Source organism: Pseudomonas sp. GD04015 (assembly GCF_029837675.1).
Lineage (GTDB): Bacteria > Pseudomonadota > Gammaproteobacteria > Pseudomonadales > Pseudomonadaceae > Aquipseudomonas > Aquipseudomonas paralcaligenes.
In genome coordinates this window covers 1-56,054 of the sequence record NZ_JAOEEE010000009.1, presented here as the reverse complement: position 1 = coordinate 56,054, position 56,054 = coordinate 1, and the positions used below count along the sequence as shown (strand labels likewise).

52 protein-coding genes and 1 pseudogene (1 of these 53 running past the window's edge) are annotated in these 56,054 nt (G+C 67.9%); 27 read left to right on the top strand and 26 right to left on the bottom strand.

Annotated features, from left to right (window positions below; all coding sequences use genetic code 11):
- Positions 1 to 709: the 5' portion of an SDR family NAD(P)-dependent oxidoreductase gene (locus N7640_RS10290; RefSeq protein WP_279905176.1), read on the bottom strand. Its footprint begins 185 nt before the window's first position; the window shows 709 of its 894 coding nt (coding positions 1-709); it begins with the start codon at positions 707 to 709; its stop codon lies beyond the left edge, outside the window.
- The gene (locus tag N7640_RS10285) at positions 706 to 1,635 is read right to left on the bottom strand and encodes an alpha/beta hydrolase (RefSeq protein WP_279905177.1); all 930 of its coding nucleotides are present in this window, start codon (positions 1,633 to 1,635) and stop codon (positions 706 to 708) included. The genes N7640_RS10290 and N7640_RS10285 overlap by 4 nt, the downstream gene beginning before the upstream one ends.
- 118 nt (positions 1,636 to 1,753) lie before the next feature.
- On the opposite strand from N7640_RS10285, the gene N7640_RS10280 reads away from it, so the two are divergent.
- The gene (locus N7640_RS10280; protein WP_279905179.1) at positions 1,754 to 2,770 is read left to right on the top strand and encodes an AraC family transcriptional regulator ligand-binding domain-containing protein; all 1,017 of its coding nucleotides are present in this window, start codon (positions 1,754 to 1,756) and stop codon (positions 2,768 to 2,770) included.
- Here N7640_RS10280 and N7640_RS10275 read toward each other — a convergent pair.
- Complete coding sequence (locus tag N7640_RS10275; protein ID WP_279905181.1) at positions 2,751 to 3,302, bottom strand: carboxymuconolactone decarboxylase family protein; 552 nt, start codon at positions 3,300 to 3,302, stop codon at positions 2,751 to 2,753. The genes N7640_RS10280 and N7640_RS10275 overlap by 20 nt on opposite strands.
- Before the next feature lie 76 nt (positions 3,303 to 3,378).
- On the opposite strand from N7640_RS10275, the gene N7640_RS10270 reads away from it, so the two are divergent.
- Positions 3,379 to 3,714 carry a helix-turn-helix domain-containing protein gene (locus N7640_RS10270; protein WP_279905182.1) on the top strand — a complete coding sequence of 112 codons (336 nt, stop codon included), beginning with the start codon at positions 3,379 to 3,381 and terminating at the stop codon, positions 3,712 to 3,714.
- A 4-nt stretch (positions 3,715 to 3,718) separates the two neighbouring features.
- On the opposite strand, the gene N7640_RS10265 is transcribed toward N7640_RS10270, so the two are convergent.
- From N7640_RS10265 to N7640_RS10200, 14 genes are all read right to left on the bottom strand, one after another.
- Positions 3,719 to 5,488, bottom strand: a complete 1,770-nt coding sequence (locus N7640_RS10265) for an acyl-CoA dehydrogenase C-terminal domain-containing protein (RefSeq protein WP_279905183.1) — start codon at positions 5,486 to 5,488, stop codon at positions 3,719 to 3,721.
- Between the two features lie 54 nt (positions 5,489 to 5,542).
- Complete coding sequence (locus N7640_RS10260) at positions 5,543 to 7,393, bottom strand: sigma 54-interacting transcriptional regulator (RefSeq protein WP_279905184.1); 1,851 nt, start codon at positions 7,391 to 7,393, stop codon at positions 5,543 to 5,545.
- Between the two features lie 178 nt (positions 7,394 to 7,571).
- Positions 7,572 to 8,210: a 3-isopropylmalate dehydratase small subunit gene (leuD, locus tag N7640_RS10255; protein ID WP_279905185.1), complete on the bottom strand. Its 639-nt coding sequence runs from the start codon at positions 8,208 to 8,210 to the stop codon at positions 7,572 to 7,574.
- 2 nt (positions 8,211 to 8,212) lie between these two features.
- Complete coding sequence (gene leuC, locus N7640_RS10250; protein ID WP_220811811.1) at positions 8,213 to 9,628, bottom strand: 3-isopropylmalate dehydratase large subunit; 1,416 nt, start codon at positions 9,626 to 9,628, stop codon at positions 8,213 to 8,215.
- Between the two features lie 42 nt (positions 9,629 to 9,670).
- Positions 9,671 to 10,054: an isopropylmalate isomerase gene (locus tag N7640_RS10245; RefSeq protein ID WP_279905186.1), complete on the bottom strand. Its 384-nt coding sequence runs from the start codon at positions 10,052 to 10,054 to the stop codon at positions 9,671 to 9,673.
- Entirely contained in the window at positions 10,038 to 10,628 is a 591-nt protein-coding gene (locus N7640_RS10240) for an isochorismatase family protein (RefSeq protein ID WP_279905188.1), read from the bottom strand. The genes N7640_RS10245 and N7640_RS10240 overlap by 17 nt, the downstream gene beginning before the upstream one ends.
- A gap of 8 nt (positions 10,629 to 10,636) precedes the next feature.
- Entirely contained in the window at positions 10,637 to 12,490 is a 1,854-nt protein-coding gene (locus N7640_RS10235) for a hydantoinase B/oxoprolinase family protein (RefSeq protein WP_279905190.1), read from the bottom strand.
- A 5-nt stretch (positions 12,491 to 12,495) separates the two neighbouring features.
- Complete coding sequence (locus N7640_RS10230) at positions 12,496 to 14,562, bottom strand: hydantoinase/oxoprolinase family protein (protein ID WP_279905192.1); 2,067 nt, start codon at positions 14,560 to 14,562, stop codon at positions 12,496 to 12,498.
- 110 nt (positions 14,563 to 14,672) lie between these two features.
- Entirely contained in the window at positions 14,673 to 15,929 is a 1,257-nt protein-coding gene (locus tag N7640_RS10225) for a DUF1329 domain-containing protein (RefSeq protein ID WP_279905194.1), read from the bottom strand.
- A gap of 17 nt (positions 15,930 to 15,946) precedes the next feature.
- Positions 15,947 to 17,632 carry a DUF1302 family protein gene (locus N7640_RS10220; RefSeq protein ID WP_262880192.1) on the bottom strand — a complete coding sequence of 562 codons (1,686 nt, stop codon included), beginning with the start codon at positions 17,630 to 17,632 and terminating at the stop codon, positions 15,947 to 15,949.
- A gap of 2 nt (positions 17,633 to 17,634) precedes the next feature.
- Positions 17,635 to 20,040, bottom strand: coding sequence for an efflux RND transporter permease subunit (locus N7640_RS10215; RefSeq protein ID WP_279905195.1), 2,406 nt, complete (start codon positions 20,038 to 20,040; stop codon positions 17,635 to 17,637).
- A complete protein-coding gene (locus N7640_RS10210) occupies positions 20,037 to 21,020 on the bottom strand; it encodes a YCF48-related protein (protein ID WP_279905197.1) in 984 nt (327 codons plus the stop codon). The genes N7640_RS10215 and N7640_RS10210 overlap by 4 nt, the downstream gene beginning before the upstream one ends.
- Positions 21,013 to 21,936, bottom strand: coding sequence for a hydroxymethylglutaryl-CoA lyase (locus tag N7640_RS10205; protein ID WP_279905200.1), 924 nt, complete (start codon positions 21,934 to 21,936; stop codon positions 21,013 to 21,015). The genes N7640_RS10210 and N7640_RS10205 overlap by 8 nt, the downstream gene beginning before the upstream one ends.
- A 2-nt stretch (positions 21,937 to 21,938) precedes the next feature.
- Complete coding sequence (locus N7640_RS10200) at positions 21,939 to 23,138, bottom strand: CoA transferase (RefSeq protein ID WP_279905202.1); 1,200 nt, start codon at positions 23,136 to 23,138, stop codon at positions 21,939 to 21,941.
- 1,337 nt (positions 23,139 to 24,475) lie between these two features.
- On the opposite strand from N7640_RS10200, the gene N7640_RS10195 reads away from it, so the two are divergent.
- Both N7640_RS10195 and N7640_RS10190 read left to right on the top strand, forming a co-directional pair.
- Entirely contained in the window at positions 24,476 to 24,877 is a 402-nt protein-coding gene (locus N7640_RS10195) for a hypothetical protein (protein ID WP_279905204.1), read from the top strand.
- Positions 24,878 to 25,001: 124 nt separating this feature from the next.
- Positions 25,002 to 25,643, top strand: a complete 642-nt coding sequence (locus N7640_RS10190; RefSeq protein ID WP_279905206.1) for a Vat family streptogramin A O-acetyltransferase — start codon at positions 25,002 to 25,004, stop codon at positions 25,641 to 25,643.
- Between the two features lie 163 nt (positions 25,644 to 25,806).
- Here the strand turns inward: N7640_RS10190 and N7640_RS10185 are convergent, their stop codons facing one another.
- Entirely contained in the window at positions 25,807 to 26,103 is a 297-nt protein-coding gene (locus tag N7640_RS10185; RefSeq protein ID WP_279905208.1) for a hypothetical protein, read from the bottom strand.
- 73 nt (positions 26,104 to 26,176) lie between these two features.
- On the opposite strand from N7640_RS10185, the gene N7640_RS10180 reads away from it, so the two are divergent.
- The 3 genes from N7640_RS10180 (at position 26,177) to N7640_RS10170 (ending at position 27,626) form a co-directional block, all read left to right on the top strand.
- Positions 26,177 to 26,560 (top strand): hypothetical protein, encoded by a 384-nt coding sequence (locus N7640_RS10180; protein WP_279905210.1) that lies wholly within the window; start codon positions 26,177 to 26,179, stop codon positions 26,558 to 26,560.
- 100 nt (positions 26,561 to 26,660) lie between these two features.
- On the top strand, positions 26,661 to 26,909 hold the full coding sequence (locus tag N7640_RS10175) for a hypothetical protein (RefSeq protein WP_279905212.1): 249 nt from the start codon (positions 26,661 to 26,663) through the stop codon (positions 26,907 to 26,909).
- Between the two features lie 366 nt (positions 26,910 to 27,275).
- Positions 27,276 to 27,626: a hypothetical protein gene (locus tag N7640_RS10170; protein ID WP_279905214.1), complete on the top strand. Its 351-nt coding sequence runs from the start codon at positions 27,276 to 27,278 to the stop codon at positions 27,624 to 27,626.
- 36 nt (positions 27,627 to 27,662) lie between these two features.
- On the opposite strand, the pseudogene N7640_RS10165 reads toward N7640_RS10170, so the two are convergent.
- The 5 genes and pseudogenes from N7640_RS10165 to N7640_RS10145 form a co-directional block, all read right to left on the bottom strand.
- Positions 27,663 to 27,764, bottom strand: a pseudogene (locus N7640_RS10165) (DNA-binding protein); the annotation flags it as partial.
- 286 nt (positions 27,765 to 28,050) lie between these two features.
- Positions 28,051 to 30,129, bottom strand: a complete 2,079-nt coding sequence (locus N7640_RS10160; RefSeq protein WP_279905216.1) for an FAD-dependent oxidoreductase — start codon at positions 30,127 to 30,129, stop codon at positions 28,051 to 28,053.
- Positions 30,130 to 30,246: 117 nt separating this feature from the next.
- Entirely contained in the window at positions 30,247 to 32,364 is a 2,118-nt protein-coding gene (locus N7640_RS10155; protein ID WP_220811779.1) for an FAD-dependent oxidoreductase, read from the bottom strand.
- 77 nt (positions 32,365 to 32,441) lie between these two features.
- Entirely contained in the window at positions 32,442 to 32,831 is a 390-nt protein-coding gene (locus N7640_RS10150) for a nuclear transport factor 2 family protein (protein ID WP_220811777.1), read from the bottom strand.
- 23 nt (positions 32,832 to 32,854) lie between these two features.
- On the bottom strand, positions 32,855 to 33,601 hold the full coding sequence (locus tag N7640_RS10145; protein ID WP_220811775.1) for an aspartate/glutamate racemase family protein: 747 nt from the start codon (positions 33,599 to 33,601) through the stop codon (positions 32,855 to 32,857).
- A 307-nt stretch (positions 33,602 to 33,908) separates the two neighbouring features.
- On the opposite strand from N7640_RS10145, the gene N7640_RS10140 reads away from it, so the two are divergent.
- The 5 genes from N7640_RS10140 (at position 33,909) to N7640_RS10120 (ending at position 38,798) form a co-directional block, all read left to right on the top strand.
- The gene (locus N7640_RS10140) at positions 33,909 to 34,736 is read left to right on the top strand and encodes a MaoC family dehydratase N-terminal domain-containing protein (RefSeq protein WP_220811773.1); all 828 of its coding nucleotides are present in this window, start codon (positions 33,909 to 33,911) and stop codon (positions 34,734 to 34,736) included.
- Positions 34,737 to 34,792: 56 nt separating this feature from the next.
- Positions 34,793 to 35,953, top strand: a complete 1,161-nt coding sequence (locus tag N7640_RS10135; protein ID WP_220812286.1) for an acyl-CoA dehydrogenase family protein — start codon at positions 34,793 to 34,795, stop codon at positions 35,951 to 35,953.
- Complete coding sequence (locus N7640_RS10130) at positions 35,950 to 36,759, top strand: CoA ester lyase (protein WP_279905243.1); 810 nt, start codon at positions 35,950 to 35,952, stop codon at positions 36,757 to 36,759. The genes N7640_RS10135 and N7640_RS10130 overlap by 4 nt, the downstream gene beginning before the upstream one ends.
- Before the next feature lie 465 nt (positions 36,760 to 37,224).
- Positions 37,225 to 38,091, top strand: a complete 867-nt coding sequence (gene hchA / locus N7640_RS10125) for a glyoxalase III HchA (protein WP_279905218.1) — start codon at positions 37,225 to 37,227, stop codon at positions 38,089 to 38,091.
- Positions 38,088 to 38,798 (top strand): PA1136 family autoinducer-binding transcriptional regulator, encoded by a 711-nt coding sequence (locus N7640_RS10120; protein WP_279905220.1) that lies wholly within the window; start codon positions 38,088 to 38,090, stop codon positions 38,796 to 38,798. The genes hchA and N7640_RS10120 overlap by 4 nt, the downstream gene beginning before the upstream one ends.
- 613 nt (positions 38,799 to 39,411) lie before the next feature.
- On the opposite strand, the gene N7640_RS10115 is transcribed toward N7640_RS10120, so the two are convergent.
- Positions 39,412 to 40,653, bottom strand: coding sequence for an OprD family porin (locus N7640_RS10115; protein ID WP_279905221.1), 1,242 nt, complete (start codon positions 40,651 to 40,653; stop codon positions 39,412 to 39,414).
- A 253-nt stretch (positions 40,654 to 40,906) separates the two neighbouring features.
- On the opposite strand from N7640_RS10115, the gene N7640_RS10110 reads away from it, so the two are divergent.
- From N7640_RS10110 to N7640_RS10055, 12 genes are all read left to right on the top strand, one after another.
- On the top strand, positions 40,907 to 42,103 hold the full coding sequence (locus N7640_RS10110) for an acetyl-CoA C-acetyltransferase (protein ID WP_279905222.1): 1,197 nt from the start codon (positions 40,907 to 40,909) through the stop codon (positions 42,101 to 42,103).
- Positions 42,104 to 42,113: 10 nt separating this feature from the next.
- Entirely contained in the window at positions 42,114 to 42,980 is an 867-nt protein-coding gene (locus tag N7640_RS10105; RefSeq protein ID WP_279905224.1) for an alpha/beta hydrolase, read from the top strand.
- Positions 42,981 to 43,055: 75 nt separating this feature from the next.
- Positions 43,056 to 43,946 (top strand): MBL fold metallo-hydrolase, encoded by an 891-nt coding sequence (locus N7640_RS10100; protein ID WP_279905225.1) that lies wholly within the window; start codon positions 43,056 to 43,058, stop codon positions 43,944 to 43,946.
- A gap of 93 nt (positions 43,947 to 44,039) precedes the next feature.
- A complete protein-coding gene (locus N7640_RS10095) occupies positions 44,040 to 44,963 on the top strand; it encodes a LysR substrate-binding domain-containing protein (protein WP_220811760.1) in 924 nt (307 codons plus the stop codon).
- Between the two features lie 104 nt (positions 44,964 to 45,067).
- Positions 45,068 to 46,120: a cyclase family protein gene (locus N7640_RS10090; protein WP_279905226.1), complete on the top strand. Its 1,053-nt coding sequence runs from the start codon at positions 45,068 to 45,070 to the stop codon at positions 46,118 to 46,120.
- A 16-nt stretch (positions 46,121 to 46,136) separates the two neighbouring features.
- Positions 46,137 to 46,838: an SDR family oxidoreductase gene (locus tag N7640_RS10085; RefSeq protein ID WP_279905227.1), complete on the top strand. Its 702-nt coding sequence runs from the start codon at positions 46,137 to 46,139 to the stop codon at positions 46,836 to 46,838.
- A gap of 194 nt (positions 46,839 to 47,032) precedes the next feature.
- The gene (locus N7640_RS10080; RefSeq protein ID WP_279905228.1) at positions 47,033 to 47,725 is read left to right on the top strand and encodes a 3-oxoacid CoA-transferase subunit A; all 693 of its coding nucleotides are present in this window, start codon (positions 47,033 to 47,035) and stop codon (positions 47,723 to 47,725) included.
- Positions 47,726 to 47,731: 6 nt separating this feature from the next.
- Entirely contained in the window at positions 47,732 to 48,433 is a 702-nt protein-coding gene (locus N7640_RS10075) for a 3-oxoacid CoA-transferase subunit B (protein ID WP_220811752.1), read from the top strand.
- A 9-nt stretch (positions 48,434 to 48,442) separates the two neighbouring features.
- Positions 48,443 to 49,330 carry an acyl-CoA thioesterase domain-containing protein gene (locus N7640_RS10070; RefSeq protein WP_279905230.1) on the top strand — a complete coding sequence of 296 codons (888 nt, stop codon included), beginning with the start codon at positions 48,443 to 48,445 and terminating at the stop codon, positions 49,328 to 49,330.
- A gap of 235 nt (positions 49,331 to 49,565) precedes the next feature.
- The gene (locus N7640_RS10065; RefSeq protein ID WP_279905232.1) at positions 49,566 to 50,858 is read left to right on the top strand and encodes an MFS transporter; all 1,293 of its coding nucleotides are present in this window, start codon (positions 49,566 to 49,568) and stop codon (positions 50,856 to 50,858) included.
- An 18-nt stretch (positions 50,859 to 50,876) separates the two neighbouring features.
- A complete protein-coding gene (gene catC, locus N7640_RS10060) occupies positions 50,877 to 51,155 on the top strand; it encodes a muconolactone Delta-isomerase (RefSeq protein WP_279905233.1) in 279 nt (92 codons plus the stop codon).
- A gap of 91 nt (positions 51,156 to 51,246) precedes the next feature.
- Complete coding sequence (locus N7640_RS10055) at positions 51,247 to 52,503, top strand: acetyl-CoA hydrolase/transferase C-terminal domain-containing protein (RefSeq protein WP_279905235.1); 1,257 nt, start codon at positions 51,247 to 51,249, stop codon at positions 52,501 to 52,503.
- A gap of 6 nt (positions 52,504 to 52,509) precedes the next feature.
- On the opposite strand, the gene N7640_RS10050 is transcribed toward N7640_RS10055, so the two are convergent.
- Positions 52,510 to 53,382, bottom strand: coding sequence for a YihY/virulence factor BrkB family protein (locus tag N7640_RS10050; RefSeq protein WP_220811744.1), 873 nt, complete (start codon positions 53,380 to 53,382; stop codon positions 52,510 to 52,512).
- A gap of 136 nt (positions 53,383 to 53,518) precedes the next feature.
- Between N7640_RS10050 and N7640_RS10045 the strand changes: the two genes are divergently transcribed.
- Entirely contained in the window at positions 53,519 to 53,857 is a 339-nt protein-coding gene (locus tag N7640_RS10045) for a zinc ribbon domain-containing protein YjdM (protein WP_279905238.1), read from the top strand.
- Between the two features lie 106 nt (positions 53,858 to 53,963).
- On the top strand, positions 53,964 to 54,686 hold the full coding sequence (locus N7640_RS10040; protein ID WP_279905239.1) for a transporter substrate-binding domain-containing protein: 723 nt from the start codon (positions 53,964 to 53,966) through the stop codon (positions 54,684 to 54,686).
- A gap of 4 nt (positions 54,687 to 54,690) precedes the next feature.
- Here the strand turns inward: N7640_RS10040 and N7640_RS10035 are convergent, their stop codons facing one another.
- A complete protein-coding gene (locus N7640_RS10035; protein ID WP_279905240.1) occupies positions 54,691 to 55,410 on the bottom strand; it encodes a hypothetical protein in 720 nt (239 codons plus the stop codon).
- A 220-nt stretch (positions 55,411 to 55,630) separates the two neighbouring features.
- Between N7640_RS10035 and N7640_RS10030 the strand changes: the two genes are divergently transcribed.
- Complete coding sequence (locus N7640_RS10030; RefSeq protein ID WP_279905241.1) at positions 55,631 to 55,981, top strand: hypothetical protein; 351 nt, start codon at positions 55,631 to 55,633, stop codon at positions 55,979 to 55,981.
- The last annotated feature ends 73 nt before the right edge of the window (positions 55,982 to 56,054 follow it).

Sequence of the window (56,054 nt, the reverse complement as noted above, 5' to 3'; positions counted from 1 at the left end):
GGCGCCTTTGCAGGCCATGCACCACCGCGCGTGCCACCTGCGCGGGCGGAATCGGCCGACGCAGGAAGGCCGGCAGCCCGCTCTCGTTCATCCGGGTCACGAGGAAATTGCCGCCGAAGGCGACCTTGGCGATGGCGGTGTCCGTCCAGCCGGGATAGAGCACGCTCGCACTCGCCCCGGTCGTGCTCAGCTCGGCGCGCAGCGCCCGGCCCAGCGACTCCACCGCCGCCTTGGACGCGGCGTAGGGCGCGTTGGCCATGCCGTTCATGAAGGCGTAGATCGATGAGGTGATCAGCACCTGGCCACGGTTGCGGACGATCTCCGGCAGTGCCGCGCGCAGGGTGTGCCACACGCCGAACAGGTCCACCTCGACGATGCGGCGGAACTCCGCCTCGTCGCAGACGCGCAGGGTCGCCGGCACGCCGGCCCAGGCGATGCCGGCATTGGCGAAGGCCACGTCGAGGCGGCCGAAGCGCTCGACCGCCTGGCGCACCACCGCCTTCGCCGCCTCGGCGTCGGTGACGTCGAGCACCAGCGGCAGCACGCGCCGATCGTCGAACTCCCGGGCCAGCTCGTCCACCGTCTCCTGCCGGGTGTCGGTCAGCACCAGGCTGGCGCCCTGCAGGTACAGCTCCCGCGCGGCGGCGGAGCCGATGCCGCCCGCCGCGCCGGTGATCAGCACCACTTTGCCTTCGAGGTCGTAGGTCATGCGTCTGCTCTCTTGGTTGCAATGCTCGGCACCGTGCGCTGGAGGAAGTCGAGCTGGTCGTTCACCACCTGCTCGAAGGCCTCGCCCACGTAGATGTCGAAGTGGCCATGAGGGTAGCGCTTGATCTCGTGGCGCGGCGCGCGACGGGCGTGGGCCAGGGTCCGCTTCGCCGGCGCCACGCTGTCCGGGTCGCACACGCAGAACAGCACCGGGGCCTGGATGCGCGGCGTCTTGCGCCCAGGGTAGTAGCGGATGATGTCCAGGGCGAAGCGCGCGGCGATCTCGTCGCGGCTGGGCGCGCCCGGCGGCATCAGCCGGTGGTAGCCGTCCCAGCTGTCCGCCGAGGTCATGAACGCGACCGTCCCGGGGCGCCCGGCCAGCGGCACCAGGATCGGCCTGGCGCCGAACAGCGCGCCGATGCGGTCGGCCACGGCCAGCGCGCTGAGCCGGAGCGACACCAGGGGTTCGGTGGCGAGGCTGGAGGCCAGGCCGTCGGTGAACGGGCACTGGGAGATGACGGCGGCCACCCGCGCATCCTCGGCGGCGGTGGCCAGCACGTGCCCGCCGCCGAACGAGGTGCCCCAGATCGCGACCCGCGCCGGGTCCACGTCGGCCAGGCCGCGAGCGTGGGCGATGGCCGCCTTCCAGTCCTGCAATTGGCGGCCGACGTCCAGCAGCTGGCGCGGCTCGCCCCCGCTGTCGCCGAAGTGGCGGTAGTCGAACACCAGGCAGGCATAGCCGGCGGCGGCGAAGCGTTCGGCGAAGGCCGGCAGGCGCATCCTGCGCGTGCCGCCGAGGCCGTGCGCCATCACCACCACCGGGAAGGGGCCGGCGCCCAGCGGGCGGTAGTAGTCGGCCACGCAATGCGCGTCGGCGGAGGGGAAACTGAGCGTGGTCGGGGTCAGAAGATCGGCGAGGGCGTTCATGGGGCGGCGTCCGTCGGGTGGCTGAAGTGGCGCCATTCTCGGCAAGCGCCGGCACGACGGCTTGACGCTACCCGACGCCCCGCTTGACACTTTGCGCCAAACAACAAGCGAGGCCGCGATGAGCCAGCCACTGCACCGGCGCGTGGTGCCCGAGACCTACGTGCAACTGCTCTACGAATATCTGGAAGCGCTCGGCCACGAGCCGGAGTCGGTGCTCGGCGAGCCCTGGCCCGAACCCGCGCCAGGCGGTATCGGCGGCATGGACGTGGAGCACTGGGAACACCTGCTGGTGACAGCGGCGCAGGCACTCGACGACCCGCTGCTGGGCCTGCACCTCGGCCGCACCATCAGCGCCCGGCACTACGGCGTGTTCGGCTCGGTGCTGCTGGTCTGCGAGAGCCTGGCGGCCGTGCTGCAACGCTTCGAGCGCTACCAGCGCCTGGTGTTCGACGTGGTTCCCATGACCCGCCGCGACGGCGAGGGCTGGTTCGAGCTGGCCTGGGACGTCAGCCAGTACCAGCCCGGCCCGCTGGTGAGCGAGACCGGCACCGTGGCGATGGTGCAGTTCTGCCGCGACCTGGTGCGTGGCACGGCCAACCCGCTGCTGATCGACTTCAACCATGTCGGCCCCGCCGACAGCACGCCCTACGAGGCGTTCTTCGGCTGCCCGGTGCGCTTCGGCCGGCCCGCGGCGGTGATGCGCTTCTCGTCGCAACTGCTCGAACTGCCCATGAAGAGCCCCGACCCGACGCTGATCACCCTGCTGGAACAGCACGCGGACCGCCTGCTGGCCCAGCTGCCGCAGCAGCACGCGCTGGTGGAACAGCTGCGCAAGGCCATCGCCCGTGCCCTGCGCGAGGGCGAGCCCGGCATCGAGCGCATCGGCGCGCAGCTGGGCTGCTCGCCGCGCACCCTGCAGCGCCGCCTGCAGGAGGCCGGCACCAGCTTCCGCGGCGAACTGAACCTGGTCCGCCACGAACTCGCCCAGTCGTACCTGCGCGACCCGCGCCTGCAGATCGTCGACATCGCCATGCTGCTGGGCTACTCGGAGCACAGCGCCTTCACCCGCGCCTTCAAGGAATGGAGCGGGCGCACGCCCCAGGAAGCCCGGCAGCTCAGCCCCGATAGTCGCTGAAGCGGGCGGCGCTGGCCTCCAGCGGCAGGTCGAGGCCGTTGGCGAGGTAGGCGACCGTGCGGTAGAAGCCGGCGAGCATGAGGATTTCCAGCACCTGGGTCTCGTCGAAGTGTGCGCGCAGGTCGGCGAATTCCGCCTCGCTCAGGGTCGCCCGCTCGTGCAGCGCATCGACCGCCGCCAGCAGCGCGGCCTCCTCGGCGCTCCAGCGCTCCGCGCGCAGCGGCTGTTCCAGGGTGGCGGCCACCTCGTCGCGGCTGAGCCCGGCGGCCTGGGCGAACACCCGCACGTGCACGCCCCATTCGTACTCGCAGCCGCTGCGGGCGCAGACCCGGTCGACGACCAGCTCGCGCTGGCGCAGCGTCAGCGGACCGCCCTCCAGCAACGAGCCGGCACCGAACTTGCGCCAGGCGCGCTCGCTGCTGGCGAGAGTGGAGAACAGCACCAGGGGCGGCACGCCGGCGCCCATGATCCTGTCGAAGGCGGCGCGGATTTCGGCCGGGTAGGGTTCCTGCAAGGGGGTGATCCGGGACATGCTGTATCCTCCGCTATTGATTGTGTAGCGGATGAATGATTGCTACTGAATCCGTAGCAACTCAAGGCGAATCGATATGAATGATGACGAACGGCAAGCCCCGCCGATGATGGACGGGCGCCGCCCGATCATGGCGCTGCTCGAATTGCTGGGGCGCAAGTGGGCGCTGCGCATCCTCTGGGAGCTGCGCGACGGCGCGCTGAACTCCCGGGCGCTGCGCAGCGCGGCGGGCAACCTCTCGCCCACCGTGCTGCAGGCCCGGATCAACGAACTGCGCGACGGCGGCATCGTCGAGCGGCAGGCCGAGGGCTACGCGCTGACGCCGCTCGGCCGCGAGCTGCTGGAGGCGTTCATCCCGCTGTACCGCTTCGCCGGCCGCTGGGCGGATGCCCTGCGGCAGGACCCGCCCTGAGCCCTCAGAACTGCTCGGCGAGGTGCCCGAACAGCGGCGCGCTACCGGCGCGGATGCAGGCCTCCAGGCCCAGGGTGCGCGGCAGCAGACGGCGGAAGAAGAACTCCGCGCTGGCCAGCTTGGCGCCGTAGAAGGTCTCGTCCTCGCCGCGCCGAGCGGCGGCGCTGTCGGCCATGCGCGCCCACAGGTAGGCGTAGGCGGTGTAGCCGAGCAGGTGCAGGTACTCCACCGAAGCCGCGCCGACCTCGTTGGGATTGCCCTTGGCCCGCTCCAGCAGCCACAAGCTGACCTCGCGCAGGCGCTGCACAGCCTCCTTCAACTCGGAGGCATACAGCCCGCCGCGCGCGGCCCAGGCGTCCATCTCGGCGCAGAAGGCGCGCAGCGCGGCGCCACCGTCGGCGACCACCTTGCGCCCCAGCAGGTCGAGGGCCTGGATGCCGTTGGTGCCTTCGTAGATCTGCGCGATACGCACGTCGCGCACCAGTTGCTCCTGGCCCCACTCGCGGATGTAGCCGTGGCCGCCGAACACCTGCTGGCCGTGGACGCAGGCTTCCAGGCCGTTGTCGGTGAAGAACGCCTTGGCCACCGGGGTGAGCAGCGCCACCTGGGCCTGGGCCAGGGCGCGCTCGTCGGCGTCGTCGCCGAACTTGGCCAGGTCGAGCTGCTGGCCGACGTGGCAGGCGAAAGCGCGGCCGCCCTCGGTCAGGGCCTTGATGGTCAGCAGCATGCGGCGCACGTCCGGGTGGACGATGATCGGGTCGGCCGCCTTGTCCTTGGCCTGCGGGCCGCTCGGCGCGCGGCTCTGGATGCGCTCGCGGGCGTAGGCCACGGCGTTCTGGTAGGAGGCCTCGGCGCAGCCGATGCCCTGGATGCCGATGGACAGGCGCTCGTAGTTCATCATGGTGAACATCGCCGCCAGGCCCCTGTTCTCCTCGCCGATCAGGTAGCCCTCGGCGCCATCGAAGTTCATCACGCAGGTGGCCGAGGCCTTGATCCCCATCTTGTGCTCGATGGAGCCGCAGCCCACCGCGTTGCGCGCGCCCAGCGAGCCGTCGGCCGCGACCAGCACCTTTGGCACCAGGAACAGCGAGATGCCCTTCGGCCCGGCCGGGGCGTCCGGCAGCTTGGCCAGCACCAGGTGGACGATGTTCTCGGTCAGGTCCTGCTCGCCGCCGGTGATGAAGATCTTGCTGCCGGTGATCCGGTAGCTGCCGTCGGCCTGCGGCTCGGCGCGGGTGCGGATGAGGCCCAGGTCGGTGCCGGCGTGAGCCTCGGTCAGGCACATGGAGCCGGCCCAGCGGCCCTCGTACATCGGCGGCAGGTAGGTGGTCTTCAGCACTTCGCTGGCGTGGGCGTCGATGGCCAGGCAGGCGCCGGCACTCAGCGCGGAATACAGGGCGAAGCTGGAGCCAGCGGCGTAGAGCATTTCCTCGAAGGCCACGGCGAGCATCTTGGGCATGCCCATGCCGCCGTATTGCGGGTTGCCGGAGAGGCCGACCCAGCCGCCCTGGATATAGGTGGCGTAGGCCTCGCGGAAGCCCGCCGGGGTGCTGACGACGCCGTCGCGCCACTGCACGCCCTCCTCGTCGCCGCTGCGGTTGAGCGGGGCGATCAGGCCGCCGGTGACCTTGGCTGCCTCTTCGAGGATGGCGTCGGCGGTGTCGGCGTCCACCGTGGCGGCCAGGGCCGGCAGGCGCGCCCAGAGGGCCGGGGCATCGAACACCTCGTGGAGGACGAAGCGCAGGTCGCGCAGGGGGGCGTTGTACTCGGGCATACGGGGCTCTCTCGTGACGGGTCCGCCGGTGGCGGAGGTGATTCGGAAGACGCGCTAGACGCCCTTGAGGCGCTTGAGCCGCCGCCACAGGGTGGTCTGGCTGATGCCCAGGTACTCGGCGGCGCTGCTCTTGTTGCCGCCGAACAGCTGCATCGCCTTGACGATCTCTTCCTGCTCGATCTGGTGCAGGTGGCCGCCCTCCTCGCTCTCGCCGAGCGGCGCGAAGAGTTCCGGCATCACCCGCGGCAGCGCCTCCAGCAGCGCCTCGACGCTGCCGTAGAGCTTGCGCGAGACGATCAGGCGTTCGATCAGGTTCTCCAGCTGGCGCACATTGCCCGGCCAATGGTAGCCGCGGAACAGCGGGGCCACGCCCTTGGTCAGCATCTCCGGGTCGACCTCGATGCCGTAGCGCTGGGACTCGCGGCGCATCAGGTAGCTGGCCAGCACGGGGATGTCCTCGGGGCGCTCGCGCAGCGGCGGGATGTGCACGGCGAAGGTGCTCAGGCGGTAGTACAGGTCCTCGCGGAAGCGGCCCGCGCGCACCTCTTCCATCAGGTCGACGTTGCACGCCGCGACGAACTTGATGTTCAGCGAGATGGAGCGCTTCGAGCCGACCGGGGTGACCTCGCGCTCCTGCAGCACGCGCAGCAGCTTGGCCTGCTGCGGCAGGGGCAGCGAGTTGATCTCGTCCATGAAGAAGGTGCCGTTGTTGGCGCTCTCCAGCAGGCCGCTGCGGCCGCCGCTCTTGGCGCTGGTGAAGGCGCCCTCGGCGTAGCCGAACAGCTCGGACTCGAACAGCTCGGCGGGAATCGCCGCGCAGTTGATGGCGACGAACGGGCCGTCGGCGTTGGCGCTGGCCTGGTGCACCTGGCGCGCCGCCAGCTCCTTGCCGGTGCCGGTCTCGCCGCGCAGCAGCACGGTGCCCGGGGTGGCGCCGTAGACCAGCAGCTGGTTCTGCACCTCGGCCATGCGGCTGGACTGGAACACCAGCCGGCGCTCGTCGCCCTGGTCGAGCGCCACCGGGCTGGGCACGAAATGGTAGAGGTAGCCGACCCGCTCGCTGTCGACCTCGAACGGCTGCTTGCTCAGGCTGCACAGGCGCTCGCCGACCAGCAGGCCCTCGGCGCTGAGGTTGTCGGACTCCAGCACCTTGGCGTCGAGCAGGCCGTCGAGCCGGCGGCGCCGGCCGATGGAGGGGATCAGCACACTGGCGCCGGCGTTCCAGGCGACGATGCCGCCGTCGCGGTTGGTCAGCACCTGGGGGTTGGCCGACTGTTCCAGGAGGAACTGGCCCAGGGCGCGCTGCTGGCGCTCGCGCTTGTGCTCGCCGGCGTGGCGGATGGCCTTGCGGATCAGGTTGCGGCACGACTCGCGGGAATACAGCAGCACCGACTCCAGCCCCCAGTGCTCGGCCAGGTCGCAGGCGTAGCTGGAGCCGATCACCACGCCGAAGCCCTGGTTGCGCAGGTTGTGGAAAATTTCCTTGGCGTGCTCGGCGGTGCTGTAGGTGCGGTGCGACAGCTCGATGCCCTCGAACAGGCTGAGCAGCTCGACGTTGGTCTCCTGGCGCTCGTAGGTCAGCAGCAGGATCTTCGACGAGATGCGCCGCGCGGTCAGCACCGCCTGGATCAGGTCGGTCTGCTCCACCTTCAGCGCCAGCACCGGGATCGGCAGGGTGTCCTGCAGGTAGAAGGCGTTGGCGCCGGCGCTGATGCACACGTCCACCGCCTGCCGCTCGATCAGGTCGCGCGCCGCGCGCACCGCGTCGTTGAAGATGTTGTCGATGATGGTGATGCTGGCGTGCGCCTCGAACTCGGGAATGAGACTGTGCACCAGCTGGCTCAGCTTCGAGTTGCCGATCAGGCAGACCCTGACCCGATTGAGTTCCGCATTGGCGAATTCCACGGCCTGACCTCTTTATTGTTCTTGTCAAGTTCGCGCTCAGAACCTGTTTACGATCTTCTGGATTAGAGCCAGACAAGGCAAAAGTGGCCGAAAAAGCGCAGTTTACGCGTGTAAATGAGCATTTTGAGGCCACTTTTAACGCCGTATGGCCGACAGCCAGGAGATCGTAAACAGGTTCTCAGGAGCGGAACACCCAGGGCTCCAGCCGTTGTCGCTCGGCCTCGTAGGCGCGAATGCGCTCGGCGTGGCGCAGCGTTTCCCCGATGTCGTCCAGCCCCTTGAGCAGCCTCTGGCGGCGTCCCTCCTCCAGTTCGAACACCCAGCGCCGGTCACCGGCTTCGAGCGTTCGACGCGCCACGTCGACCCTGGCCCGCAGTTCGCCGCGGGCCTCGCTCATGGCGAACAGCCGGTCGACGTCTTCCTGCGGCAGGATCAGCGGCAGCATTCCGTTGTTGAAGCAGTTGCTGCGGAAAATATCCCCGAAACTGGGGGCGATGACCACCCTCACGCCGAAGTCGCGCAGCGCCCACACCGCGTGCTCGCGGCTGGAGCCGCAGCCGAAGTTGGCCTGGGCCAGCACCAGGCTGCCGTGGCGGTAGGGCTCGCGGTTGAGGATGAAGGCCGGGTTCTCCCGCCGCGAGGCCGGCGGCGTGTCGATCTCGCCGGGGTCCAGGTAGCGTTCGTCGTCGAACAGGAAGCCGCCGAAGCCGTGGGACTCCAGGCTCTTGAGGTACTGCTTGGGCAGCAGCATGTCGGTGTCGATGTTGGCCCGGTTGAGGGGGATGACGACCCCCTCGTGCTCGATCAAGGGTTGCATGCTCACAGGCTCCTGAAGTCGACCAGTTCACCGGCCACCGCGGCGGCGGCGGCCATCGCCGGGGACATCAGGTGGGTGCGCCCGCCCTTGCCCTGGCGGCCTTCGAAATTGCGGTTGGAGGTGGCCGCGCAGCGCTCGCCCGGGCTCAGCCGGTCGGCGTTCATGCCCAGGCACATGGAGCAGCCCGGCGCCCGCCACTCGAAGCCGGCCGCCTTGAAGATGCGGTCCAGGCCCTCGCGCTCGGCCTGCAGCCGCACCAGCCCGGAGCCCGGCACCACCAGCGCCTGGCGGATGCGGTCGTGCACCTGGCGGCCGCGCAGCACCTCGGCGGCGGCGCGCAGGTCCTCGATCCGCGCGTTGGTGCAGGAGCCGATGAAGATGCGGTCCAGCGCCAGGCCGGCCAGCGCCTGCCCCGGCTCCAGGCCCATGTAGGCGCGCGCGCGTTCCCAGTCCAGGCGCTGCAGGGCGTCGCGGGCCTGGTCCGGGGTCGGCACCCGGCCCTCGATGGGCAGCACCATTTCCGGCGAGGTGCCCCAGGTGACCTGCGGGCCGACCTCGCCGGCGTCCAGTTCCAGGGTCCGCTCGAAGCGGGCGTCGGCGTCGGAGTGCAGGCTGGCGCGCCAGTACTGCACCGCCGCCTGCCAGGCCTCGCCGGTCGGCGCCATCGGCCGGCCGAGCACGTAGGCCTCGGTGGTCTGGTCGTAGGCCACCAGGCCGACCCGGGCGCCGGCCTCGATGCTCATGTTGCACAGGGTCATGCGCCCTTCCATGCTCAGCGCCTCGACCGCCGGGCCACAGAATTCCAGGGCATGGCCGCTGCCACCGGCGGTGCCAATGCGGCCGATCACGAACAGGGCCAGGTCCTTGGCGGTGATGCCCGGCGCCAGCCGCCCGTCGACGCGGATGCGGAAGTTCTTCAGCTTGTGGCTGCGCAGGGTCTGGGTCGCCAGCACGTGCTCGACCTCGCTGCTGCCGATGCCGTGGGCCAGCGCGGCGAAGGCGCCGTGGGTGGCGGTGTGCGAGTCGCCGCAGACCAGGGTCAGCCCCGGCAGGGTCAGGCCCTGCTCCGGGCCGACCACGTGGACGATGCCCTGGCGCATGTCGTCCAGGGCGAACAGCGGGATGTCGAACTCGCGGCTGTTCTTCTCCAGGGTGGCGATCTGCTGGCGGGCGATGGGGTCGGCGACCCCGCCGATGCCCTGCTCGCGGCCCAGGGTCGGCACGTTGTGGTCCGGCGTCGCCAGGCTGGTGTCGCGCCGCCAGGGCTGGCGGCCGGCCAGGCGCAGATTGGAGAAGGCCTGCGGCGAGGTCACCTCGTGCAGCAGGTGGCGGTCGATGTACAGCAGGGTGGAGCCGTCGGGCATCTCCTCGACCCGGTGCCGGTCCCAGAGTTTGTCGTAGAGCGTCTGTGCTCCCATGATCACCTCGGCGATTGGTTGTCGGCTGTCGTGGCGCGCGCCTCAGCGGCGGGCGGGCGTCCACGGCACCCAGCGATAGAGTTCCCCGTCGGCGCCGCCGGCCACCCGGTAGCCGCAGTAGCTGTCCAGGCGCCCGCCGGCGCGCGGCTGGATGATGCAGAACGGCCGCCGGCAGCTGTCCTCGGCGATGCCCTGGTCCGCCAGTGCCAGCCGCGCCCGCTCCAGCGCGGCCAGCGGCGCCTCGCGGGCCTGGCCGTCGAGGCGCGCCACGTTGGCGCGGAAGTGGCCGACCCAGGCCTCGACGTAGGCGTCGCAGGCCGCGGGCTGCGGCGGCGGCGCGCCCGGCCCCGAGCCACCGCCGGGCACGCCGGCGCAACCCGCCAGGCCGAGCAGTGCCGGCAGCAGCGCGCTAGCCCAGCAGCGCAAGGCACTCCTCCAACGGGCGCACGTCGGCGTACTTGAGGTCCAGGTCGCGCAGGCTGGCGCGGTGCGCCTCGGCGTCGCGGTCACCGCAGGCCTGCTCCGGCAGCAGCACGCGGAAGTCGTGCTGCAGGGCGTCCACCGCCGAGGCCCGCACGCAGCCGCTGGTGGTCAGGCCGGTGACCATCACCCCGTCGGCGCCGGCCTGGCGGATGCGCTCGGCCAGGTCGGTGGCGAAGAAGGCGCTGGCCCAGTGCTTGACCAGCACCGGCTCGTCGGGAAGCGGCGCCAGGCGCGGGTCGATTTCCACCAGCGGCGAGCCCGCCGCCAGCAGGTCGAGCACCGGCAGCTTGGCGCGGAACACCCGCGCCTGGGCCGGATCGTCGTAGGCCACGGTGGTGAAGAACACCGGCCAGCCACGCCGGCGGAACGCTTCCAGCAGGCGGCGGTTGGCCTCCACCACGCCGTCGCAGGGGCTCGCCAGCGGGCTGGCGGTGGGGTCGGTGAAGCCGACCGAGAGGTCCACCAGCAGCAGCGCATAGCGCCGCGCCGGGGTCAGGCTGCGTGAGTCCAGGGCCATGGCGCACCTCAGGTCCAGGAAGGGGTGGCCGGCGCCGGCAGGCCGGTCTCCGCCAGGCAGCGCGCCTTCAGCTCGTCCAGCGTGCCGCCGCGGTCGAACAGCTGCAGCTCGCCGCGCTCGGCGGCCAGGCTGGCGCGCAGTTCGCTCGTAGCCCGTTCATCCACCGCGCCCGCGGCGATCACCACGCCGTAGCGCAGCGCGCCCGCCACCGTCACCAGGCCCTTGCGCAGGTCGCGCAGCACCAGCGCCGGGTCGCGCGCCAGCGGGTCGCCCCAGCCGCCGCCGCCCCAGGTGTCGAACAGCACCAAGTCGCCGGCCTTGACCCGCACGTTGTCGCACTTGGCCGGCAGCATCTGCCGGCTGCCGTCGGCGCGCACCAGTTCCTTGCGGCTGCGCGCGCCCGGCGCGCCGCCGTTGACGCCCCAGGGGTAGGTCAGCCAGCGGTCGTCGTGGATCGAGATCTCGCCGTCGGCCAGCAGCCGGTAGGCCACCCGCAGGCCGTTGCCGCCCCGGTGCAGGCCGGCGCCACCGGAGTCCGCCAGGGTCTCGTAGGTCTCGATGCGCAGCGGGAAGTAGGCCTCGACGAATTCGTTGGGCACGTTGGTGAAGCCCGGCCACAGGGAGTGGCCGTCCGGGCCATCGCCCACCGGCCGTCCGGGGATGCCGCCGAAGCCGATCTGGAACAGCTGGAACCACTCGCCCTTGTCGTCGTAGCCCGAATACATGAAGTGCGGCGAGTCGGAGAAGCCGGCGGCGTTCATCGCCTGCGGCGTGCCCTGGCCGAGCAGCCCGCCCATCATGTCGAAGATGCGCCCGAGCAGGTGGGTGCGGCACGACAGCGCGGCGGGGAAGTTCGGCTTGAGGATCGAGCCCTGCGGGATGCGCACTTCGACCAGGTCGTAGAAGCCGTCGTTGAGCAGGATGGCCGGGTCGAATAGGCTGATGGTGAGGGCGCCGAAGAAGATCTTGAACATCTCCTCGTTGACGTAGAAGTTGACCGAGGACGGCGCCTGCGGGTCGGTGCCCTCGAAGTCGAAGATGGCCTTTTCGCCCTCGCGCCACAGGGCGCAGCGCAGGGTGTAGGGGCCGAGCCCGGCGCCGTCGTCGCAGATGTAGTCCTCGAACACCTGGCGCTGCTCCGGCACCACCCGGGCGATGACTTCCTTCATGGCCCGGTGGGTGCGTTCGAGCATTTCCTGCTGGGCGCTGTAGAAGGCGTCGTCGCCGAAGCGCTCGGCCAGCTCCACGCAGCGGCGCCCGGCGGTGCGGCAGGCGGCGACGATGGCGTTGAGGTCGGAGCGGTTCCAGCGCGGCATGCGCACGTTGTGCAGGATCACGTCGAGCATGTCGGCGTTCATCTCGCCACGGCGGTACAGCTTGACCGGCGGGATGCGGATGCCCTCCTCCCAGATCGAGGTGGCGTTGGTCGGCAGGCTGCCCGGCACCTTGCCGCCGACGTCGGACATGTGGCCGAACATGGCCGCGTAGTTGATCACCCGGCCGTCCTTGAAGATCGGCATCAGCACCAGCCAGTCCGGCAGGTGGCTGACCGCGCCGTTGCACAGGTAGGGGTCGTTGGTGAGGAAGATGTCGCCCTCCTCGATCTCGCCCTGGTAGCTGTCGAGGAAGCCGGTGATGAAGGAGCCGAACTGGCCGACGATCATCTTGCCCTCGCTGGTGGCGATCATCGGGAAGGCGTCGCCCTGCTCGCGGATGCCGGGGCTCATGGCGGTGCGGAACAGCACCGCGTCCATCTCGTTACGGGCATTGCCCAGCGCGTTCTCGACGATGTCGATGGTGATGCTGTCGACCTCGACGCGCTGGAACGGCGTGTCGTTGTTCTGTTTGATGCGCGCAACCATTTCGCTTACTCCTGATGGCCCTGCGGACGGATCAATAGGTTGCCGACGGGGTCGACGGCGGCTTCATGGCCTGGGAAGACCACGGTGGTGGAGTCCATCTCCATGACGATGGCCGGCCCCGGCACCAGGTGCCCCGGCGCCAGCCGGGCGCGCTCGTAGAGGGTCGCCGCATGGTCCTGGCCGCTGTAGTGGATGCTCGTCGTGCCGACCGCCGCGTCCTCCAGGCGGCCGCTGCCGGCGTCGAAGGCGCGTTCGCCGATCTCCGGGCGCGGCGCGCGGGCGATGGCGCGCAGGTTGACCAGCTCGTGGTCCTCGCTGAGGGCGAAGGTGAACAGCTGCTCGTGCTCCGCGTCGAAGGCCCGGGTGATCACCTCCAGGCCCTGCTCGCGCAGCGCCTCGGGCTCGAAGTCGAGGGTCAGCAGCAGGGCCTGGCCCTGGTAGCGCACGTCGGCCTGCCAGGTCAGCTGCTGCGCCTCGGCGGGGATGTCCTGCGCCGCCAGCGAGGCGCGCACGCTGTCGCCGAGCTGCTGGAGGATGCGCATGACTTCCTCGGCGTCGAGGTCGGCGACGCGCCGCACCAGCGAGCGCGAGGCCTCGTCCTTGACCCGCGTGGTGGCGTCGCCGTAGGCGCACAGCACGCCCGGCCCCGGCGGCACGATCACCGGCCAGGCGCTCATCAGGATGCCCAGGGCGTTGGCGTGCAGCGGGCCGGCGCCGCCGAAGCCGCACAGGGCGAAGTCGCGCGGGTCGTAGCCCTGCTCGACGCTGATCAGGCGCAGGGCGCCGAACATGTGTTCGTTGGCGATGCGCACGATGCCCTCGGCGGCCTCGTGCAGCGACACGCCCATGGCGTCGGCGACCTTCTGCACGGCCTCGGTGGCCAGGTCCTTGCGCACCTGGAAGTCGCCGCCGAGCTTCTGCTCGGCCGGCAGGTAGCCGAGCACCACGTTGGCGTCGGTGACGGTGGCCTGGTCGCCGCCACGGTCGTAGGCCGCCGGCCCCGGCACCGCGCCGGCGCTCTCCGGGCCCACACGCAGGGCGCGGGTCAGTTCCGGCACGCTGGCGATGGAGCCGCCGCCGGCGCCGACGGTGCGCACGTCCACCGAGGGCGCGCGCACGGCGACGTCGCCGACCCGGGTCTCGCGGCGGATGCGCGCCTGGTTGTCGTCGATCAGCGCCACGTCGGTGGAGGTGCCGCCGACGTCGAAGGTCAGCACCTTGCTGAAGCCGCCGCGCGAGCAGAACCAGATCGCCCCGGCGACGCCGCCGGCCGGGCCGGACAGCAGCAGGTTGACCGGCGTGCTGGCGGCCGACTGGCTGGTCGCCAGGCCGCCGTCGGAACGCAGGATGGACAGTTTCACCTCCGGGCTCAGGCGCCGCGACAGCTCGCCCTGCAGGTGTTCCAGGTAGTTGGCCACCTCGGGCCGCACGTAGCTGTTGACCACCGTGGTCTCGGTGCGCTCGTACTCCTGCATCTCCGGCACCACCTCGGAGGACAGCGACACCGGGATACCGGGCAGCACCTGATGCGCCAGTTCCAGCACCTCGCGCTCGTGCAGGTCGCTGGCGTAGGCGTTGACCAGGCTGATGGTCAGCGCCTCGATGCCGGCCTCCTTCAGGTACTGCAGCTGACCGACCATGGCCTCGCGGTCGAGTGGGCGCACCACCCGACCCTGGGCGTCGATGCGCTCGTCGGCCTCCACCGTCCATTCCAGCGGCGCCAGCAGCTCGCCCTTGTTGAAGGTCACCCAGCCGCCGAGCCCGCCCGGCACGAAGGAACGGGCGATGTGCAGCACCTGCTTGTAGCCCTTGGTGGTGACCAGCCCGACCTTGGCGCCGCGGCGGGTGAGGATGGCGTTGGTGGCCACCGTGGTGCCGTGCATCACCGAGCGGATCTCGCCCGGCGCAATGCCGGAGATGCGGCACAGCCTGTCGATGCCGTTGAGCACCCCGATCGAGGGATTGTGCGGGGTCGAGGGGACCTTCGCGGTGAAACTCTCGCCGGTTGCATCATTGATCAGGAGCAGGTCGGTGAAGGTACCGCCCACGTCCGCGCCCAAACGAAAACTCATGTTGCCTCCAGCACTCTTCTTGTTGTGCATCCAGCGCCGGACACGCCCGGCCTGGTTCGCTACCCGCCACCGCGGGGTGCGCCGTACGCACCACGCGGCCGGGCTCCCGGTCAGCGCGCGGCCTTCTCCAGCTCGCGCAGGTTGATGTCCTCCCCGGTCACGCCCGGGGTGTTCAGGCGCGGCCCGCCGAGCACGAATGCGGTGCCGTGGCGGCGCTGGTAGTCGATGGTGAAGCCGGCGGCGGAAACGATGCCGACGTCGCCATCCTCGGTGGCGATGGTCTTCAGGTGGTAGTTCATCCACTTCCAGAACTGGCCCTTCCGATCATAGGCCTCGGCCTGGTAGAAGCGGGGGAACTGGGTGTCCATGTACATCACCTTCTTGCTGTAGGGATGCTCCGGCGGCGTGGTCGCCTCGACCACCCAGACCTCGCGCGGCTCCCACTGGTCCTTCGGGTTCCAGTGCGGCCAGTTGTCCAGGTCGATCACCGGGAACTCGGCGTTGCCGGAGGCCTTCTGGTTCCAGGTCTCGCCGGTGGAGTTGGCCACCGCCAGGATCCAGCGCTTGCCGAGCAGCTTGTACTCCGGGTACCAGGTCGGGTGGGCGTTGAAGATCTCGATGTCGTCACTGAGCTGGTCGGTGCCGCCGATCGGGTCCATCCAGGTGCCGCCGGACAGGCGGCGGGTGCGCCGCACCGACTTCACGTAGGCCCAGGAGTCCTCCAGCTTGGGCGAGTCGTAGCGCACGGTGAACAGGCCCAGGCCGCGGATGTCGTTGGGGTAGGTCGCGTACAGCAGGGTCTTGGTGAGGATGCTGCCGTCGCCCTCGACCACCTGCTCGGTGCCGAGGCGGCCCTTCAGGTAGTAGCGCTTGAAGGCCCATTGCTGGCGCCGCTCCAGGCCGACCTTGTCGTTGAGGAACAGATAGCCGAAGTTGGGGTAGTCCTGCAGGTTCTTGGTCGGCTGCGCGTAGTGGTGGTTCCAGATCAGCTTGGCCGCCGCGTCCGGGTCGTCCTCGCTGACGTTGGGGAAGGGAATCCCGGCGACCCAGCCTTCCACCAGGCGGGTGTCGCGGTTGTACACCGCCTTGCCGGCGTTGGCCTCGGTGGCGGCCAGGTAGTCGCGGCCCAGCTTGACCGGCTCGGAGGCCTTGAGGGTGAGGCTCAGGCCTTCCTTCTCGATCAGCAGGCGCATGCGCTCGGTCAGCAGGCTGTCGATGGACTTGCCCTCGAAGCTGTCGCCCAGGCGCTGGGCGAGGTTGCCCTTGTCGATCACGTCGCCCGGCTTGAGGTCGGCGGCCTGGGCCGCGAGGCTGCCCGCCAGGCCGAGCGCCAGGACGGCGGCGATCCGGTTCAGAGTCGTTTTCATTGTTGTTGTCTCCTCCATCAGAACTGGTAGGTCACGCGCAGCGACAACTGGTCGTTGCCCGTGAAGTAGCCGAACAGGTTGGTGTTGTTGAACCCTTGCAGCGCCCGCTTCTGATGCTTGTCATCGAAGAAGATGTCGGCCTCGGCGCGGACCCGCCAGTGGTTGCCGTAGGCGAACTCGACGCTGGGGATGACGAAGCTGCCGCCGTAGCTGAGGTCGGTGCCCAGGGCCAGGCTGGGGTTGATGCGGTCGTTGTCGTAGTTGGTCGCGAGGATCGCCGTGGCGATGGTCGAGTGCTCCTTGGTGCGGCCGCTGAAGCCGGCGGAGTTGACCACCTCGTCGTCGCGGTCGAAGTTGGTGATCCAGGTGTTGAACAGCTGCGCCGAGAAGAACGACGGCCGGCTGGTGCCCAGGTAGTTCTGCAGGTTGAGCTGCTTGTCCAGGCGCAGCATGGTCTTGACCACGTCCTTCTCGATGATCCCGCAGAAGCCCGGGAAGAACGCGCAGCCGCCCGCCTCGCCGGCCTGCACGCCGACGTTGTAGGGCGCGTTGGGGATGTACGACAGCTCGGTGGAGAACACCGCGTCGATGGATTCCACGTAGCGGTTGGCGGTCACCCCGAACACGTCGACGAAGGGGAAGATCAGCTCGCCCACGGTGGAGTCCGGGTCGGAGCGGTAGTCGCCCTTGTAGGCGCCGACGAAGGAGCGGCCGCTGGCGGCGTCGCCGACGCCCAGCGGGTTGTTCGGATTGGAATTGATCACCGGGTTGGTGGACGGGCCGTGGAACCAGCCCAGCGAGTATTCCCACTCACCGGCCATGCCCTTCCAGCGCAGGCCGTAGGACAGGTCGTCCATGTCGGCCTCCTTGTGATCGAAGTTGTAGGGCACGTCCGCGCCGAAGGTGGCCGACTCGAAGGTGATGCCCTTGTTCGGGTTGTTGGCCCAGCGCCCGCCTTCCAGGTCGAAGCTGTTGCCGCGGTCGCGGGCGCGGTTGAGCTTGCCGGGGATGAGCAGCATCTGCAGGCTGCCGTCGACGCTGTCGAAGCGCTGCACCAGGTTGACCATCCACAGCGGCTTGCGCACGTCCTCGTTCTCCGGTTCGAGGAACGAGCGGATGCGGTTGTCGTAGCCGTGAATCACGTCGAGGGACTGGAAGAAGTCGGTCTCGCCCCACACCACCTGCTGCTTGCCGAGCTTGAGGGTGGTGGTCGGGGTGACGTCGGTCTGCCACCAGAACTCGCGGATTTCCTCGGAGTTGTAGACGTCGTCCATCAGGTCGACGCGCGACTTGCGGCGGTTGCTGAACAGGTCGGACGCCGCGTTGTTGTCCATCGCCTGCTGCAGGTCCTTGAGGTAGTTGGTCTCCACCTCGCGGGCCACCCGCCCGGAGATGTTGAACTGCGAGCCGCCGAAGTCCTTGAACAGGTTGACCTTGAGGATGGTGCGGGCCATCGACAGGTCGTACTTGTAGTCGCCGCGCCGGCCCGCGCCCACCAGCCCGTCCGGATCGCGGGTGTCCATCAGGTAGGGATTCTCCAGGTTCCAGGACAGGTGCTGGCGGGCGTAGCCGCTGACCTCCCAGTCCTCGAACAGGCCGCCCTCTGCCCTCGCCAGATCATGCGCTCCGACACTCGCCGCCAGGATGGCGCAAGCCAGAGGAGTCCGCATGGCGCTCGATTTCATCTTGTTATATGCGCTCATTTTCAGTTCCCGATTGCTTCAGGTTGGTGGGGGTGCCCGCTTTCGCGGGCCTCTTTCGGATGGCCGTGTCCAAAGATGAATTTCGGCTTGAACACCAGCGCAAGCGAAGGCATGACGAAGAGCGAGGTCAGCGCCGAGACGGCCAGCCACAGGCCGATCAGCATTCCCATCTCCGCCTGGAAGCGCAGGGAGGAGAAGGACCAGAACAACACTCCGGCGGAAAGGGTGAAGGCGGTCAGCAGCACGCCGCGGCCGGCCGACCCGAGGGACTGCAGCACGGCGTCGAGCGGGTCGGCGTCGGGGTGCTTCTCCAGGTATTCCTTCATCGAGTCGACGATGTAGAAGGCGTAATCCACCCCCAGGCCGATGCCCAGGGCCACCACCGGCAGAGTGCTGATGCTCATGCCGATGCCCTGCCAGGCCATGAAGGCGAAGGTGACGACGTTGGAGATCAGCACGGGGATGATGAAGAAGATGCCGCTGACCGAAGAGCGGTAGACGCACAGGCAGCAGATCACCACCACCAGGAAGGCCAGCGCGGTGGCCTCGATCTGGTCGGCCAGGAGGATCTCGTTGACTGCCGCGATGATCCCCAGCACGCCGCCGAACAGCTTCACCTCGACGCCCTCGATCGGGTTGTCGGCGATGAACTGGTTGGCGTAGTGGGTCGCCTTGCGCAGGGTGTCGCCCTTGTGGTCGCGGAAGAACAGCGTCACGGCGGCGTTGTGGAACTGCACGTCGGCGAACTGGGTGAGGTCGTCCGGGTCGGCGCCCTGCATGTAGAAGCTGATCAGCTCGCCGTTTTCCATGCGCGTGGCGCCCAGCTCACCGTAGCGCGGGTTGCCCTCGTACAGGTTGCGGCGGATGTCGATGACGATGTCGGCCAGCGACACCGTGCCGCCGATCTCCGGCTGGCGCTCCATGTAGCGCGAGAAGCGCAGCATCCAGTCGAGCACCTCGGGGCGCTTCATGGCGTCCAGCTCCTCGCCTTCGAGCACCACGAACATCTGCTCGGAGCCCGGGTAGAGCTGGTTGATCAGCGCGCTGTCGCGGTTGAACGGCGAGTCCGCCCAGAGGATCGGCGAGCCGTCGCTGGCGTCGCCGACGTTGATCCGGGTCGCCTCGAACATGAAGCCGGCCAGCGCCACCAGGGTCACCGGCGCCACCCAGTAGCGGGCGCGGCTGCGCACCATCCACTTGGCGCCGGCGAGGATCGCGCGCATGAAGCCGTCGAGGTTGAGCGGGTGCACGTGGCCCTGCGGCCGGCGGATGTAGGACAGCAGCGCCGGGGTGACGAACACCGCCGACACGGCGATGCTCATGACCCACAGCGCGCCGACGATGGCCACCTTGTGCAGCAGCGGGATCGGCGTGAGCATGACGCAGAGGATCGCGCCGGCGTCCGCGTAGAGGCCCAGCATGCTCGGCCGGAACAGCTCGCGCATGGTCTGCTCGGCGGCCTTGCGCGCGTCCAGCACCTCGCCCTGCACCAGGTCGTCGAAGCGGGTGATCATCTGCACCGAGTGGGAGAAGGCCCGCGCGGTGATGATGAAGGCCACCACGATCACCAGCGGGTCGAAGTTGTAGCCCAGCAGGGTGCCGATGCCCAGCGCCCAGATCGCCGACACCACGCCCGCGATCAGCGGCAGCAGGGTGCCGCGCCAGGTGCGGCTGAACACGAACAGCAGCACCAGCATGGCCGCCAGCGAGAGGATCGCCAGGCCCACGGTCTCGTCCAGGTAGTGGGCGACCCAGCCGTACAGGATCGGCTCGCCGACCATGTGTAGGCTGACCTGATCGGCCACCGGCGAGGCGTCGAGGATGGCCTGGATCTGCGGGAAGATCTTGGCGTAGTCCACCAGGTGGTCGTAGAAGTCCACCTGGATCAGCGCCGAGGACAGCTCGCGGTCGACGAACAGGCCGTACACCAGCGGGTTGTTCAGCACCGCCTGGCGCAGCTCGCGCATCTGCTGCGCATCCTTGGGCAAGTCGGGCCACATCAGCGGGCGGGTCTCGATGCCCTCGCTGGAGGCGTTCACCCGCTTGAGCTTCTTCGAGGCCAGCGAGGTGATCTGCATCGGGTTGACGCCCTCGACCTGCTGCAGGTCGTAGGTGATGCGGCGCACTTCGCCGAGGATTTCCTGGCGGAAGATGTCGCCCTCCTTCGCCTTGACCAGGATGGTCACCCGGTTGCTGGCGGCGAAGCTGTCCTGGTACTTCTGGTGCACCTTCACGTAGGGATGGTCGTGGGGAACCATGTCGCTGAAGCGGGTGCGGATGTCGAGGCCGGACAGGGTGGCGGCGAAGCCCAGGGTGAGCAGGCCGACCACCACCAGCACCAGCACGCGGTGGCGGATCGCCCAGGCGCTGAGGCGCGCGGTTCGGGTCATCAGGTGATTCAGGGTCATTGTTCGTGTTCTCCGGGCCAGATGTGCAGCGCGTCGTCGCGCAGCAGGCCGAGCTGCTGGCCGATCAGGACCACGCCCTCGGCGGTCGCCAGCAGGCGGTTGTGGTAGCTCAGGTCCAGGCCCTCGGGGCTCCAGGCCTGCCAGCTGCCGGCCGGCGAGCGGCTGCGGAACAGCGCGCCGCGGGCGCCGGTGGTCACCCACAGGCCGTCGCGCTCGACCACGTCGAACAGGTGCTCGCTGGTGAAGCGCTCGACCGGCTGCCAACTGTCGCCGCCATCGCGGCTGACGAAGGCCTGGCCGCGGTTGCCCACCGCGACGCCGGTGCGCCCGGCGAAATGCACCGCGCGCAGGCTCTCGTCGCCCAGCTCCAGGCTGTCCCAGGTGCGGCCGTGGTCGCGGCTGCGCAGCAGGCGGCCGAACTCGGCGGCGATCCACAGATCGCCGTCCGCGCCGGCGCCGATGCCGTTGAAGTTGATGTCCTCGCCCACGCCCAGCGCCTGCCAGTCGGCGGCGTCGGCGCTGCCGCGGAACAGCGCGCCCATCTCGCCCACGGCCCAGAAGTGGCCGTCGAGGAAACGCACGCTCTGCAGCTTGCCGGCCAGCTCGGAGACCGGCAGCTGGCGGTGCTGCCACTCACCCTCCAGGCTGCGCGTCCAGAGCTGGCCGCGGTTGCCCACCACCACCTTCTGCCCGGCCGGCGACACCGCCACCGACTGCAGGTTGTCGCGCTGCGGCAGCTCCTCGCGCTGCCAGCTGCGGCCACCATCGCCGCTGCTCAGCAGGGCGCCGTTCTGGCCGACGATCCACAGGTGGTCGGCGTAGGCCGCGCCGTCGAAGAAGGCGTCGCGGTGCTCGATCAGCGGCTGGTCGAGCGGCACCGGGTCCACGCTCGGTTTGATGAACACCGCCGCGTAGGCCAGGCTGCCGATCACCATCCAGGGCGCCAGACGCGCCAGCCAGGCTCCGAAGAACTCAAGCATGGGCCACCTCCTCGCGCTTCTTCCATTGCCGCTCCAGCCAGCGGAAGGCGTGACCGCCCAGGCTGCCGCCGGTGAGCGCCTGCACCGCGCGCACCGCCGGCACCAGCGCCAGCGGGTCGATGCCGGTGCGGTAGCCCATGGCGTCGAGCATCAGCACCAGGTCCTCGGTGGCCAGGTTGCCGGTGGCGCCGGGGGAGAACGGGCAGCCGCCGAGGCCACCGATGGAGCTGTCGAACTCGCGCACGCCGCACTGCAGCGCCGCCAGCACGTTGGCCAGGGCCATGCCGCGGGTATCGTGGAAGTGGCAGGACAGCGCGCCGGCCGCGCAGAGGTCGTCCAGCGGTTCGAGCACCCGCTGTACCGCCGCCGGGTTGGCCGCGCCGATGGTGTCGGCGACGATCACCTTGCCGGCGCCGGCGTCGAGCATGCGCCGGGTCAGCTCCTGCACCACGGCCGGCGGGGTGAGGCCCTCGAACGGGCACTCGAAGGCCACCGCCACGTAGGCGCGCGCCTCCAGGCCGTCGGCGCGGGCGCGGGCCATCAGCCCGGCGCACACCTCGACGGTCTGCGCCAGGCTCATGTTGATGTTGCGCTGGTTCATGGTTTCGGTCGCCGACAGCACCACCGCGACCGCACCGACGCCGGCCTCGCGGGCCAGCTCGTAGCCCCGCAGGTTGGGCACCAGCGCCGAGTAGTCGACCTGCTCGCGCAGCGGCAGGCGGGCGAACAGCTCGCCGGTGCCGGCCATCTGCGGCACCGCCTTGGGCGAGACGAAACTGCCGGCCTCGATGGCCGGGATGCCGCAGGCGACCAGCACCTCGATCATCCGCAGGCGTTCGTCGATGGCGAGGGTCTTGCCCTGGCTCTGCAGCCCGTCGCGCGGGCCGACTTCGTTGACCTTGACGTAGTCGTTCATGCTCAGCCCACCACCTTCAGCCGCTTCAACTCGGCGATGCGCTCGCTGTCGTAGCCGAGCAGCCAGGCCAGCACCTCGTCGGTGTGCTCGCCGAGCAGCGGCGGCGGGCTGTAGCTGTCGCTGTCGTCGACGCTGAGCTTGATCGGATTGCCCGGCGCCTCGACGCTGCCGCCCAGTGGGTGGGGGATATCCACCACCATCTTGCGGTGGCGTACCTGCGGGTCGGCCAGCGCCTCGCTGAAGCGGTTGACCGGGCCGCAGGGCACGCGCACGGCGGTCAGCCGCTCGACCCAGTAGTCGGTGGTGTTGCTGCGCAGCACATCGCCGAGGATGCCGTCGATCAGCGCCTTGTCGGCCAACCGGCCGGGCTGGGTCTTGTACTTGGGATCGCGCAGCGCCTCGACGTCGAGCAGCCCCACCAGGTTGTCCCAGAAGCTGTCGAAGATCACCGCGATGACCACGAAGCCGTCGGCCGTGGGGTAGGTGTTGTAGGGCACGTGGACGAAGTGGCCGTTGCCCAGCGGCGCCGGGTTCTCGCCGCTGAGGAAATGCATGGTGGCCATGTAGTTGAGCATGCTGATCTGGCAGTCGAGCATGCTGATGTCGACGTGCTGGCCGTGGCCCTTGCTGTTGCGCGCCTGCAGCGCGGCGAGCACGCCCATCACGGCGAACATGCCGCCGCCCAGGTCGCCGATCGGGATGCCGGCGCGGATCGGCGTCTCGGCATCGAGGCCGGTGATCGACATGCCGCCGCCGATGGCCTGCACCACCTGGTCGAAGGCCGGGCGCAGGTAGCTGGGGCCATCCTGGCCGAAGCCGGAGACCGAGCAGGTGATGATCCGCGGGTTGACCTGGCGCAAGTGCTCGAAGTCGATCTTCAGCTTCTGCGGCACGCCGGCGCTGAAGTTGTCCAGCACCACGTCGGCCTTGCGTACCAGGTCATAGAAGACCTGCAGGCCCTGCTCGCTCTTGAGATCGATGCAGACGCTCTGCTTGTTGCGGTTGAGGGTGAGGAAGTAGGCGCCCATACCCTTGTAGGAATGGCGCGGGTCCTGGGCCAGCAGGGCGCGGGTGCCTTCCCCGGCCAGCGGCTCGACCTTGATCGTCTGCGCGCCGAGATCGGCCAGGATCATGCCGGCATAGGGGCCGGACAGCATGTGCGTCAGATCGAGGATGGAAATCCCCTCTAGCGGTTTGCTCATGGTCTTTCTCTTGTATTTATTGGTTAGCCACACCTCCTCGATAGCAACGACCTTGCCAAGGTCTGAATATTTAAATAAGTGATTGTTTTTTAATGATTTTTTATTGACGAAAAATCAGAAATGGAAAGCCTGGGGATGGCTTTCATTGCAGAGTGAAATGGGGATTTCACTTTGCATCTGGGGGGATGGCGTGATTGTCGAGCGGGGTTGATGGTTTTGGTGCCGAGCTGATTGCTCAGCGGCCTGATGGTTCTGGTTTCGTCCACCCGGGCGAGTCACTTGACTCGCTACGCTCGCCCTTCAGGCCAGCCTGCGGTTGTTACTCCGCTTCGCTTCGTTGCTTTGTTTGCGGACCGCCGCACGGCGCAAAGAAAAGCAAGCAATAGAAAGCACACCCCGGCATCCAGCCCAGCCTGCGGCGGAGTTCGCCCCTCCGGTGCCACTCCGGGGCAAGGCATACATGGGCCACCCCTGGCCCTTCAAGCGGGAACGCCTGGTTCTCTCGCCGCATCCTTGCGGCTCGCCGCCCCCTGCGCGACACCTCCACTCGGCCTCCTGACGGGAACTCGAGCTCCGAACCGCCTGGAAGTGTTGGCAGATGAATTAAAGCAACGCTTTCATGTAGCCCGGATGAAATCCGGGATGGATCGACACCTTTCCCCGGATTGCATCCGGGCTACCTGTAGGAGCGAGCTCTGCTCGCGAAACTCTTTGCGGGCCTAGTTCGCGAGCAAGCTCGCTCCTACACATGTAGGGTGCGCCGTGCGCACCGATGGCGCAGAGGGCGGTGCGCACAGCGCACCCTACAACCATCCGAACCAACTCTGCTTTACACGCCCTATCAGGCAACACCAAACGCCCCTTCAGGAGGGTTAGCGGAATAGTTGCCTAGAGGGACGAGCCGCAGAGATACGACGAAAGGGCTGGGCGCCACCGAGATAAAGGGCCATGGATGGCCCTTGTACACCGACCCTCGAAGCGGAGATGGAGGAAACGAACCCTATTTTGGTCGTTCCATTGCGTCGCAAACCCGCTCAATCGGAAGCCTCACAGCCTTGCCCCTCCCAATACGTAGCTATCCAGCGTATTGATTTCGACACTTCATCAACAGTCTCGCTAGACATTCTCCCCTCTGCCCCCGTAGCTTTCTCTCCCGAGGATGCCGCTGTCACCACGGTCTTGTCGCGTGTCGCTCTTCATCGGCTTCCAGTCGCGTTTGCTTCGCTGAGTGTTACGGGAATCAAGAGTTTGGCTTATGTGACAAGGAACATTATCCGACCTTTTCTCGGATGTTATGCGACAGCAATGTCGCCTAATAATATTTAGGTGCCTTGATCGTGCCCGCTTCGCTCCTTCAGATAAAGATAGCCCCTGCCTTTCAGGCACCAATACAGTTCACGGTCCTTATTCAGGAAAACAGCGACGCACAAGTCGATGTCTCATCGACTAATAACAAAACATTATTCGCCCTTTCTGCGAGGCAGGCTAACAATTTTTTGAGTCTCGCTCGTACGGCTATACAAGATGCGAGGCAGCCAAAAGCCTGTATTGATGGGATTTCTATCGAGATCTTGATTGAAGACGATACACAGCCGCCACAACAGGCAACTATCTGCCCACCTCGACGCAATAGCCAATGTTCCGAGCTTGTAGAATTGCTTACAGCCGAAGCACTACAAAATCTAAAAGATCAGCAACTTACACAGCTCTTATCTTCTATGCGAGAGTACTTTTATTGAAATCGCACCCAGTAGCTCTCAGAGCATTTTTTGTGAGGAACGCACCTAACAATGCGCTCAAATCGCTCGCTGGGACCGGCAAAGCCGGCCCCTTAGCTTAATCGCTAGGCATTAGGAGAAACACTTGTACGGTCCCAGCCCAAAAACGAAACACCCAATGGAAGGATTCCCGCAGGTGTGCTTCATCAAGAACACCGTGCAGAACCCGAATATCGTCATTGGCGATTACACGTACTACGACGACCCCGAAGACTCGGAGAACTTCGAGCGCAATGTCCTCTATCATTTCCCTTTCATCGGCGATAGGTTGGTCATTGGTAAGTTCTGCGCCATCGCCCGCGGCGTCAAATTCATCATGAACGGCGCCAATCACAAAATTTCCGGCGTATCCACGTACCCATTCCAAATCTTCGGCAACGGCTGGGAAAAGATCATGCCTGCACCCGGCGACCTGCCTTTCAAGGGTGACACCATCATCGGCAATGATGTCTGGATCGGCTACGAGGCGCTCATCATGCCTGGGGTCAAAATCGGCAATGGGGCCATTGTCTCTTCGCGCTCTGTCGTCGTATCCGATGTGCCGCCATATACCATCGTTGGCGGCAATCCAGCCAAGCCTATCAGGCAGCGCTTCGAGCCAAATGATGTGGCGAGGCTCAATGAGATAGCCTGGTGGAACTGGCCCATTGAGAAGATCACGGAGCACTTGGAGAAAATTGTGTCAGGTGACATTGAAGCCTTGCGGGAATCCGCAGCCAATGTCTAACAATTCGCTAACAGCCGACCGCCATCCCGCTACGCGGACTGTCGTCGGCTGAGCTCAGGCGTTAGGCTCAAGGAAGAATACATATGCACTGCATGCTACATAATCAAAGCCCAGCAACCGGAATTTGCGTTAACTGTGGAGCAGCCATATGCACTACCTGTATTCAGCGTACAAGCAACGGCAGGCTAGTTTGCTCAGTTTCCTGCAGTGAAATGGCCCGAACCACAGAAGCAGCCTTAAGGAACATTGTGTCAAAAGCAGACCGTTCAAGTAGAACAACCGCTCTATTTTGCTGGGTAAGCGGCGCTCTATTCATTCTATCTTCGGTATATTTTTCGTTTGTAAAACAGCCAGCAGTAGTGCCATTTTGCGCTGCGCTTGGGTTGGCCTTTATTGCAGCTGGCTTCTGGTATAACAATGTATCAAAGAAGTAGAGCCTAACAATGTGCTCAACTACCACTCACTTCGTTCGCTGGACAGTCAAAAGCTACGTTTTTGTCTGCCCGCTAGCTTAATCGTTAGGAGCATTACCTGTGCTTGGACGCATCGCACTAGTCGCCACGATGGCTTTTCTTTCTGCATGCGCTGAAACCGAAGCAGTTGATTGCCCGCCGCAAGAAAAAGATCTTGCTGAGCTCAAAGCACTTCTGCAGCTAAATCCTGAGGAGCTAGCAAAAGAAGAGGCCAAACTTTCCAATCCCTCATTTTATGGGGTGCATGGCTACTCCGTAAACACTCCAGGGCTTACAAACGACATAATGGCTTGCCTACATCAAAAAGCGCAAATAAAACACATGCCAGGCACATCCGATATTCTATGCAGCGATGAAATAGTTAATCTGCAACCAGCAGCTAAAAGCTTTGCAGAGCGCTATAACTCAGAGCTAGCTAGCAGCATGGAGTTAAAATGCCCCTAATAATAAGTAGTGGCTCAAGTCGTTCGTTTCGCTCACTTAGGGCGGCCACAAGCGACCGCCCCTTAACCAAACGTTAGGCGTCATAAGAGAGGAATCGCAAGTGGCCACAAAGCATGACTTAACAGATTGGGTTATCGCCGCTCTGGGGCGCTTGGGTGGCAGCGCTTCCCTCGTCGAAGTGGCGCATGATCTCTGGAAGCATCACGAGTCGGATCTGCGTTCGTCCGGCGACCTGTTCTACACATGGCAGTACGACATGCGTTGGTCAGCTAATGTACTTCGTCGCAAAGGCGTCATGAAAGCTGCTGAGGCCTCACCGCACGGCGTTTGGCAGCTCGCTGGCGCCTGAAAATTCATTCAATCCGACGCCGCTTCGGCGCGGCTTAACTCAGGCGTTAGTAGCCTCAAGAGGAAAATATGTGCATCACGGAAGAAGAACTACATCAGATCCTCACCCGCTGTAACAATGCAACACCAGGGCCGTGGCGTTCATTTGTCGAAGGACGCGACCATACATCCGGCTCAAATTTCATCCAGACATCGTGCACAAATATTGAGCTCACAGGTGGCACAGGGGCAGATCAAGATTTCGTTGCTGCGGCCAAGCAAGACATTCCCCGGCTAGTAGCGGAAATAGCCAAGCTAAGAAATTGGTCAGTATGAGCCTGCTAACAATGCGCTCAACTGCCGTTAGTCTCATCGTTAGAAGCCCCAGATGAGCGCGACATGGTTCATTGACCTTCTGGATGATGACCCACCAATTGACGTGGTCGCTGATGTTCGGTTTCTTTCCAGCGCTGAGGGCGGCAAGACATGCCCGGCTCGCGCCCAGTACCGCCCTAATCACAACTTTGGTTCGCCTGACGATCGCGCCTTCTACATAGGCCAGATCGAGTTACTTCCTGGGGATGAGATTGCACCTGGTGAAAGCCGCCGGGTTTCAATCCACTTCCTGGGCGGGGCTGGTCTAAAGGAACTACTGATTCCAGGGCGAGAGTGGCGGATTCAAGAGGGCACCAAGCTGGTAGCCTTCGCTCGGGTCTTGGAGGTCTCGGGTGAACCCTAAGAATTCATTTAAGCCGACGCAGCTTCTTGGTGATCGCTATCCCGCGTTTTGATGGGTAAGTTTGGCCTGGTCGTATTCTGGGCTTGTCCGTCCTATCGTCGGAGCGGTTTTACCGCTAGCTAGCCACAAAGCGTACTGAGAGAGCGGGCGAAGGGCCGGATGGCGGGCAGCGTTTGGGGTGACTGTTGTCCCGGCCGGGCAGGCGCGATTGGGAAAAGTGACTCGCCGGGAGGCGAAACCGGAACCGTCAGTACGCTCGCCAATGAGCGAGAAACCAAATCCCGGATTTCATCCGGGCTACGAGCCGGCCCCAGCAAACCCGCACATCCCCGGTGCGCACAGCGCACCCTACCGCGAAGCGGCCCCAAAAGCCGCTCAAAAAAAAGCCGGCACGAGGTGCCGGCAAGTCTTTCCCTCGGAGCATTCAGAGGAAACGTTGCAACGCCATCGGCCCGTCAAATCCCTCGATCGACCCCGGCTCGATGTAGCGTTTCCAGTTGTCGAAGATTTCCCGCCCGGCCAGGAAGCCCTCGAAGATCGCGTGGTCGGTCTTGCGCGGCACCACCGCGTCGCCGACCCGGTGGACGTTCGGCAACTCGGCCTTGAGCGCGTGGTACAGGGCGTCCTGCGGCAGGTGGCGGACCGCCAGGACGATGCTGTCGAAACCGCTGAGCGTCTCTTCGTCGCCGCTGTAGAGGTTGAACACGTCCACCTCGCCGCCGCGTACCTGGCTGACCCAGGCGTTGAGGGTGTAGGTCAGCCCGCGGCTGAACAGGTTGGCGTACACCACCGGCTGGTCCAGGGTGGTGCCCAGGCGGTGGAACAGCGCGTTCCAGCGGGTCAGCACGTGCACCTCGTGGCCGTTCTCCACCAGCAGTTCGGTGATCCCGGCCGAATAGCGGTTGCCCTCCTCGTCCAGCACCAGCACGCGGTGGCCGACCTTTTCCGGGTGGGCCAGCACGTCCAGGGCGGTGAACACGTGGTCGGCGTCCAGCCCCGGCACCCGGTCGACCAGCGGGTTGATGTCGGAATAGCCGCTGCGGTCCGGCAGCGAGCCGGTGGCGACGATCACGCCGTCGGGGTTCAGCGCCTTCACCATGTCGACGCTGGCCTCGCAGTTCAGCCGCACCTGCACGCCGTGCTTGGTCATGTGCACCTTGAGGTCCTCGGTGATCCAGGCGAAGGAGTCGCGGCGCGGCAGGCGCACGATGTGGTTGACCTGGCCGCCCAGCTCCGCGCCCTTCTCCAGCAGGGTGACCTTGTGTCCGCGTTTGGCCAGGCCCTCGGCGGCCTTCATCCCGGCCGGGCCGCCGCCGACCACCACCCAGTGCCGGCTGACCGGCGCCAGTTCCAGGGTCTGCGGGCCGAAGACTTCCTCGCGGCCGGTGGCCGGGTTGATCTGGCAGGTCATCGAGGTGCCGTGGAACAGCCGCGAGACGCAGCCCTGGTTGCAGCGCAGGCAGTGGTAGATCTCGTCCTCGCGGCCGGCGGCGGTCTTGTTGGCGAATTCCGGGTCGGCGATCTGCGCGCGGGTCATCGCCACCATGTCGGCGCCGCCACGGGCCAGGATGGCCTCGGCCTCGCCGGCGCTGCCGATGCCGGAGACGCAGAACACCGGCAGCCCGACCGCCTTTTTCAGCCGCGCCACCGGGTCGGCCAGCCAGCCGTCGGGCACGTCGTAGGGCGGCATGATGTAGGTAGCCGACTGGTAGACCCCGGCGGTGGCCATGATGTAGTCGATGTCGCCGGTGGCCTCGATGGTCTGCGCGACCTCGATCCAGTCGGCGATCTCCATGCCACCGGGGACCATCTCGTCCATCGACAGGCGGATGCCGACCACCATGTCGCGGCCGACCCGCTCGCGCACCGCGCGGATCACTTCCAGCGGGAAGCGCATGCGATTGTCGAAGCTGCCGCCGTACTCGTCATCGCGCTTGTTGAACAGCGGCGAGATGAACTGGTGCAGCAGGTAGCTGTGCGCCAGGTGCACCTCCACGCCGTCGAAGCCGGCCAGCTTGGAGTATTCGGCGGAACGTACCCAGCCCTCGACGATCTCGTCCATGTCCGAGCGTTCCATGGCCTTGGCCATTTCGCCGAACACCGGCGACTTGATGTTGGACGACGACCAGAGCACCCGGTAGTCGTCCATCGCGTGGGTCTCGCCCATCACGCCGAAGTGGTTGAGCTGGGCGAAGATGTGCGAGCCGAAGCCGTGCACCACGTCGGTCAGCGCCTTGTCGCGCTCGACCATCTCCGGTCGGTAGCCGTAGGAGTAGCCGCGGCAGAAGGTGTTGGAGGTCGGGTGGATCAGCCGGTTGCCGGTGATCATCAGGCCGATGCCGCCCTTGGCGCGGGCGGCGTGGTAGTGGATGTCGCGGTTGTTGGTCAGTCCCTCAGGCGAGTTGAAGGCCATGGCGTGGGCCGACTGCATGATGCGGTTGCGCACCGTGACGTTGCCGATCTTCAGCGGCGAGAACAGGTGCGGGTAGCGTTCGACGGTCATCGGGATTCTCCCCGGGTCCGGCGGTGCCGGCCCGAAATGTCGTTATGTCGCGCAGAGCCGACGCTCTGCCGTTGCAACTCTGCTGGCGTGCGTAGGGTGCGCCGCGCGCACCGCCGCTCAGGCCACAGGCGCGCCCATGGCCGTGCGCCAGTCGGCGCCGAAGCCTTCCAGCGCGCCCTGCTCGATGAAGCGCGCCGGATCGTCGAGCTGCTCGCGGCCAGCCAGCATGCCTTCGTAGATGCTGTCCTGCAGGGGGCGCTGCAGGCGCGCGTCGCCGATGCAGTACAGGCGCGCGATGCGCCCTTCCAGTTGGCGGTAGAGTCCGTCGTTCGGCTGGTGCCCGGCGGCGATGACGAAGCTGTCGGCCTCCAGCACCTCGCTGTCCTGGTCGGTGAACAGGTTGAGCAGTTGCGCGCGGCTGCCGTCGATGCGCCGCACCCAGCTGTTGATGGTGTAGCGCAGCCCCTTGGCGAACACGTGGCGGTAGTTCACCGGCAGGTCCAGGGTCAGCGCCAGGTTGGGCGCCAGGGCGGTGAAGCGGCTGACCAGGTGCACCTCGTGGCCACGGTCGAGGAGGAATTCCGCGGTGCCCAGGGCGTAGCGACCGCCGTCCTCGTCGAACAGCACCACGCGCTTGCCGACCCGCTCCGGCGCCTGCAGCACCTCGACCACGCTGAGCACGTTGTCCTGCTCGGTGCCGGGCACCCGGTCCACGGCCGGGCGGGTCGAGGTGAAGGCGGTCTTCAGCGGGGTCGAGCCGGTGGCCAGGATCACCCCGTCGGCACCCCAGGCGACGATGGCCTCGGCGTCCAGCGCGGTGTTCAGGCGGATGTCCACGCCGGCCTTGCGCAGCTGGCTTTCGAGATCGCGGGCGATGAAGCCGAACTTGTGCCGGCGCGGCAGCTGCGCGGCCAGCAGGGTCTGCCCGCCGAGGCGCTCGCCGCGCTCCACCAGGGTCACCCGGTGGCCGCGCTGGCGCAGGGTCAGCGCGGCCTTCATGCCGGCCGGGCCGCCGCCGACCACCAGCCAGTCGGCCGGCCGCTCGGCCGCCCTCAGGGTGTGCAGGCCGAAGCGCTGCTCGCGCCCGGCCGCCGGGTTGACCACGCAGGAGATGGCGTTGCCGGCCATCAGCCGGGCGATGCACGCCTGGTTGCAGCGGATGCAGTGGCTGATCTCGTCCTCGCGGCCCTGCAGCAGTTTGTTGCAGAACTCGGGGTCGGCGATCTGCGTGCGGGTCATCGCCACCATGTCGGTGGCGCCGCTGGCGACCAGCGACTCGGCTTTTTCCGGGTCGACGATGTGGCCGACGATGAACACCGGGATGTCGCTGACCTCGCGCAGCGCGGCGCGCAGGCGGGCGCCGTCCTCCACCAGCCAGTTCTCCGGGTAGTCGCCCGGCGGGATCTGGTCGGCGTGGGCGGCGTAGGTGCCGGCGGTGGCGCTGACGTAGTCGATCAGGCCGGTCTCGACCATCTTGCGGGTCATCAGGATCGCCGTGTCGGCGTGCATGCCCTCGACCGTGCATTCGTCCAGCGAGACGCGGATGCCGACCACGAAGTCCGGCCCCACCGCCTCGCGCACCCGCTGCATGGTCTCGATGGGGAAGCGCACGATGTTGTCCAGGCTGCCGCCGTACTCGTCGGTGCGCTTGTTGTAGACGAAGGAGAGGAACTGCTGGTGCAGGTAGCCGTGCGAGTAGTGCAGCTCGACGCCGTCGAAGCCGGATGCCTGGGCGTTGCGCGCGGCCAAGGCGAAATGCTCGGAAACCTCGTCCATCTCGGCCTTGGTCATTTCCCTGGCCCACTCGTTGTAGGCCGGCGACTTCATGGTCGACGGCCCCATCAGCAGGCGGTAGTCGTCCAGCGCGCCGCTGCGGCCCTGTGGGCCGAAGTGGATCAGCTGGGCGACGATGCGGCCGCCGAAGGCGTGCACCGCGTTCACCATCTCGGCGTCGCGCTCGATCATCTCCTCGCGGTTGCCGCGGGCCAGGGAGCGGTTCGGCCCAGTGGACTGCGGGTGGACGTGGCGGGCACCGGTGACGATCAGGCCGATGCCGCCCTTGGCGCGCTCGGCCTGGTAGTGGATGTCGCGGTCGTTGGTCAGGCCGTCGGCCGAGGCGAAGCCCTTGGCGTGGGCGGTCTGCATCAGGCGGTTGCGCACCGTGATGTTGCCGATCCGGAGCGGGGAGAAAATCGAGGGATAGCGAAGCTCCCCCGGCTGCTTGGGCTGGGTCATCGTTCCTCATCCTTATTGTTCTTGTGGGATGGGCCGCTCCGTGCGGAGCGGCCAGGCGTATCACCGCGGCGGCGTCCTCAGCGCAGGACGTTCTCGCCGCTCATGAAGACGAACACGCGGCGGAAGCGGCCGTCCTCCACGTACCAGAAGTTGCAGTTGCGCAGACGGGTCTCGTTGCCCTGGTGGTCCTTGAGGTAGACGTTGAAGCGCGCGCAGACCGTCTGCGTCTCCTCGTCGGCCGCGGTCTCGAAGTCGCCGTGCCAGATTTCCTCGAAGCCGGAGAACAGGTTGTCGAACATCTTGCGCACGCCGGCATGGCCGCTGTGGGTGAGGTTGTCGGTCTGGATGGTGAACTCGACGTCTTCGTGGCAGCAGTCGAGCACCGGCTCCATGTTCTTGCTGTCGACGTTGCCGAAGTATTTCTGGGTGGCCAGCTCGATCAGCTGCTGCCGGTTGAGTCGCGACATGGTGGTCTCCCGTTTTCTTGTTGTCAGAGGGCGAAGCCGTGATAGGCGGCGTCGTTGGGGTTTTCCGGTGCCGGGTAGGCCTTGCGGCTGTGTTTGAGGCCCAGGCCGAGCATCAGCTCGCAGAGTTTGTAGGACACCAGCCCGGGGTTAATCACCGGGATCGGCAGGCGCTCGGCCAGGTAGGCGTGGGACTGGTGCATGGTGGTCGAGCCGAGCACGATGACGTCGGCGCCGTCCTCCTCCATCGCCCGGCGCGCCTCGGCCTCCAGCTTGGCGAACACCACGTCCTCCTTGCCGGCCAGCAGCTCCTTGAGGTCCGGCCGGGTGTTGATCGAGCGCAGCGAGGCGACCCGGTCCCACAGGCGGTATTCGGTGAGGGTCTTCTCGTACAGGGCGAACCACTGGTCCCACATGGTGATGACGCTGAACTTCTTGCCCAGCATGCAGGCCATGTGGAAGGCCGACATGCCCGGCGCGACCACCGGGATGTCCAGCCGCGAACGCAGGGCGGCCAGGCCGGAGTCGCTGACGGTGTCGATGCACACCGCGCTGTAGCCTTCCTCCTGGGCGCGGATGCCGGCCTGGACCACGGAGAAGTCCATCAGCAGCACGTCGTAGGCGCTGTCGGCCAGGGACGCGCCCTTGGCCACCGGCACGAACTCCGGCTCGAAGCCCGGCAGGATCAGGTGGGCGGGCAGCTGGCTGGAGCGATTGGCCGCGGCCTCGGCGTCCATCGGGATGGGGATTATTATTTTTATGCGGCTGGACATGCTGTCTCCTCGTTGCCAGCCATGCCTCGACGGGCACGGCGCGTTTCGGGTACGACTGCTCAGGCAATATGGGTGCCAGAAATTCCGCGCCGCTATCCCATTGAAAAAACAGGACTATTTCCAGGAACCCGAGCAGCGCCGGCCAGCGGCGTTGCAGAATGAAAGACCGTTCATCATTAAGAAACGCCCCTCGCTCCCGCGCGCCTGCGTATTAGCGTGGGCTTGAGGCGGGCTTCCGCAAAAGCGAATTCCTCGCCCTCCGGCCACCCCTGCATCATGCCGCCACGACATGAACGGGATGCAAGGCATGGCAGATTTCGATCCGGCGCAGTGGCTGGGACGTACCCAGCAGGTGCACGACCAGTTGAGCCGCAACCTGGTCAGCCGCATCGCGGCGACCTTCGACACCCAGGCCCCGGCCCACGGCGAGGAACTGCCGTGGCTGTGGCACTGGTGCTTCTTCAACGAGCCGGTCGCCTGCGCCGGCCTGGGCCCGGACGGCCACCCCGCGCTGGGCGGCTTCATGCCGCCGGCCCACGGCCGCAACCGCATGTGGGCCGGCGGCCGGCTGGAGTTCCTCGAACCGCTGCGGGTCGGCGGCGAGGCCTGCCGCACCACCACCATCGAGCGCATCGAGGAAAAGCACGGGCGCAGCGGCTCGCTGCTGTTCGTCACCCTGCGCCACGAATACGCGCAGGACGGCGTGACGTGCATCCGCGAGGAACAGGACATCGTCTACCGCGAGCCGACCCCGCCCAAACCGGGCGCCGGCGAACCGCTGCCCGAGGCGGACTGGCAGGAAGCCGTGGTGCCCGACCCGGTGCTGCTGTTCCGCTACTCGGCCGTGACCTTCAATGCCCACCGCATCCACTTCGACTGGCCCTACGTGACCGCCACCGAGGGCTACCCCGGCCTGGTGGTGCACGGTCCGCTGACCGCCACCCTGAGCCTGGCCGCGTTCGTCCGCGCCAACCCGCTGGCGCGCCTGCGCCGCTTCGCCTTCCGCGGCGTGCGCCCGCTGATCGCCCCCGACGCCTTCCAGGTCGGCGGCCAGCACGCCGAACCGGGCCACGCCTGGCTCTGGGCGAGCAACGCCGGCGGCCTGTGCCAGCAGGCCGACGTGCAGTTCGACTGACCCCATGAAAAACCGCCTGCCCCGGAGCAGGCGCCCGTTTCCGAGGAAGCCCCATGATCGACCGCAACAGTGAAGAGTTGAATGCCATCCGCGACGGCGTGCGCGCCCTCTGCGCCGAGTTCCCTGCCGAGTACTGGCGCAGGATCGACGAGGAACGCGGCTTCCCAGAGGCCTTCGTCAAGGCCCTGACCGACGCCGGCTGGCTGTCGGCGATGATCCCCGAGGAATACGGCGGCTCGGGCCTGGGCCTGGCCGAGGCCTCGGTGATCCTCGAGGAAGTCAACCGCTGCGGCGGCAACTCCGGCACCGTGCACGGGCAGATGTACAACATGTTCACCCTGCTGCGGAACGGCACCGAGGCGCAGAAGCGCTACTACCTGCCCAAGCTGGCCACCGGCGAGCTGCGCCTGCAGTCCATGGCCGTGACCGAACCGACCACCGGCACCGACACCACCAAGATCAAGACCACCGCCGTGCGCCGTGGCGACAAGTACGTGGTCAACGGCCAGAAGGTGTGGATCTCGCGGGTCCAGCACTCCGACCTGATGATCCTGCTGGCGCGCACCACGCCGCTGGCCGAGGTGCAGCGCAAGGTCGACGGTATGTCGATCTTCCTGGTCGACCTGCGCGAGGCCATCGGCAACGGCCTGACCGTGCAGCCCATCGCCAACATGGTCAACCACGAGACCAACGAGCTGTTCTTCGACAACTTGGAAATCCCCGCCGACAGCCTGATCGGCGAGGAAGGCAAGGGCTTCCGCTACATCCTCGACGGCCTCAACGCCGAGCGCACCCTGATCGCCGCCGAGTGCATCGGCGACGGCCGCTGGTTCATCGAGAAGGCCAGCGCCTACGCCCGTGATCGCAGCGTGTTCGGCCGCCCCATCGGCCAGAACCAGGGCGTGCAGTTCCCCATCGCCAAGGCACACATCGAGGTCGAGGCCGCCGACCTGATGCGCTGGCGCGCCTGCGAGGAATACGACGCCGGGCTCAACGCCGGCGCCGCCGCCAACATGGCCAAGTACCTCGCCGCCGAGGCCTCGTGGGCCGCGGCCAACGCCTGCATGCAGACCCACGGCGGCTTCGGCTTCGCCTGCGAATACGACGTCGAGCGCAAGTTCCGCGAGACGCGGCTGTACCAGGTGGCGCCGATCTCCACCAACCTGATCATGTCCTACGTGGCCGAGCACCTGCTCGACCTGCCGCGGTCGTTCTGATGGGCGCCCCGCTGCGCAGCGCGCTGTTCGTCCCCGGCAGCCGCCCCGAGCGCTTCGCCAAGGCCCTGGCCAGCGGCGCCGACACGGTCATCGTCGACTTCGAGGATGCCGTCGAGGAAGCGCTCAAGGCCGACGCCCGCGACCACCTGCGCGCCTACCTCGACGCCGAGGCCGGCGCCCGCGTGTGGGTGCGGGTGAACATGGCCGGCCACGCCCAGCACGCCGCCGACCTCGAACTCTGCCGCCACCCGGGCGTGCTCGGCGTGCTGCTGCCCAAGGCCGAGAGCGCCGAGCAGGTGGCACGGGTCGCCGCCCTCGGCAAGCCGGTGATGCCGATCATCGAAAGCGCGCGCGGACTCGCCGAGCTGCCGGCGATCGCCACCGTCGCAGGCGTCGAGCGGCTGACCTTCGGCGGGCTCGACCTGGGCCTGGACCTGGGCCTGGCCGCCGGCACCCCGGCCGCCGGACGACTGCTCGACCAGGCGCGCTTCGCCCTGCTGGTGCAGTCCCGCCTGGCCGACCTGGCGCCGCCACTGGACACCGTGTTCCCGGACATCGGCGACCCGCAGGGCCTCGCCCGCTTTGCCCGCGACGCCGGCGACATGGGCTTCGCCGGCATGCTCTGCATCCACCCGAGCCAGGTCGCCGTCGTGCACACCGCCCTGGCCCCGAGCGAGGCCGAGCTGGACTGGGCGCGACGGGTGCTCGCGGGCGCGGGCACCGGCGGCGCCTACCAGCTCGACGGCCAGATGATCGACGCCCCGGTCATCGCCCGCGCCCGCCGGCTGCTGGAGCGCGCCGGCTGACCCCATACCGTTTTGCTCCGCCCGGCTCCGGCCGGGCATTTTTTTGGCTATGTCCCCATTAGATGTTGTAGTGCCCCCCGAGCCCTTCTGGGTCCCCGCCTGCGCGGGGATGACGAGGTGGGGGTGGAGTTGCTCCCGCAACTGTCATTCCCGCGCAGGCGGGAACCCAGGAGCAGTTCCGTAGCCCGGATGAAATCCGGGATGGGCCGGCACCTTCCCCGGATTTCATCCGGGCTACGACTGGCGGGAACCTCAACTCCGAGTTGCCCGATGGCTGTTTCCTGCCGCTGCGCGGCCTGGTCTACCTTGAATAGCTTCCGTAGGAGCGAGCTTGCTCGCGAAGCCTTCGGTGCGCACGGCGCACCCTACCCAGGGGTGTTATCCGCCAGATTGAGGGATTTCCCCTCTTCGAGGTCCAACCCCAATGCGCCAGCATGAACGGCACCACACACAGGAGTGCATGGCATGACCGATACCGCAAACCGCAAGCAACCCACCCCGGACCCGGCCGAACACAACGCCTTCTTCCCGTCGCCCCATTCCCTCGGCGAATTCACCAGCCCCAGGACGCCCCTCGACGGCGACCACTACCCCGACGCCTACCAGGGCACGCGCAAGATACTGATGATCGCCGCGGACGAGCGCTACCTGCCCACCGACACCGGCAAGCTGTTCTCCACCGGCAACCACCCGGTCGAGACGCTGGTGCCGATGCACCACCTGCACCAGGCCGGCTTCGACTTCGACGTCGCCACCCTGTCCGGCAACCCGGTCAAGTTCGAGCTGTGGGCCATGCCCGGCGAGGAAACGGCGATCACCGACCTGCATCGCAAATACCTGCCGCAGTTCCTCGAGCCCCGGAAGCTGGACGAGATCGCCGATGCGCTGGAGGCCGGCGCCGACTACATCGGCGTGTTCATCCCCGGCGGGCATGGCGCGCTGATCGGCCTGCCGCAGAGCGAGGCGGTGGCCCGGGTGCTGAACTGGGCGATGGCCAACGACCGCCACGTCATCTCGCTGTGCCACGGCCCGGCCGCCTTCCTCGCCGCCGGCGTCTTCGGCGAGGCGTCGCCGTTCGCGGGCTACTCGATCTGCGCCTTCCCCGACGCCATGGACCGCAAGACGCCGGAGATCGGCTACATGCCGGGCGGGCTGACCTGGTTCTTCGGCGAGCGGCTGCAGGCCCAGGGCGTGACCCTGCTCAACAGCGACGTCACCGGGGCCACCCACCAGGACCGCAAGGTGATCACCGGCGACAGCCCGTTCGCCTCCAACGCGCTGGGCAAGCTGGCCGCGCGGGCGCTGCTGGACGAAACGGCCCGCGGCGGATGAGCCTGGACACCCTGGCCCGCGCCGTGACGGCGATCGAGCGCAGCGACAGCCTCGCCGCGCTGGCCGACGCGGTGCGGGCGTTCGCCGCGCCGCTGGGCTACGACCGCTTCGTGCTCTATTCGGCCAGCGCCTCCGGGGAGGAGCTGATCGACCGCCTCTACTGGGTCGAAGGGGACTGGTTCGGCGATGGCGCGACGGTGGACGCCCGGTCCTACCTGCAGCGCTGCCCGGTCAACCACCACATCCTGGAGAACGACCGGCCGTTCTTCTGGACCAAGCGCGGCGCCCCCGGCGAGGAAACCTACCGCGTGGTGAACAGCCCCCGAGGGCTGGGCATCCACGGCCTGCAGGTGCCCATCTTCGGCCTCCACGGCCTGCTCGGGGCAATGAGTTTCGGCGGCCGCGCCATCGACAGCACGACCGCCGCACGCCTGGCGCTCACCCTGGTCGGGCAGGCGGCGCTGCACCGGGCGCTGTCGTTCGCCACGGCACCGCGGGAAGCCTCGGCACTGCGCCTGACGGCGCGCGAGCGGGAGGTTATGCGCTGGATCGCCGCCGGCAAGCGGCAGGCCGACGCAGCGCTGATCCTGGGGCTTTCCGAGCGGACGGTGGAGAATCATCTGCGGCGCGTGCGGGGAAAGTTGGGGGCGGCGACCACGGCCGAGGCGCTGCGGATCGCCATTCGCCTGGGCGAGATCGAACCCTGACAGGACTGCGTAGGGTGCGCCGCGCGCACCTTGGGGACGGGAACTCGTAGCCCGGATGAAATCCGGGAGCGGTGTGCATGGGTGCTCTGCCGCTCAGCCGATTACCGAGCATTCTGATGCTTCTGGTTTCGCCCTCCCGGGCGACTCACTTTTCTTTGTTTGCGCAAAGAAAAGTAAGCAAAAGAAAGCGCACCCCGGCATCCGGGTCCGGGCTGCACCCGGACTTCCCTCGCTCCGGTGATGCTCCGGGGGCACGGCATACACGGGCCATCCATGGCCCGTTATGCCTTTCGCCGCATCCCTGCGGCTCATCCCCCTGCGCAACACCTCCACTCGGCCTCCTGACGGGGACTCGGGCTCCGAGTTGCCTGGAAGTTTCTTGGGCGTTGAAGTGAAAGCAGCACTGTTATCCGAACCACGACTGTAGGAGCGAGCTTGCTCGCGAATCAGGCCTGCTAAGAGCTTCGCGAGCAAGCTCGCTCCTACAAAAGCGCACGCGGTGCGCATGGCGCACCCTACGGCAAAAAAACGCCCGGCCCCTCGTGAGGGTCGGGCGTTCGGCCTGCGGATGGGGCCACAGGCATGCCGGCCTTTCGTGGAGGCCGGCGGGCGATCATTTCAGGGGGATGGTGTAGGACAGGATCAGGCGGTTCTCGTCCAGTTCGCCGGCGCCGTCGGAGCGGACCATGGCGTTGCGCCAGCGGATGCCCAGGTTCTTCAGCGGGCCGTCCTGCACCACGTAGCTCAGGTCCAGGTTGCGCTCCCATTCCTTGCCGCTCTCGCCGGCGATCTCGTAGCCGTCGCCGCGCAGGTAGCGGGCGAAGAAGGTCAGGCCGGGCACGCCGAACGGAGCGAAGTCGATGTCGTAGCGCACCTGCCAGGAGCGTTCCTCGGCGCGGGTGAAATCGAGGATCTGCACCACGTTGGCGACGTTGGCGTCGGCGTCCTGCAGGTACGGGAAGGGGCTGTCGCCGCGGTTGTCCTGGTAGCCGAGGCGGAAGGTGTGCGCGCCGTGGTTGGCCGAGAGCAGCACCGAGGTCAGGCCGTTGTCGATGTCGCCGCCGCGCGCCGCGCCCTGCTCGGACGAGTCGAAGTAGCCCAGGTTGGCGCCCAGAACCCAGCCGGCCATGGGCTCGCTGCTGGCCTGCAGGCCGAAGTAGTTCTGCTGGTAGACGTCCTCCAGCTCGGCCCGCCAGTAGGAGGCGTTGAGCCGGGGGCTGAAGCTGTAGATGGCGCCGAAGTAGTCGAAGTGGTCACCGGCCACGCCGTAGTTGCCGGCGAGGATGTCGTCGTGGTTGCCGCTGGAGTTGCGGAAGTTGACCTTGCTGAAGCGCCCCATGTCGAGCGCCAGGTTGTCGATGTCGCTGGAGGTCAGGGTCACGCCGTTGAATATCGGCGGCAGCAGGCGCGCGTCGCTCGACAGCAGCACCGGCGACTTGGGCATGAAGCCGCCGGCCTTCAGCTCGGTCCGGGAGATCTTCATCTTGGCCACGCCGGAGAGGTCGCTGTAGGTGTCCGGGCCGGAGTCGCCGTAGGCGTTCGGCAGCAGGCCGGTGCCGGCGCGCGCGCCCGATGAGTCCAGCTTCACGCCCAGCGCGGCGTACAGGTCGAGGCCGAAGCCGACCGTGCCCTCGGTGTAGCCGGACCTGGCGTTGAACATGAAGCCCTGCGCCCATTCCTCGCGCTTGGACTGGGCGGCGCCGTCCTGGCGGAAGTCGCGGTTGAAGTAGAAGTTGCGCATGGCCAGGTTGACCGTGGCGTCTTCGATGAAGTCCGCGCTGGCCTGCGTCGGCAGCGCCAGGATCGGCGGCAGCGCGAGCAGTGCGCAGAACTGGGCGAGCGAGCTGTTATGCATCGTTGGGTATCCGTCTCGATTGTTTTTGTTGGCTTCCGGGCAGTACCGGTGCGGGCAAGCATGCTCAGGCGGCCCGCGACGCAGGTATTGGGTTTTCCTTAAGTGGCCGTTCGGCGAAGGCAAACATGCGCGGCGGCCGGCGCCGGGCGGCGGCGCTTAAGCAACGCGAAACACCGGCTTTCGCGATGCGAAATTGCTGGCCCCCGGTGAGTTGCCCATGCTGGGCCCCGTTCGCCACAGAAGGTTTCGCTGCATGAAAGACGCGCTGATCGTTTCGCCCCTGCGCACGCCCATCGGCAAGTTCGGCGGCGCCCTCGCCCCGCTGACCGCCGACCGGCTGGCCGCCACGCTGATCCAGACCCTGATGGCGCGCCTGGACGTGCCGCCGGCCTCGCTCGACGAGGTGATCGTGGCGCAGTCCTACGCCTCCAGCGAAGCGCCGTGCATGGGCCGCTACGCCGCGCTGGCCGCCGGCCTGCCGATCGAGGTGCCGGGCTACACCCTGGACCGCCGCTGCGGCTCCGGCCTGCAGGCCCTGGCCGACGCCGCCATGCACGTGCAGACGGGCCACGCCCAGGCGGTGCTGGTGGTCGGCGTGGAGAGCATGAGCAACATCGAGTACTACAGCACCGACATGCGCTGGGGCGCGCGGGCCGGCAGCGTCAGGTTCCACGACCGCCTGGAGCGCGGCCGCGAGCGCTCGCAGCCGGTGGAGCGCTTCGGCCACATCTCCGGCATGCCGGAAACCGCCGAGAACCTGGCCCGCGACTACGCCATCGGCCGCGACGAGGCCGACCGCTTCGCCGTGCGCAGCCACCAGAACGCCGCGGCGGCCTGGCGCGACGGGCGCTTCGCCGACGAGGTGGTGGCCCTGGAGGTGCCCGGCAAGCGCGGCGCCAGCACCAGCGTGGCGATGGACGAAGGCATCCGCGCCGACGCCAGCGTGGAGAGCCTGGGTGGCCTGCGCGCGCTGCTGCCCGACGGCGTGTGCACCGCCGGCAACTCCAGCCAGCAGAACGACGCCGCGGCCGCCTGCCTGGTGGTCTCGCCGGAATACGCCAGGCGCTACAACCTGCAGCCGCTGGCGCGCCTGGTCGACTGGGCGGCGGCGGGCTGCGAGCCGTCGCGCATGGGCATCGGCCCGGTGCCGGCGGTGGCCCGCCTGCTCGAACGCACCGGCCGACGCCTGGACGAGATGGACCTGATCGAGGTCAACGAGGCCTTCGCCGTGCAGGCCCTGGCCGTGCTGCGCGCCTGGAACATGGACGATATCGAGCGGGTCAACGTCAACGGCTCGGGCATCTCCCTGGGCCACCCCATCGGCGCCACCGGCATCCGCATCATGACCACCCTGCTCCACGAGATGCGCCGCCGCGACGCCCGCTTCGGCCTGGAAACCATGTGCATCGGCGGCGGCCAGGGCATGGCCGCGCTGTTCGAGCGGGTCTGAGGGCGGCGCGATGAACTGGATCGAGGTCAACGGCTGCGCCCTGCGCTACCAGCTGCGCCGCGTGCAGCAGCCGCGCGCCACCCTGGTGCTGATCCACGAGATGGGCGGCGCCCTGGAAAGCTGGGACGGCCTGTTCGCCGCGCTGCCGGCGGACGTCCAGGCGCTGCGCTACGACACTCGCGGCGCCGGCCTGTCGGAGAAGGTGCTGGGCGACCTGCACATCGACACCCACGTCGCCGACCTTGCCGCCCTGCTCGACGCGCTAAACATCGCCGGCCCGGTGGCGCTGGCCGGGGTCGCGGTGGGAGCGGCCATCGCCATCCGCTTCGCCGCCTGCCATCCCGGGCGCAGCAGCCACCTGATCGGCATGGCGCCGGCCTGCGGCGTGGCCGAAACGGCGCGCGAGGCGACCCGCGCGCGGGCGGCCGCGCTGTGCCAGGAGGGCCTGCGCGAGCTGGTCCCGGCGCTGCTGGAGCTCACCTGGCCCGCGCCGCTGCGCAGCGACGCCGCGGTTTTCGAGCGCTTCCGCCTGCGCTGGCTGGCGGCCGACCCCGAGGGCTTCGCCGCCACCTTCGCCATGCTCGCCGGGCTCGACCTGGAGCGCGACCTGCCGCGCCTGCCGCCGCGCACCCTGCTGGTCGCCGGCAGCTACGACGGCCTGCGCCCGCCGGCGGAGATCGACCGCCTGGCCGGTTTCTCGGCGCACATCGAGGCGCTGCATGTAGCCTCCGGTCACTTCATGCCGCTGCAGAGCCCGGCGCTGGTGCTGGCGCTGCTGTGCGGCTACGTGCTGGAAGACCGCAGCGGCGCCGAGATCTACCGGGCCTTCATGGCCCGCCCGGAACACCGCGTGTCCGCCAGCGGCCACGCCGCCTGACCCGCGCGCAACGACGAATCACGCCGGGCGGCCACGGCCGCCGGCCATCACAAGAACAAGATGAGGAACACCACCATGATGCAGTCACGCATGATCGGAGATATCAAGGTCACCCGTATCCTCGAATACGCCGGCCCGACCCACGACCCGGCCTTCCTGTTCCCCGCCATGGACGCCGGCGTGCTCGAGGAACACCGCGGGCTGATGGCGCCCAACCACTGGGTGCCGCACATGAACAAGCTGATCGTCACCATCCAGTTCTGGATCGTCCACGTCGGCAGCAACATCGTGGTGGTCGACACAGGTGTCGGCAACTTCAAGCCGCGCGCCGGCATCCCGCGGATGAACATGCTCAACACCCTGGTGCGCGAGTGGATGATCGCCGCCGGCGCGCCGCCGGAGAAGGTCACCCACGTGGTCATCACCCACCTGCACTCGGACCACGTCGGCTGGAACACCACCTGGCAGGACGGCCGCTGGGTGCCCACCTTCCCCAACGCCACCTACTACCTGCCCAAGGACGACTTCGACTTCTGCGCCCAGGGCAAGAACAGGGAAGCCGGGGTGATCGACGTATTCGGCGACTCGTTCTTCGACAGCGTGATGCCGATCGTCGACGCCGGCCTGGCGCGGATGGCGCAGCCCGGCCAGGAGATCGCCGACTGCCTGGTGGTGGAGGCCGCGCCGGGGCACAGCCCGGGCCAGGTGACCTTCCGCGTGCGCTCCAACGGCGAGGAAGGCATCTTCTGCGGCGACATCCTGCACAGCCCGGTGCAGATCGTGCGCCCCGACATCAACTCCGGCTACTGCATCTGGGAAGACACCGCCCGCAAAACGCGCCTGGACTTCCTCAACCGCGCGGCCGACAGCGAGGCGCTGATCATGCCGGTGCATTTCGGCGAGCCGCACTGCGGCTTCATCCGCCGCGAGGGCACCGGCTTCCGCTTCGAGCCCTCGGCCTGGTAGCGCGGGCGCGACGCCCCCGCCGACGAACGTCGCCTAGGCAGGGGCGCTACCAGCCAGTACCGTGAACCATCACTTGGCAGGACGTACTCGACCATGGCGATGCATTTCGATATCACCGATTTCCGCTTGTTCATCAACATCGCGGAAACCAGCAGCCTGACGCGCGGCGCCGAGCGCTCCTTTCTCTCGGTGCCCGCCACCAGCAACCGCATCAAGAACCTCGAGGACAACCTCGGCATGCGCCTGCTGGAGCGCTCGCCCCAGGGCGTGACGCTGACCAACGCCGGCAAGACCTACCTGCAGCACGCGCGGGTAATCCTCTCGCAACTGGAGCTGCTCACCGGCGACCTGCAGCAGTTCACCGAGGGCCTCAAGGGCCAGCTGCGCCTGCTGGCCAACACCACGGCCATCACCGAATACCTGCCGCCGGTGGTCGGCGAATATCTGCGCAGCCACCCGGACGTGCACATCGACATGCGCGAGCGGCTCAGCGACGACATCGTCCGCGCCATCCGCGAGGGCAGCGCCGACCTCGGCATCGTCTCCGGCAGCGTGGTCACCGACGGCCTGCAGAGCGTGCCGTTCGTCTATAGCCGGCTGATGATCATCGCCCCCCAGGACCACCCGATCCTCCGGCAGGAGGAGGTGTACTTCAAGGACGCCCTGGCCTACGAGTTCGTCTCCCTGCTGGAGGGCAGCGCGCTGCACGTGTTCCTCAACCGCGCCGCCTCGGCGCTGCACATCCCGTGGAACATCCGCGTGCAGGTCGCCAGCTCCGACGCCATCTTCCGCATGGTCGAGGCCGGCGCCGGCATCGCCATCGTCCCCCAGGCCGGCTACGAGCGGCTCAAGGGCCGACAGAACCTCGGCTCCTGCAAGCTGCTCGACCCCTGGGCCGTGCGCACCTTCCAGCTCTGCGCCCAGGACTTCGACGGCCTGTCGACCTTCGCCCGCGACTTCGCCGACAGCCTGATCGACTGGTACCGCACCCCGGACACCCCCGCCCTGCAGGCTTAAGCCTCGCTTAAGCGGGGCTTTCGCAGAGCGAAATTGTCCGCCCCGGGCAGGTCTGGGAGCCTTGTGCTCCCCGCGTCCCCGCATCCGAAACCAAGGAACCTCCAATGGCTGCACAACGCTGGAAGCGCCGTCCCGACGGCTCCAACTGGGGCGACTTCGGCCCCGACGACCAGATCGGCCGGCTCAACCTGCTGACCCCGGAAAAGGTCCGCCAGGGCATCGCCGAGGTCCGCGAGGGCCTGGCCTTCTGCCTCAGCCTGCCGCTGGACTACCCCGGCGGCAACGCGATGAACGTCAACCGCCTGCCGCCGATCCTGCGCCCGCTGCTGCGCAAGGGCGGGGTCAACATGAACTACGCCTACGAGCGCATCGAGCAAGGCCGCCCGGACGTGCTCAGCGACGACCTGGCGATCCTCCACCTGCAGTACTCGACCCAGTGGGACGCGCTGTCCCACGTCGGCGCGCTGTTCGACGCCGACGGCGACGGCATCGCCGAGCCGCTGTACTACAACGGCTTCACCGCCGGCGGCGATGTCGAGGGCCCGGACGACCTGGCCGACTGCGGCATCGCCGGGGCGATCAAGCCGCACAGCACCTCCTGCGCCCACGCTCTGGGCATCGAGCGCATGGCCGAGACCTGCGTGCAGGGGCGCGGGGTGATGATCGACCTGCACCACCACTTCGGCCTGGGCCGCACCCACGTCGGCTACGACCAGCTGATGCGCGTGCTGGAAGCCGACCGGGTCGAGGTCGAGCCGGGCGACATCGTCTGCCTGCACACCGGCTATGCCGAGGCGCTGCTGGGAATGAACAAGAACCCCGACCCGCAGGCGCTGGAACGCCTCGCCGCGGTGCTCGACGGCAACGACGGGCGCCTGCTCAACTGGATCACCGATAGCGACCTGGTGGCCATCGCCGCCGACAACTACTCGGTGGAAATCTTCCCCTCCGGCGAGCCGGGCAGCTGCTGCTCGGTGATGCCACTGCACCACCACTGCCTGTTCAAGCTCGGCGTGCACCTGGGCGAGCTGTGGCACCTCACGCCGCTGGCCAACTGGCTGCGCGCCCACGGCCGCAACCGCTTCCTGCTCACCGCGCCGCCACTGCGCCTGCCGGGCGCCGTGGGCGCGCCGCTGAACCCCGTCGCCACTGTCTGAAGTCGAGGAAATACCCGTGTCCAAACAACGTGTACTGATCACCGGCGGTGCCTCCGGCATCGGCGCCGCCATCGCCGAACGCTGCCGCCAGGACGGCTTCGAGCCGGTCATCATCGACCGCGTCGGCGACGGCCTGATCGCCGACCTGAGCGACACCGCAGCCACCGCCGCCGCCCTTGCAGCGGCGCTGGCCGAGGGCCCGATCACCCGCCTGGTCAACAACGTCGGCATGGTCTGCCCGGCCAGCGCCGAGGAACAGAGCTTCGAGGAACTGGAGCGGGTCTGGGCGCTCAACCTGCGCTGCTCGCTGCAGTGCATGCAGGCGCTGCTGCCGGGCATGAAGGAGGCCGGCTTCGGGCGCATCCTCAACATGTCCTCGCGCGCCGCCCTGGGCAAGGAACTGCGCAGCGCCTACGCCGCGACCAAGGCCGGGCTGATCGGCATGACCCGGGTGTGGGCGCTGGAGCTGGGGCGCTTCGGCATCACCGCCAACGCCATCGGCCCGGGGCCGATCCGCACCGAGCTGTTCGAGCGCGCCAACCCGGCGGACAGCCCGCGCACCCAGGCGATCATCGACTCGGTGCCGGTCAAGCGCCTCGGCGCGCCCGAGGACATCGCCCAGGCCGCCTCGTTCTTCCTCGACGCGCGCAGCGGCTTCGTCACCGGCCAGGCGCTGTACGTCTGCGGTGGCATGACCGTCGGCGTGGCCGGCGTCTGAGCGCCCCGCGCCGCCCTGCGCGCGGCACCTTAACCGGCGGTTAAGCGGCCCTTCCGCAGACTGAAATTGTCGGCCCCGGGGCGCGCTGGCAAGCTGATTTTCATGCGGGGGAAGCCGCTTCCAGCGGCCCTGCGACGCGGGCCGATGCCCGTCGGCGCGGTCCCCGACGCCACAAGAAGAGAAAGGACAACCGCATGATCGACAAGCTTTCCCCCAGCGCCGCCGACGCGCTGGCCGACATCCCCGACGGCGCCACCATCGCCGTCGGCGGCTTCGGCGGCGCCGGCATGCCCGAAGACCTGATCGAGGCGCTGATCGCCCAGGGCGCCCGCGACCTGACCCTGGTCAGCAACAACGCCGGCCAGGGCGACACCGGCCTGGCCGCGCTGCTCAAGGCCGGCCAGGTGCGGCGCATCCTCTGCTCCTACCCGCGGATGAGCGGCTCGTACGTGTTCGAGGAGCTGTACCGCGCCGGCAAGCTGGAGCTGGAGATCATCCCCCAGGGCAACCTGGCCGAGCGCCTGCGCGCCGCCGGCTGCGGCATCGGCGGCTTCTTCACCCCCACCGGCTACGGCACGCTGCTGGCCGAGGGCAAGGAGACCCGCGAGATCGACGGCCGCCACTACGTGCTCGAATCGCCGATCCACGTCGACTACGCGCTGATCAACGCCGAGGCCGGCGACCGCTGGGGCAACCTGGTGTACCGCAAGACCGCGCGCAACTTCAGCCCGGTGATGGCCATGGCCGCGCGCACCACCATCGCCTCGGTCGGGCGCATCTGCGAGCTGGGCGAGCTGGACCCGGAGCAGGTGGTCACGCCGGGCATCTTCGTCCAGCGCATCGTCCGGCGCGCCGCGCCGGCGTTCCTTCAGCAGCAGGCGGGGTAGGCCGAGATGGACAAACAGACACGCAACGCCATGGCCGCCCGGGTGGCCCGCGACATTCCCGAGGGTGCCTACGTCAACCTGGGCATCGGCCTGCCGACCATGGTGGCCAACCACCTGCCGGCGGACAAAGACATCTTCCTGCACAGCGAGAACGGCGTGCTCGGCCGCTGGACCGGCGCGCCGGCCGGCGAGGAGGACTGGGACATGATCAACGCCGGCAAGGAGCCGATCAAACTGGCCCCCGGCGCCGCCTTCTTCCACCACGCCGACTCGTTCGGCATGATGCGCGGCGGCCACCTGGACATCTGCGTGCTCGGCGCCTTCCAGGTCTCCGCCGGCGGCGACCTGGCCAACTGGCACACCGGCGCGCCGGACGCGATTCCCGCGGTCGGCGGGGCGATGGACCTGGCCATCGGCGCCAAGCGCATCTACGTGATGATGGAGCACCTCGACAAGCAGGGCCGCAGCAAGGTGATGCCGCGCTGCAGCTACCCGCTGACCGGGCTCGGCTGCGTCAGCCGGGTGTACACCGACCTGGCGACGCTGGAGATCACCGCCGACGGGGTGAAGGTCATCGAGCTGGTCGGCGACATCGACGCCTCCGCGCTGCAGGATGTCACCTCGGTGGCGCTGGACTTCTCCGCCCTGGAGCAGCCCTCGCGGGAACCCGGCCGCAGCGCGCTGACGGCGCTGAGCCCCGCGGAATGAGGCGCTGACATGGCCAGCGGCGCCAACGCCCGCGCCTGGGACCAGCGCGACCTCGCCGAGCTGCTGTCGCTCGAACACAACGGCCAGAACGGCTACCGCAGCGAAGTCTGCGACACCAACGCCAACGGCCGGGTGTACGCCGGCCAGCTGCTCGGCCAGGCCCTGTGGGCGGCGGCGCAGACCGCGCCGCAGCGCAGCCCGAGCATGCTGCAGATGACCTTCCTGCAGGGCGCCCGCCCGCAGGACGGCATCGAATACAGCGTGGAAACCCTGCAAGAGGGCCGGCGCTTCTCCACCCGCCACCTGTATGGGGTGCAGGGCACCGGCCTGGTGTTCAGCGCCAACGCCTCGTTCCAGCTGGCCCAGGCCCACCCCGGCCAGCCGCACCGGCTGGAGCACCCGGCGCCCGACCCGGAGAGCCTGCCGACCCTGCGCGAGCTGGCGGCGCGCTACCCGCAGCACAGCGAGGCGGTGCAGCTGCGCTTCTCCGCGCGGCCGGTGCTGGACGTGCGGCCGATCCACCCGGAGGGCTACTTCGAGCGACCGGCCGAGCAGCGCCGGATCGCCTACTGGGTGCGCCTCAGTCAGCCTCTGGTCGGCGAGGGCTGCCTGCATCACGCCGCCCTGGCCTACATGTCCGACTGCTGGCTCAACGGCAGCCTGGCGCCGCCGCTGGGCATGCTCGAACTGTGGCAGCACTACTACATCAGCAACCTCAACCACACGCTCTGGTTCCACAGCCTGGAACTGAACGCCAACGACTGGCTGCTGTTCGTCAACGACGCCGTGCGCAGCCTCTCGGGGCGCGGCCTGGCGATGACCCACATCTACCGGCGCGACGGCCTGCTGGTCGCCAGCATGGCCCAGGACATCCTGGTCGCGCCGCGCGACGCCTGACCCGCGCCGCCACTTAGGGCAGCCGAAAGACAGGCTTTCGTAATCGCAAATGGGCGGCCGGCGCGATCTGCCGCATGCTCCGGAACGTGGAAAAGAACACCGCGGACCCGTGCCAGGAGGCGCTCGCCGCAACGGCTGTTTCAGCCAGAACGCCCGGCCCCGGCCGGGCCCGACACCGATGTCATGGTTGCCCTGCGCCATGAGCCGACATCCAATAACAAGAAGGACGGTCAACATGTTCGAATGGTACAAAACGGGCTCCTCCCGGGAGCGCAAGACTTTCTGGGCCTGCTTCTCCGGCTGGGCGCTGGATACCTACGACGCGCAGATGTTCAGCTTCCTGCTGCCGGCGCTGATGGCGATCTGGCAGATCTCCAAGGGCGAGGCCGGCGTGCTCGGCACCGCGGCACTGCTCTCCGCCTCCCTCGGCGGCTGGATCGCCGGCATCCTCGCCGACCGCTACGGCCGCGTGCGCATCCTGATCTTCACCATCTGCTGGTTCACCTTCTTCGGCGCGCTGGCAGGCTTCACCACCTCCTACGAGCAGATGCTGGTCGTGCGCACCCTGCAGGGCCTCGGCTTCGGCGGCGAGTGGGCAGTGGGCGCTGCGCTGATGGCCGAGGTGATCCGTCCGCAGCACCGCGGCAAGGCACTCGGCTTCGTGCAGAGCGGCTTCGCCTTCGGCTGGGCCCTGGCGGCCGTGGTGATGACCGCCCTGCTGGCCTGGCTGCCGCAGGAAATCGCCTGGCGCGTGGCGTTCTGGGTCGGCGTGATCCCGGCCGGCTTCGTGCTGTTCATCCGCCGTCACGTCAAGGACCCTGAAATCTACAAGCAGGCCACCGCCAAGGTGCAGGAGAAGGCCTCGATTCTCTCCGCCTTCCGCCCCGGCGTGGTCCGCCTGACCCTGCTCGGCGCGATGCTGGTGACCGGCCTGCAGGCCGCCGCCTACACCATCATGGCCTGGCTGCCGACCCTGATGGTCAGCGAGCGCGGCCTCAAGCCCGGCCCGGTGATCTTCACCATGCTGGTGATGTGCGCGGGGGCCTTCGCCGGCTTCGTCATCACCTCCTGGCTGGCCGACCGCTACGGCCGCCGCCCGGCGCTGCTGCTGTTCAGCGTCGGCGCCTGGATCTTCACCGTGATCTACATGCTGGTGCCGATGAGCACCACCCTGCTGCTGCTCATGGCCTTCACGGTCGGCGCCTTCGCCACCGGCATCTTCGCCGTGCTCGGCCCGTTCCTCAGCGAACTGTTCCCGACCCACGTGCGCACCACCTGCATGGGCTTCTCCTACAACCTGGGCAAGTCCCTCGGCGCGCTGTCCATCGCCGGCGTCGGCGTGCTGTCCGAGCGCATCGGCCTGGCCAATTCCATCGGCACCTTCTGCCTGGTGGCCTACGCCCTGTCGATCACCGCCGTCCTGCTGCTGCCGGAGACCCGCGGCGTGCGCCTGGAGGACGTGGACGCCAAGGTCCTCGGCGACAGCGACGAGCCCTTCACCGGCGAACTGAGCCAGAGCAAGATCTGACCTGAACGGGAGAACCCCATGCTGTATTGCGTAAAGATGGATGTGAACATTCCGCGCGACATTCCGCAGGACGAGATCGAGGCCATCAAGGCCGCGGAGAAGGCCCGCGCCGTCGAGCTGCAACAGGCCGGCAAGTGGCCGCACCTGTGGCGCGTGGTGGGCCAGTACTCGAACATCAGCGTGTTCGATGTCGAGAGCAACGACGAGCTGCACGCCCTGCTGTCCAGCCTGCCGCTGTTCCCCTTCATGACCATCCAGGTCACGCCGCTGGCCAAGCACCCGTCGTCCATCGTCTGACCCCGGGCGGCGGCCAGCCGGTCGCCGCCACCTCCCCATTCCTGAGCCGTGGCCGGTTATCCGCCGGCCGCGCCTTCGCCGCGAGTTCGCCATGCCCACGCCGCTGCAGACCGACAACCTCGACCTGTCCGCCCTGATCCGCCCGGGAGACACGGTGCTGTGGGGCCAGGCCAACGCCGAGCCGCTGCCGCTGACCCGGGCGCTGATGGCCCAGCGGCAACGCATCGGTCGCTTCCGGGTGATGCTGGGCATCGCCAACAGCGACACCTGCCGGCCCGAGCACGCCGACTGCGTGGACTTCCTCGCCTACTGCGGCGCCGGCGCCAATCGCGAGCTGGCCAGGGCCGGCGCGCTCGACATCCTGCCCTGCCACTACTCGCAGCTGCCGGCGCTGATCGGCAGCGGCGCCCTGCGCATCGACGTGCTGCTGCTCCAGCTCGCCCCCGCCGACGCCGACGGCCGCTACAGCCTGAGCCTGGCCCACGAGTACCTGCTGCCGGCGCTGGACACGGCGCGGGTGGTGATCGCCGAGGTCAACCGGCAGGCGCCGCGCGTCCAGGGCGAGCGCACCCTGGGCGCGGACGATATCGACGCCATCCTGCACACCGACCGGCCGCCGCTGGAGAACCCGCCCAGCCGCATCCGCGAGGTCGACGCGCAGATCGCCTGGCACATCGCCGGGCTGGTCGAGGACGGCGCGACCCTGCAGGTGGGCATCGGCGCGATTCCCGACGCGGTGCTCGGCGCGCTGGCCGACCACCGCGACCTGGGCGTGCACTCCGGCAGCATCGGCGACGGCGTCGCCCAGCTGATGCGCAGCGGCGCCATCACCAATGCACGCAAGAGCCTGGACCGTGGCCTGAGCGTCGGTGGCGTGCTGCTCGGCAGCCGCCTGCTGCACGACTTCGCCCACGACAACCCGGCGATCATGCTGCGCTCCACCGCCTACACCCACGACCCGGACGTGCTCGCCCGCCAGGAACGCCTGGTGGCGATCAACTCGGCCATCGAAGTGGACCTCGGCGGGCAGATCAACTCGGAAGTGGCGGCCGGCAACTACGTCGGCGCGCTGGGCGGGGCGCTGGACTTCCTGCGCGGCGCGCACCGCTCGAAGGGCGGCCTGCCCATCGTCGCCCTGCCGTCCACGGCGGGCGGCGCCAGCCGCATCGTCGCCAGCCTCAGCGGGCCGGCCACCGTGCCGCGCGGCGACGCGGGGCTGATTGTCACCGAGTACGGCGTCGCCGACCTGCGCGGCAAGAGCCTGCGCCAGCGCATGCGCTGCATGCTCGACATCGCCCACCCCGACCACCGCGAGCGGCTGGAGCGCCAGCTCGGCGCGCTGTGGTAGCCGGCCTCAGCCGGCCTCCTTCTCGCCCGGGTCCTTGCCTTCGTTGGCGTGGTGCTCGATCACCGCGTTCATCTCGGCGCCGAACAGCAGCACCGCCGAGGAGATGTACAGGTACAGCAGGAACACGATGATCGCGCCGATACTGCCGTAAGTGGCGTTGTAGTTGGCGAAGTTCTGCGCGTAGTAGCCGAAGCCCAGCGAGGCGGCGATCCACACCACCACCGCCAGGATCGAGCCGGGGGTGATGAAGCGGAACTCCTGCTTCACGTCCGGCGCCAGGTAGTACACGGCGGCCACCACCAGGATCAGCATCAGCACCGCCAGCGGCCAGCGCAGCCAGGCCCAGAGCACCACCACCGTCTCCTCCAGGCCGATCTGGGTGGCCAGCCAGTTCATCGCCTGCGGGCCGACCACCATCAGTGCCGCCGCCGTCAGCAGCGCGATGGCGATGCCCACGGTGTAGAGCAGCGACAGCGGCACCAGCTTCCAGGCCGGGCGGCCGTCCTCCACGCCGTAGGCGCGGTTCATCGCCGCCATGGTCGAGCGCACCGCCGCCGAGGCGGTCCACAGCGCCAGCAGGATACCGATGGAGAACAGCCCCGGCTGCTGGGTCTGCAACTGGGTGATGACCGGGTCGACCAGCCCCAGGGCATCCTGCGGCAGCACCAGTTCGGCCTGCTGGTGCAGCCAGTCGAAGATCGGCTGGGCATCCAGCACGCCGATCAGGGCGATGAGGAACAGCAGGAAGGGAAACAGCGAGAAGAACAGCTGGAAGGCCAGCGCCGACGCATAGACGGGCAGTTCGTCGTCGATGAAGTCGGTCACGGTGCCGCGCACCAGGGTCCACCAGGAAACGCCACGCAGATCGATGAATGCCATGCCCCTTTCTCCCGTGTTCGAGCATTCTTCCTGCAAGGTGGGACGGCGCCGCGGCGGCATCGGTTCGACCAATCGCCACAGGGCGGGCAAAACCCTATACAATATGCGGCTTTTACGCTCCGACCGAGGTACCGCCATGAGCACCCTGCCGCCCTGCCCCCAGTGCAACTCCGAATACACCTACGAGGACGGCAGCCAGCTGGTCTGCCCGGAGTGCGCCCACGAATGGTCGGCCGACGCCGCGCCGGAGGCGGGCGACGAGCGCGTGATCAAGGACTCGGTCGGCAACCTGCTGCAGGACGGCGACACCATCACCGTGATCAAGGACCTCAAGGTCAAGGGCTCGTCCCTGGTGGTGAAGGCCGGCACCAAGGTCAAGAACATCCGCCTGTGCGACGGCGACCACGACATCGACTGCAAGATCGACGGCATCGGCGCGATGAAGCTGAAGTCGGAGTTCGTGCGCAAGGTCTGATGCCCGATCCGGTGCAACGCCGGATCGCCACGCGCAAATCCTCCCGCAGGCACTAGGCTGAAATGAACGGGCGCGCCAGGCGCCCGTCCCTGCCCGGGAGGACACCATGCGCAGCCTGTCGCTCGTTCTTCTGCTCCTCCTCAGCCCCCTGCTCCACGCCGAGACCTGGCGGGTTATCGGCGACGAACAGTTCGCCCCCTACAGCTTCGTCACCCAGGACGACGACACCCCGCGCGGCATCGATGTGGACCTGATCGGGGCGGTGCTGCAGCAGGCCGGCATCGCCCACAGCCTGCGCCTGTACCCCTGGGAACGGGTCAAGCGCATGCTCGAACGGGGCGAGACCGAAATGGCCTTCCAGTTCGCCGGCACGCCGGAGCGCATGGCCCAGTACGAACTGGTCGGCCCGATCCGCACCGGCTCGACCGTGTTCATGACCACTGCCAAGACCAGCATCCAGGATTGGCAGACCCTGGACGACTTCTCCCCCTTCGTCATCGGCCAGGTGCGCGGCTACGCCTACGAGTCGGCCTTCGACAGGGCCGACCTGGCCCGCGACACCAGCGCGCAGAACCCGCGCCAGCTGGTCTCCATGCTGCTGGCCGGGCGCATCGACATCATCGTCGGCGACCGCACCCAGCTGCTCTACTTCGTCCAGGAACAGCGCGCCCAGAAACACGTGCGCCTGCTGCCCAGGCCACTGGTGGAAATGCCGCGCTACGTGGCCTTCACCAAGGGCGACGAGCGTGCCCGGCGCTTCGCCGCGGCACTGGACAAGGCGCGGGCCAGCGGCGAGCTGGAACGGATTCTGCGCCGCTGGGAGCGCTGAGGCGTCACTGCACCGGCAGGAAGTTGAGGAACAGCAGGCTCTGCGCGTAGTTCACGCCGAGCCGGCGATAGCGCTCCTCCAGCACGTGGGTGAGCAGGTCCAGGCGCGCCGTCATCTTGCCGAACTCCACCGCGTAGCTGAGGTTGCTGCCCTCGTTGGACAGCAGCAGCGGGCGGCCGCTGGCGTCCCGGCGCTGGGCCAGCATCCACGCCGCCTTCTCGATGTTGCGCGCGGCGTTGTGGATGAAACGGGCGTCGAACGAATCGGTGAGGTAGAACTCGGTGCGCCCGCCGTGGGCCGTCACCAGCATGCTGCCGAGGGCGTAGATGAAGGCGCCGACCCGGTCGCCCTGGAAATCGGCACCCAGCGAATAACTCAGCGCCGCGATATCGCGCCGCCCGCCGAGCTGCGGTAGCGGCTGGTCTTGCTCGATGGCCTGGTGGATCGCCCGCTCCGCCTCGGCGCGGCTGGCCAGGCCGGTCTTGCGCCACTCCTGCGGGTTGCGCTGGTACAGCTTGCTCATCAGCTGGTACAGGCTATTGAGGTTGTCGCGCATCGCCAGCGTGGCCATGCGGTCCACGTCGCTCTGCAGGAACTCGCCGGCCCGCGGCTCGCTGCGCTTGCTGACGATGCTCTCGTGGGTCAGGCGCCCGGAACAGCCGGCCAGCCCCAGCGCCATCAGCACCACGGCAAGCCCGCCCCACCTGACAACCATCGCGTTCATCCGTCGGCCTCGCTCCCGCGCCTTCGCACGCCTCTCGGCAAGCAGTAAAGCGCAAAACCCGCTGGCACACCGTGAGCCATGCCTCCGGCGGGCCAATCCATATAAGAAGATTGTCGCCGCCTCGTTTTACACAGGATTTACACTGCCCCGCGCAATGGCCCGCACGGGGCACAGTCGAAGACATTGACCGGAGAACCGGTTCCCCACAGGAGTCTCGACCATGCTTTCGCGTATCCCAATCATCACCGGCCTGATCGCCAGCCTGACCTTCGCCGGTGAGCAACAGGCACAAGCGGCGGATCGCGGCGACGTGGCCGCGGGCGTCGCGGTCGGAGCCATCATCGGCGGCGTGCTGGCCAGCCAGAGATCGGACCGCGGCTACGCGCCCGCCCCGGTCTACCGGGCGCCGCCACCGCCCCGGGTGGTCTACTACGAACCCCGTCCCGTCTATTACGAGCCACGCCCGGTCTACTACAGCCCCGGTCCGGTGTACTACGTGCCCGCGCCCCCGCCACCACGCTACAGGCACTGGCGCGAACCCCGCCGCCATCACCACGGCCACCGCTGGTAACGAAAAAGCCCCGCTCATGCGGGGCTTTTTCATCACCGTGCACCCGTTATGGGTCGTAGCGCCCTGCTCCCTT

Coding starts and splice junctions, on each gene's coding strand:
- N7640_RS10215 (WP_279905195.1), bottom strand. CDS start 20,040: ATGACCCTGAATCACCTGATGACCCGAACCGCGCGCCTCAGCGCCTGG.
- N7640_RS10050 (WP_220811744.1), bottom strand. CDS start 53,382: ATGGCATTCATCGATCTGCGTGGCGTTTCCTGGTGGACCCTGGTGCGC.
- N7640_RS10145 (WP_220811775.1), bottom strand. CDS start 33,601: ATGTCCAGCCGCATAAAAATAATAATCCCCATCCCGATGGACGCCGAG.
- hchA (WP_279905218.1), top strand. CDS start 37,225: ATGACCGATACCGCAAACCGCAAGCAACCCACCCCGGACCCGGCCGAA.
- N7640_RS10240 (WP_279905188.1), bottom strand. CDS start 10,628: ATGGCCCTGGACTCACGCAGCCTGACCCCGGCGCGGCGCTATGCGCTG.
- N7640_RS10280 (WP_279905179.1), top strand. CDS start 1,754: ATGAGCCAGCCACTGCACCGGCGCGTGGTGCCCGAGACCTACGTGCAA.
- N7640_RS10150 (WP_220811777.1), bottom strand. CDS start 32,831: ATGTCGCGACTCAACCGGCAGCAGCTGATCGAGCTGGCCACCCAGAAA.
- N7640_RS10080 (WP_279905228.1), top strand. CDS start 47,033: ATGATCGACAAGCTTTCCCCCAGCGCCGCCGACGCGCTGGCCGACATC.
- N7640_RS10110 (WP_279905222.1), top strand. CDS start 40,907: ATGAAAGACGCGCTGATCGTTTCGCCCCTGCGCACGCCCATCGGCAAG.
- N7640_RS10155 (WP_220811779.1), bottom strand. CDS start 32,364: ATGACCCAGCCCAAGCAGCCGGGGGAGCTTCGCTATCCCTCGATTTTC.
- N7640_RS10115 (WP_279905221.1), bottom strand. CDS start 40,653: ATGCATAACAGCTCGCTCGCCCAGTTCTGCGCACTGCTCGCGCTGCCG.
- N7640_RS10120 (WP_279905220.1), top strand. CDS start 38,088: ATGAGCCTGGACACCCTGGCCCGCGCCGTGACGGCGATCGAGCGCAGC.
- N7640_RS10070 (WP_279905230.1), top strand. CDS start 48,443: ATGGCCAGCGGCGCCAACGCCCGCGCCTGGGACCAGCGCGACCTCGCC.
- N7640_RS10205 (WP_279905200.1), bottom strand. CDS start 21,936: ATGAACGACTACGTCAAGGTCAACGAAGTCGGCCCGCGCGACGGGCTG.
- N7640_RS10035 (WP_279905240.1), bottom strand. CDS start 55,410: ATGAACGCGATGGTTGTCAGGTGGGGCGGGCTTGCCGTGGTGCTGATG.
- N7640_RS10285 (WP_279905177.1), bottom strand. CDS start 1,635: ATGAACGCCCTCGCCGATCTTCTGACCCCGACCACGCTCAGTTTCCCC.
- N7640_RS10090 (WP_279905226.1), top strand. CDS start 45,068: ATGGCTGCACAACGCTGGAAGCGCCGTCCCGACGGCTCCAACTGGGGC.
- N7640_RS10275 (WP_279905181.1), bottom strand. CDS start 3,302: ATGTCCCGGATCACCCCCTTGCAGGAACCCTACCCGGCCGAAATCCGC.
- N7640_RS10230 (WP_279905192.1), bottom strand. CDS start 14,562: ATGAGTTTTCGTTTGGGCGCGGACGTGGGCGGTACCTTCACCGACCTG.
- N7640_RS10040 (WP_279905239.1), top strand. CDS start 53,964: ATGCGCAGCCTGTCGCTCGTTCTTCTGCTCCTCCTCAGCCCCCTGCTC.
- catC (WP_279905233.1), top strand. CDS start 50,877: ATGCTGTATTGCGTAAAGATGGATGTGAACATTCCGCGCGACATTCCG.
- N7640_RS10225 (WP_279905194.1), bottom strand. CDS start 15,929: ATGAAAACGACTCTGAACCGGATCGCCGCCGTCCTGGCGCTCGGCCTG.
- N7640_RS10200 (WP_279905202.1), bottom strand. CDS start 23,138: ATGAGCAAACCGCTAGAGGGGATTTCCATCCTCGATCTGACGCACATG.
- N7640_RS10210 (WP_279905197.1), bottom strand. CDS start 21,020: ATGCTTGAGTTCTTCGGAGCCTGGCTGGCGCGTCTGGCGCCCTGGATG.
- N7640_RS10160 (WP_279905216.1), bottom strand. CDS start 30,129: ATGACCGTCGAACGCTACCCGCACCTGTTCTCGCCGCTGAAGATCGGC.
- N7640_RS10220 (WP_262880192.1), bottom strand. CDS start 17,632: ATGAGCGCATATAACAAGATGAAATCGAGCGCCATGCGGACTCCTCTG.
- N7640_RS10030 (WP_279905241.1), top strand. CDS start 55,631: ATGCTTTCGCGTATCCCAATCATCACCGGCCTGATCGCCAGCCTGACC.
- leuC (WP_220811811.1), bottom strand. CDS start 9,628: ATGGGAGCACAGACGCTCTACGACAAACTCTGGGACCGGCACCGGGTC.
- N7640_RS10140 (WP_220811773.1), top strand. CDS start 33,909: ATGGCAGATTTCGATCCGGCGCAGTGGCTGGGACGTACCCAGCAGGTG.
- N7640_RS10100 (WP_279905225.1), top strand. CDS start 43,056: ATGATGCAGTCACGCATGATCGGAGATATCAAGGTCACCCGTATCCTC.
- N7640_RS10270 (WP_279905182.1), top strand. CDS start 3,379: ATGAATGATGACGAACGGCAAGCCCCGCCGATGATGGACGGGCGCCGC.
- N7640_RS10075 (WP_220811752.1), top strand. CDS start 47,732: ATGGACAAACAGACACGCAACGCCATGGCCGCCCGGGTGGCCCGCGAC.
- N7640_RS10265 (WP_279905183.1), bottom strand. CDS start 5,488: ATGCCCGAGTACAACGCCCCCCTGCGCGACCTGCGCTTCGTCCTCCAC.
- N7640_RS10095 (WP_220811760.1), top strand. CDS start 44,040: ATGGCGATGCATTTCGATATCACCGATTTCCGCTTGTTCATCAACATC.
- leuD (WP_279905185.1), bottom strand. CDS start 8,210: ATGCAACCCTTGATCGAGCACGAGGGGGTCGTCATCCCCCTCAACCGG.
- N7640_RS10055 (WP_279905235.1), top strand. CDS start 51,247: ATGCCCACGCCGCTGCAGACCGACAACCTCGACCTGTCCGCCCTGATC.
- N7640_RS10105 (WP_279905224.1), top strand. CDS start 42,114: ATGAACTGGATCGAGGTCAACGGCTGCGCCCTGCGCTACCAGCTGCGC.
- N7640_RS10045 (WP_279905238.1), top strand. CDS start 53,519: ATGAGCACCCTGCCGCCCTGCCCCCAGTGCAACTCCGAATACACCTAC.
- N7640_RS10170 (WP_279905214.1), top strand. CDS start 27,276: ATGAGCGCGACATGGTTCATTGACCTTCTGGATGATGACCCACCAATT.
- N7640_RS10065 (WP_279905232.1), top strand. CDS start 49,566: ATGTTCGAATGGTACAAAACGGGCTCCTCCCGGGAGCGCAAGACTTTC.
- N7640_RS10235 (WP_279905190.1), bottom strand. CDS start 12,490: ATGGTTGCGCGCATCAAACAGAACAACGACACGCCGTTCCAGCGCGTC.